Here is a 45984-nt window from a genome sequence, read left to right on the forward strand (position 1 = left end):
GACAAGACCAGTCCCTACGTGAACTACCTGGTCGGACGTCCGGACAACAAGGACGACCCGCGCGTCAAGAAGCTGGCCGCGGCCCTGACGACGCCGGAGGTCAAGGCCTTCATGGAGCAGAAGTACGCAGGGGCGGTGATCCCGGCGTTCTAGTCGCCCTAGCCACCCCTGAAATTTCACATTACCTATCAGCGACCGCCGCTCACGGATCGCCCATGGCCTCGCCTTCGCTCAACGCCGCTCGCACCCTGGTGCTGGACGTCGCCAACTCCTCGGGGCTCGAGGACTGGTCGCCGGACCTGCAGAAGACCAAGGTCTACGAGCGGATCCTGCTGGACCTGATCCTGGGTGAGCTGCCGGCCGGCGCGCGTCTGGACGAGCAGTCGCTGGCCGCCCACTACGACACCGGCCTGGCCGGGGTGCGTGACGCGCTGGGCCGCCTGGCGCTGGAGGGTCTGGTGATCCGCCGGGCCCGCTCGGGCACCACGGTCGCGCCGCTGGATCTGGTCGAGCTGCGCCAGGGTTACGACGCCCGGGTGCTGATCGAGCCGCACTGCGCCAGCCTGGCGGCCAAGCACGCCTCCAAGGGCGAGGCCCAGACGATGTACGACGTCTTCGCCGAGGGCGAGGCGGCCGCCAAGATCTGCGACCTGCCGGCCCTGGTGGCCATGGACCTGCGCTTCCACGCCCTGGTCGCCCGCGCCTCCGGCAACCTGGCCCTGGCCCGGATCCTGATCCCGCTGCAGCACAAGGCCGCCCGCTTCTGGGTGTTTTCGTTCAACGGCGCCACGGAACAGGAACTGCTGGACGAGATCGAGGAGCACCGCCAGGTCGCCCGCGTCATCGCCGGCGGCGACGCCGAGGCCTCGCGCAACGCCATGCTGCGGATCCTGAACGTCCAGCCGGAAGCCCAGACCCGGCCGCACGTCGGCGCGGCTTAGACGCCTGGATCCTCCCCCGCATCGCAGGGGAGCACCTTCACAAGATCTGCGTCTTTCCGGCCACAGAGCCTTCGCAATCTCCACTGAAATGTCAGAAGGCATTTTGACGAAGATCAAGACATACCCAGATATCGGAGCGTGACCGCCAGGCCTTCCCGCCCGTCGGCGTGAAGGCCGAAACTCCGATGCCGTCCAGAAGCGTTCTCCTGTCCGCCAGCATCCTGGCTCTTTCGAGCACGACCGCGTTCGCGGCGCATGCGGAAGACCAGGTGGCCGATCAGGTCGATGCGGTGATCATCGTGGCGCGCGACAAGGCGGGCCTGCTGGAAAAGCAGCCGAGCACGAGCGTCTTCGGCCTCGCCAAGCCGTTGATCGAGACGCCGCGCTCTGCCAGCCTGGTCAGCGACGTGACGCTTGAGCGCTACGGGGTGCTGACCCTGGACGGCGTGACCAAGGTCTCGCCCGGAACCCACACCGCCAGCTTCTACGGCGTGCCCGGGGCGCTCAACATCCGCGGCACCCTGGCCGAGAACTACTTCAGGGGCTTCAAGCGGGTGGAGAACCGCGGGACCTATTCGACCCCGATCGGCGGGGCCTCGCGCATCGAGATCCTGCGCGGCCCGCCGACCCCGGTCTATGGCGCCGGCAAGGTCGGCGGCCTGGTCAACTTCATCCCCAAGTCAGCCCGCGACGAGGGCCGCTTCCTGGCCAAGCCGGAGGGTGAGCTCACCGCCACGGTCGGCAGCTACAACAAGAAGCTGGTCACCGGCCAGTTCGGCGCGCCCGTGAACCTCGGCGGGGCCGAGGGCGGCGTCTATGTCTATGGCGAGGCCGAGGACAGCCACAGCTACTACAAGGGCGTCTATCCGCGTCACCAGACGCTGGAGGTCTCGTCTGACTTCGACCTTGGGAAAGGCTGGAGCACGGCCTTCGGCGGCATGGCGTTCCACTCGGACGGCGACGTGCAGACGCCGGGCTGGAACCGCCTGACCCAGGACCTGATCGACAACCGGACCTACATCACCGGCCGCGACACCTCGCTGGTCGACGCCGACCACAACGGCAAGCTGACGCCCAATGAAGTGGGGTTCTACCCCTACTCCAGCGCCCTCTACATCCCGTATTACGGCTTCCCGGCGTCCGATGCGGCCCACACCTTGGACACCGGCGTCGGCACGACGAAGCTGGACAGACGCACGGTCTATATCAGTCCCGCCGACTTCTCGAAGACCAACACCCGGACGCTCTATTTCGACCTCGCCAAGGACCTGGGCGGCGACCGCGCGATCAAGCTGCAGCTGTTCCATGACCGCCTGGAGAACCGCCGCTTCGTCTCCTATGGCTATCCGGCCACGACCGACGCCAAGGTCAGCGAGATTCGCCTGACCTACGCCTTCCCGACCGATGTCGGCGCCGTCCGCGCCCGCACCCTGGTCGGCGGCGCGCACCGCTGGTTCGAGGGTCGCCGGCGCGAGAGCTTCAACAGCGGCCTGATCGCGCTCGATCGCCGCGACATCAGCTTCGGCCCCACGCCGACCGACACCATCGACAGCCCGTTCGACACGGAAGCCGGCGACATCGGCCTGCAGTGGGAGAACGACAACCGCTCGACCTGGAAGCAGACCGGCGTCTTCGTCACCTCCGACATCGAGGCCGGGCGCTTCAACCTGGTGCTGGGCGGCCGCTGGGACCACTACAGCGTCGAGAGCCAGGACACCGGCGTCCTCAGCTACGTCATCGCCGGCAAGCAGGCGGACGATCGGAACAAGGCCACCTACGGCGCCAGCCTGACCTACAAGCTGCCGATCGGCCTGATGCCCTATGTCAGCTACGCCAAGGCCGCCGCGCTGGAGATGAGCCAGGCCGGCGACGTCGCGCCAAACCTGGTGGCCGACGGCTCGTGGCTGTCGAGCTCGGACCTGACCGAGGCGGGCGTGAAGTTCCAGCTGCTGCGCGGGGCGCTGATCGGCTCGGTCGCGGCCTACAGACAGAACCGCACCCAGGTGACCGGCGCCATCGCCCCGCCGGTCGTGCAGGGCACGCGCGCCAAGGGCGTCGAGGTCGAGGTCCGCTGGCTGGCGTCGGAGCATCTGTCCTTCACCTTCGCCGGCAACAGCCAGCGCACGACGATCAAGGGGCCGGACGCCTCGTTCCAGTACATCCCGGCCTACACCGCCGGCGTGCCTGGCGCACAGGGCTATGGCGGCTCGTACGTGGTGTGGAGCTTCGCGAGCCTGCCGGGGCGCGGTGGCGACTACGCCTACACCCTGATCCCGAAGTCGGTGGTCAGCCTGTACGGAACCTACACCAGCAAGGGCTACGACTGGGGCCAGGCCGGCGCGACGGTCGGCGTCAGCCATGTCAGCCGCACGGCGGGCACGGTGCAGAACGCCGTGCGCTATCCGTCCTATTCGGTGGTCAACGCTTCAGCTTTCGTGAACCGTGGGCCGTACACCCTGTCGGTCAATATCGATAACCTGCTCAACAAGTTCTATTTCACCCCCGACGCCGACACCTACGCCAACCTCGGCGCCTTGCCGGGCAAGGGGAGGGAGTGGCGGGCCACCCTGAAGCGGACGTTCTGATCGTGACGACATCTTTGTCTGAAGCTCCCCCGCGAGGCGGGGGAGTGGCCTCTGACGACCGCTTCCGCCCGTGGCTGCTGCTGGCGGCGTTCAGCCTGCTGCTGTTCCTGATCACCGCCTCGACCTACGGCTCGCTGGGCGTCGTCCTGCCGGCGATGATCGGCGAGCTGAAGTGGAGCTTCGAGAAGGCGTTCCTGGGCTTTTCGGTGCTGGGCGTCTTCACCGGCGCCTCGTCGTGGCTGCCGGCCATCCTGATCCGCCGGATCGGCGTGCGCGGCACGCTGCTGCTGGGCGCGGGGGTGCTGGCGGCCGGGTTCCTGGGGCTGGCTAATTCCGAGAGCCTGCTCAGCTACTATGTCGGGGCGGCGGCCTGTGGCGTCGGCTTCCAGATGGCGGCGCTGATCCCCGGCACCCATGTCCTGTCGTCGCTGTTCCGTAAGCGCGCCCTGCCGTTCGGCGTCTACTTCACATTCGGCTCGCTGGGCGGCGCGGCCGGGCCGTGGATGACCCTGACCCTGATGGGCATGAGCGGCAACGACTGGCGAGCCTACTGGATCGTCCAGGCCGGGCTGGCCGCCGTCGTCGGCCTGGCCTGCGCCCTGATGGTCGGCGGCTCCAAGTGGCTGAGCCAGGCCGCCCATGCGGTCGACCTGGAAGTCGAGCAGGAAGCCCGCGCAGCGCCGGCCAATGCCAGCGTCTACCGCACCGCCTACGAGTGGACCGTGCCCCAGGCCCTGCGCACGCCGCAGTTCTACATCCTGGTCGCCGCCTATTTCAGCCACCTGCTGGTCGGCGTGACCGTGGCCAGCGTCTCGGTGACTCACCTGACGGAGCTGGGAGTCGCCGCGGGCGTCGCCTCGGTCGCGGCCGCGGCGCTCGCGGCCAAGATGCTGAGCCTGGAATCGCTGATGCAGACCCTGGCCCGACTGGCCGGCGGAGCGCTGGGCGACCGGGTCGATCCGCGCTGGCTGCTGATCTTCGCGCAAGGGATGCTGGTCGTCGGCCTGCTGGCCCTGGCCAAGGCCGCGAGCCCGGCCCTGATGCTGCTCTACGCCATCGGCACGGGTGTGGGCTTCGGCCTGACCGTGCTGGCCGTGACCGTGCTGCTGCTGAACTATTATGGCCGGCAGTCGAACCTGGAGCTGTTCTCCCTGACCTGCCTGGTCGGCGCGGTCTCGGCGGCTGGGCCGTTCATCGCCGGGGCCATGCGTGACCGGCTGGGCGGCTTCTCGCCGACCTTCGAACTGTTCGCGGCGGTGACGGCGGTGGTGTTCGTCGCCGTCCTGGCCATGCGGCCGCCTAAAGCGCCCGCAACCTAGGCTGACAAAGAAAAAGCCGCCCCGGCGAACCGGGGCGGCTTCGTCTTTTCGTCTCTAAGCTTGAGTGAGCTTAGAACGCGGCCTTCAGGCTGACGACGACGCGGCTGTCGTAGATCTTGCCGAAGCTGTGCTCGTCGGTGTCGTGATAGCGCAGATCAGCCGACAGTTTGTCGGTCAAGGCGTAGGCGACGCCGACGTTCCAGGTGTTGTAGTCGCCGTAGTTCTTGATGCCTTGGTGGCCGACGGCGCCGCTCAGGGTGAACTTCGGCGCGATCGGCACGGCGGCGTTGGCTTCGACATAGGTCGAATCGCCGCCCTTGCCCGGATATTCCGGCGAGTAGAACACGGCGGCGCCCAGGGTGGCCGGGCCGAAGGCGCGCGAAACGGCGCCCTTCAGTTCGACATAGCCGTACTGGCCGGGGGTCAGGCCCTTGTCCTTGACGTAGCCGTAGTACAGCACGCCGAAGTCGAACGAAGTGTCGCCCACGGTCGGCTTGACGCCGGCGTAGATGTCGATTTCCGCGTCGGGGTTCTTGGCGCCGAAGTCGACGTTCGAAGCCCACACGCCAGCGTAGCCGATGCCGTAGGAGAGGTCGACGCCGCCCTGGACGGCCGGATCTTCCTGGGTTTGGCTGACACCGCGGAACACGTAATCGCTGGTGACGCCGACGTTGTACGAGAGCTTGGCTTCCTGGGCCATCGCGGCGCCCGACAGCGCAACGGTGGCGACGGCCGAGGCCAGCGCGATCTTCATGGCTTTCATAGTTCTATCCCCTTTTCTGTGTCGTTCTCCGGGCTGTGGACCCGGACCCCGACGCGCGCCTGCAAGCGCTTGCGTCCCCCAAGGATTAGTTGAGGGCGTATGCTTTGTTGCAACCGAGGGACTCGAAGCGCCAGCAAGATCGGCGCCCAAAGCTCAAAGTTTGAGCGCAGTGTGACGCTTTTGCTTCAGAATGGACGCAGACAAGTCACAGGTGCTTAAAAAGACGATAGCGCTTGGCCTGTGGCTTTACCGCATTGAAAGACTTGCTCCGCCCAGGTGCAGACCCGCATCGACCAGAAGCGTTTCGCCCGTTACGTGGCGCGATGCTGGTGACGCCAGGAACACCGCGGCTCCGGCGATGTCCTCGGCCGTCGAGGCGACCTTCAGCGGCGTCGCCGCCGCGGCGCCCGCCCGCAGGCGTTCCATCGAGTCGTCGGGCACGTCCTTGAACCATGGCGTGTCGATGAAGCCGGGGCAGACCGCGTTGACGCGGATGCGCGGGCCGAGCGACCGGGCCAGCGACAGGGTCATGGTGGTCATGGCGCCCTTGGAGGCGGCATAGGGCACCGACGAGCCGATCCCCTGGGCCGCCGCGATGGAGCTGGTGTTGACCACGGCGCCCGGCGACGGCGCGGCCTCCAGCAGCGCGCGGGCGGCGCGGACCATCTGGAAGGCGCCGACCACATTGACCGCATAGAGCTTCAGGAAGTCCTCGGCGTTCACCGCGTCGAGGTCGCCGTGGTTGGGCGCGAACTTGGTCACGCCGGCGTTGTTGAACAGGGCGTCGATGCGGCCGGTCGGCGCGGCCGCCGCGACGATCTTCTTGCAGTCCTCGTCATTGGCGACGTCGCCCTGAACCAGGACGGCTTTCGAACCCTCGGCCTCGACCAGGCGCGCGGTTTCCGCGGCCGCGTCGGCGCTGCTGGCGTAGTTGACGACCACCAGCCCCGCGCCGCGCCGGGCGACCTCCACCGCGATCGCGCGGCCCAGGCCCGTGGAGGCCCCCGTGATCACCACCGTGAAGCCGTCGAAGTCCCGTCCCGACATGGTTCTCTCTCCCGAACAGTTGTTTGCGACGTTGTAGCGAGGGGGGCGCGGCTTGTCTCGCAAGCTTGGGAAGCCTAAATCGCGGCGATGACCGATCTCAACGTCACCCAGCTGGGCCGCGTCGTCGATGCGCCCGACAGCCCCGAAGCCGCCACCCTCGAGCGCGTGCCCAATCCGCAGCACGACGTGCTGTATCTGGCCCGCTTCGTCGCGCCGGAATTCACCTCGCTGTGTCCCGTCACCGGCCAGCCCGACTTCGCCCACCTGGTGATCGACTATGCGCCGGGCGACTGGCTGATCGAGAGCAAGTCGCTGAAGCTCTATCTGACCAGCTTCCGCAACCACGGCTCGTTCCACGAGGACTGCACCGTCAAGGTCGCCCGCAAGATCGTCGAGGTCGCCCAGCCGCGCTGGCTGCGCATCGGCGGTTACTGGTATCCGCGCGGCGGCATCCCGATCGACGTCTTCTGGCAGACCGGCCCGGCGCCGGAAGGCCTGTGGGTCCCCGACCAGGGCGTTGCCCCGTATCGCGGCCGAGGCTGAAAAGGCGTCGCCGCACCTTTGAGGCGCGGCGACAGGGGGTTTTGGAGCAACCGCCCCGGACGGGGTTCACCTGTCTGAGGGATTTGGCCAGGGGGCGCCTGGCCGAGGCGGTCGCGCCTTCATCGCCCAGCGGAGAAGCGCTGTCGGGTCTCGTGCGACCGGGCCGCGTGAGCGGGCGGCGGAGCGACGAAAGCGGGCGCCGGTGCGCCGGACGCGGGCTGCGCTTTCTGCGCCTTCGGCTAAACTGGAAGGCATGACCGCTCCGGACGCCGGCTCAAGATCTTCCCCTCTGTCGCGGCAGGCCGCGATCCTGACCCTGGGCGTCTGGGGACTGGACATGCTGCTGTTCAGCCTGCCGTCCCTGGCCGCGGGCAAGCCGCCGTTGGCCGGGGTGACGGCCAGCTATGTCCTGTTCGCAGCCCTGGGGCTGCTGCTGTCGATCCTGGTCTATCGGCGCGCGGGACTGACGACGCGCGAGGACGGAGCGATCCGGTTCGCCGCCCTGGTCCCGACCGTGCTCTGCCTCGCCGCGGTCATCGCCGTGTTCGACATGGTCGTCGGCGGCCCCGTGCGCGCCATGCTGGACGGCGCCCATCCGACGGGGCGGGCCATCGCGGCCCGCGCGGCCAGCCAGTTCCTGATGGCCGCCTGGATGTTCGCCTTGCTGGGCGCGCTGTACCTGATGATGATCGCCCTGCGCGTCACCCACGAGCGCGAGCGGCAGCTGGCCGACGCCCGCGCCCAGGCCCTGGCCGCCGAGGCCCAGGCTAGCGCCGCGCGGCTGGCGGCCTTACGCTACCAGCTCAATCCGCATTTCCTGTTCAACACCCTGAACGCCGTCTCGGCCTCGGTGATCACCGGCCGCAACGACGAGGCCGAGTCGATGCTGGCCCGCCTGGCCGAGTTTCTGCGCCTGACCCTGGCGGCCGATCCCCAGGCGATCATCCCGCTCGAGGACGAACTGGCCACCCTGCAGGCCTATCTGGAGATCGAGAGCGTTCGCTTCCGCGACCGGCTGGGCGTCGAGTTTTCGTGCCCCAACGATCTGCGCGGAGCGCTGGTCCCCAGCTTCGTGCTGCAGCCGCTGATCGAGAACGCGGTCAAGCATGGCGTCGCCCCGACCAGCCGGCCCGTGACGATCCGCCTCGAAGCCTCCCGTGACGGCGATGACCTGGTGGTGATCATCGAGGACGACGGGGAGGCGCCAAATCCTGTTGGAGCCCAGGCGGCGGGCGGCATGGGCGTGGGCCTGACCAATGTCCGCCAGCGGCTGGAGGTGCTGTACGGCGCGCGCGGCGTCTTGCAGGCGGCCCCGCGAGAGCGTGGCTTCCTGGTGCTGATCCGCATCCCGATGACGCTGGAAACCCAGGCGAGGGCGGCCTGATGCGACTGAAGGTCCTGCTGGTCGACGACGAACCCGCCGCCCTGGAACGGCTGACGGCCCTGTTCGATCAGATCCCCGATACAGAGCTGGTCGGCGTGGCCCGCAATGGTCGCGAGGCGGCGCAAGCCATCGGCGACCTGTCGCCCGATCTCGTGATGCTCGATATCCAGATGCCCGAGCTGAGCGGCCTGGCCCTGGCCTCGGAGCTGCCAGCCGAGCACAGGCCCGAGATCGTCTTCGTCACCGCTTTCGAGGTCTATGCCGCCGATGCTTTCGCGGTGGAGGCCGCCGACTATCTGCTCAAGCCCGTGCGCTTCGACCGCCTGCGCCAGGCCGTCGAGCGGGCTCGCCGCCGCCGCACCTTGCAGAAGGTCTTCGAACAGGCCGAGGCGGCGACCGCGCCGGCTCGGGAAAACGACCTCGACGGCATCTGGGTGGCCACCCGCCACGGCCATGTCCGCGTGGCGGTCAGCGAGATCGACTGGATCGAGGCGGCCAAGGATTACGTCCTGCTGCACACCGCCACGCGCAGTCACATTCACCGCATCACCATGAGCGCCCTTGAGCAGGGGCTGGACCCCAACAAGATGATCCGCGTCCACCGCTCGGCCTTCGTCAGCCCCGACCGGGTCGAGGCGGTCAACCGCCTCGGCAAGGGCCTGATCGCGTTGGTGCTGCGGGACGGTGTCGCCGTGCCGGTGGGGCCGACCTATGTGAAGGTCGTGCAGGCGCGATTGGGCCTGGTGGTCGAGGCCTAGCCCTTGGCCAAGCGCCGCCGGTTGGCCCGCACCTTCTTGCGCAGATGGGCCAGAGAACCCGCCGCGATCGCCGGCCCGGAGGCGCCCAGTTGGCCGGTCATGGCCAGCATCGGCAAGGTCATGCTAGTCGCGACCTTCTCGCCGACCATCAACTGGGCTTCGGACTGGGCCGCCGCCCCGCCGGCGGCGAGCTTCATCATGCGCAGGCCGATCACGGTCGAGGCTTCCAGCCCCAGAGACCAGGAATCGAAGGCCAGGCTCGTCCAGGGGTCTTTATGCTTGGCCATGGGGTGTCCTCGTTGTGCTGAAGGAACGCGGCGAGCCTAGCTAGGGCTCCATTCCGTGGTGATCGCCGCCACGTCGGGGCGCACGCGCTCCTGCGGCTGCTCGGTCGACGTGCCCAGATAGAGGTAGCCGGCGACCTGCTCGCCCTCGGCCAAGCCGAGGATCGCCGTGGCGCGCGGGTCGTAGCTGTACCAGTCGGTGATCCAGTTGGCGCCCCAGCCTAGGGCCGACGCGGCCAACAGCAACTGATGACAAACCGCCGAGGCGCTCTGGCGCTGCTCCCACTCGGGGATCTCGCCCGGAATGAAGCGCGAGATCACGGCCACCGCGACGGGCGGGCGGGTCAGCTTGCGCAGAGCCGCGTTGGCCTTGGCCGGATTGGCCTGGCTGTCGGCCAACTGAGTGATCTGCTCGGCGAAGGCGTCCTTGGCCGCGCCTTTCAGGATCACGAACCGCCAGGGGGCCAGCTTGCCGTGGTCGGGCACGCGGGCGGCGATGCGCAGCAGGTCGGCCAATTGGGCGTCGTCCGGTCCCGGGGCGGCCAGGCTCATGGCCGAGGCCGAGCGGCGCTTGGCCAGGAAGGCGACGACTTCGGGCGAGGCCTCGATCGGCAGCGTCTCGGCGAATTCAGGGGCAGGGGGAACGGAAGCGGCCAAGACGATCTCTCCGAAGCGATATAAGCCGATCAACTATGGCCGCGGCGCGGCCGCCACAAGTCGCGTGAGCCGCCATGTCCGAAAAGCCCGCCTGGCTGAAGCCGCACGGAAAGCCCTGGGGCGTCTCGTCCCGTCAAGTCGTGTACGACAACCCGTGGATCACCCTGACCGAATACCGGGCCATCGCCCCGACGGGACGGTCGGCCCTCTACGGCAAGGTCGGGTTCAAGAACCGGGCGATCGGCGTCGTGCCGCTGCACGCGGACGGCACGGTGACCCTGGTCGGGCAGAACCGCTTCTCGCTGGCCAATTACAGCTGGGAGCTGCCCGAAGGCGGCGCGCCGCTGGACGAGGATCCGCTGGACGGCGCCAAGCGCGAACTGGCCGAGGAGGTGGGCCTGCGGGCGGCCGACTGGCGCCAGATCCTCCGGATGGAGCTCTCCAACTCGGTCACCGACGAGATCTGCCACGGCTTTCTGGCCATGGATCTGTCGCCCACCGAGGCGGCGCCGGACGAGACCGAGGACCTGGCCGTCGCCCGCGTGCCGTTCCGAGAAGCGCTGGACGCCGCGACCGCCGGCCACATGCCCGACGCAATTACGGTGGCGTTACTGCTGCGGACGCACCATATGGCCGTCCGAGGGGAACTGCCGGCCGAGTTGGCGGCTCTCATCCTGGAATAGCCGGCGCTCGTCGCGTCGGTGGAGCATTTTTTATCAAGATGCTCTATGTATCCGCCGTGAGGGAAGGGAGAGCCCGATGGCTAAGCCTCTGGAAGTCGTGACGCCGGAGACGGAAACCCCCGTCTGGATCGCCCTGCGCAACCAGGCCGAACATGCCGCCAAGGCCGAGCCGGCCCTGGCCTCGCTGTTGAACGCGGTGATCCTCAGCCACGACAATCTGGCCGACGCCCTGACCTTTCAGCTGGCGCGGAAGCTGGGCGACCAGGAGATGCGGGCGATGACGGCGCGCGAGTTCGCCGCCGAGGCGTTCAAGAGCGATCCCTCGATCGTCGAGGCGGCGGAGGCCGACCTGAAGGCGGTGTTCGAGCGCGATCCCGCCTGCAAGGGCTATGTCCAGCCGTTCCTGTTCTTCAAGGGCTTCCTGGCCCTGCAGACTCACCGCGTGTCGCACTGGCTGTGGACCGAGGGCCGCGAGACCCTGGCCTTCTATCTGCAGAGCCGGTCCAGCGAAGTCTTCCAGGTCGACATCAATCCCGCCGCCAGGATCGGCAAGGGCGTGTTCATCGACCACGGCACCGGCATCGTCATCGGCGAGACCGCGGTGGTCGGCGACGATGTCTCGATGCTGCACGGCGTGACCCTGGGCGGCACGGGCGCCGATCGCGGTGATCGCCACCCCAAGATCGGCAACGGCGTCCTGCTGGGCGCGGGGGCCAAGGTGCTGGGCAACATCACCGTCGGCGACTACGCCAAGATCGCCTCGGGCTCGGTGGTGCTGCGGGCCGTGCCCGCTCACTGCACGGCGGCGGGCGTACCCGCGCGCCTGGTCAACTGCCCGACCTGCGAGGAACCGGCCCGGACCATGGACCACACCCTGGCCGAGACCGTCTACAACGGCTCCGACATCTGATCGCGCGGATGCCCATGGGCGCTTTGCTTCGCGGCCTGAGTGGGCTGATCCTGTCTTCCGTGCTCGTGACCAGCGCCCTGGCCGCGACCGCGCCGGTCGGCGGCTATACCGTCGTGAAGGCCTATCCGCACGACACCGCCGCCTTCACCGAGGGCCTGTTCTATCGCGATGGCTTCATCTTCGAGAGCACGGGCCTGAAGGGCCGGTCGTTCATCCGCAAGTGGAACCTGGAGACCGGCGTTTCCGAGCAGGAGCGCATCGTCGACAGCCGCTATTTCGGCGAGGGCGTCGTCGACTGGAAGAACCGGCTCTACGCGCTGACCTGGACCGACGAGATCGGGATCATCTACGACATCGACAGCTTCGAACGGATCGGCGAGTTCAGCTATCCGGGCGAGGGCTGGGCCCTGACCCGCGACGACAAGCGGATCATGATGAGCGACGGCACCTCGTTCATCCGCTTCCTGGATCCCGACACCCTGAAGGAGACCGGCCGCATCGAGATCACCGACCGCGGCGTGCCGGTGCGCAATCTCAACGAGCTGGAATGGGTCAAGGGCGAGCTGTTGGCCAATGTCTGGCAGACCACCCGCATCGCCCGCATCGACATCAAGACCGGCAACGTCGTCGGCTGGATCGAGTTGGCGGGCCTGCTGAAGGAAGCCGGCGTCACCGGGACCCAGGACGACGTGCTGAACGGCATCGCCTATGACGCCGTCGGCGACCGCCTGTTCGTCACCGGCAAGCTGTGGCCCAAGCTCTACGAAATAAAACTCGCACCGATGAAGTAGCTGGCGGAACCACGTTCAGGGGCTGGCGTTTATCTCACGTCCGCCCCTCTACGCCCCCCCGACCTAGTGGGCGGACCTGGGCCCCGGCAGCGTAACGCGCCGGGGCCCAACCCTTATCTGGACCCTGATTTCGCGGATCAGCCCTGCCTGGCGCAGGCGATGGGGGCGGGCTTCTTCAGTGAGATTTGCTCTGTGTCCGGCGGCCGCTTGGCTGTGACGCCGTAGATCACGGCGGTCCAGATCGCCATCAGGGCCAGGACCTGGGGCAGGGTGATGCGTTGCGGAGCGGCGGCGGGCATGCGCGCGACTATCCATCGGTTGCGCGGCTTCGAATAACGACTTATCGGTCGGCCTTCTGTGAGGTTTAATCACATGGCTCGCCGACAGCTGCCCTCCCTGAACGCCCTGCGCGCCTTCGAGGCGTTCGGCCGACATGGGCGCATGACCCTGGCCGCCGCCGAGCTGTGCGTGACCCATGGCGCGGTCAGTCGGCAGATTCGCCAACTGGAAGAGCATCTGGGCGTCGCCCTGACCGAAGGCCCGCGCACCCGCCTCCGTATGACCGAGGCTGGGCTGAAGCTGGCCCAGGCCCTGTCGCCGGCCTTCGACCAGATCGAGGCGGCCGTGCCGCGCCCGATCCCTGCGGGCCCCAGGCCGCTGGTCGTCTCCTGCCTGCCGACCTTCGCCATGAAGTGGCTCATCCCGCGCCTGCCGGGCTTCCAGGCGGCGCATCCGGACATCCCGGTGCGGGTGGCGGAGTCCAACGGGCCGTTCGACTTCAAGGCCGACGGGATCGACCTGGCCATCCGCATGCGCTCGCCCGACACGGTGGTGACCTACGACTCGGTGGCGACGCCGTTCATGGAGCACTTCCATGGGCCGGTGATGGCTCCAGAACTGGCCCAAACGCCGATGACCCTGGGGCAGGTCTGCGCCCTGCCGCGCCTGTTGACCCGCACCTTCCCAGAAAGCTGGTCGGACTGGGCGCGCAATTTCGAGGTCGTCGACCTGCCGCCGCCCGTTAGCGAGCAGGAGTTCGATCACTATTTCTACATGCTGGAAGCCGCCGCCGCCGGCATGGGCGTGGCCATCGGGCCGTGGGCCTTCGTGCAGCGCGACCTGGCCAGCGGACGCCTCGTGGCGCCGCTCGGTTTCGCGCCCGGCCGGGCCAAGATCGTGGCCGTCACGCCGCCCGACGGAGCCACCGAAGAGGCCGTCCTTTTTCGCGACTGGCTGCTGGCCGAAGGAGCGTCCACACCTCATCCGCCGGAAGCGCTTGCGCCCCACGCCCCGGACGCTAGTTTCGCCCCGACAACGCGCTCCCGGGCGCATAGCTAGAACAAGAGGCCCCCCGTGGACGCCAACGACATCGCCAAGCTCGAAAAGCACCTGAAGCGCACCTTCGGCAACCCGCACATCGCCGTGAAGCCGCGCCCCAAGCAGAAGGACTCGGCCGAGGTCGAAGTCGCTGGCGAATTCATCGGCGTGCTCTTCCAGGACGAGGACGAGGACGGCTCGTTCATGTTCGAAATGGCCATCCTGGCCGAAGACCTGGACTAACCCTCTCTGATCGCTGCGCGCCTCAGGCCAGAGCTGGCTTGGGGACCGCGCGGCGGATCATCAGCGAGGCCACGCCGGCGACGAGGCCCGCCGCGCCGGCGATGATGAAGGCCTCGACATACTGGCCCTGGCTGGCGCGGATCATGCCCGCGCCGATGGCCGCCGTGGCCGCGCCCAACTGGTGGCCCGCCGCGATCCAGCCAAACACGATCGGGCCGTCGCGCTCGCCAAAGGCCTGGGTGGCCAGGCGTACGGTCGGCGGCACGGTGGCGATCCAGTCGAGGCCGTAGAACACCGCGAACGCCGACAGGCTGATCACCGAGAAGTCCGAGAACGGCAGGTGGATCAGCGAGAGCCCGCGCAGCACGTAGTAGATGAACAGCAGCTTGCGGCTGTCATAGCGGTCGGTCAGCCAGCCCGACGCCGTCGTGCCGAAGAGGTCGAACAAGCCCATCAGCGCCAAGAGGCCCGCGGCCTTGACCTCGGGCATGCCCCGGTCGCCGCAGAAGGCGATCATGTGCACGCCGACCAGGCCGTTGGTGGTCAGGCCGCAGATGAAGAAGCCCAGGAACAGCAGCCAGAAGGTCCGGGTCCTGGCCGCGCGGCCCAGGGCCTGGAAGGCGTAGGCCAGGGCGTTGGCGCCGTTCAGCGGGGCGGGGGCCTCGTAGTCGTCCGGCGCGCCATAGGGTTTAAGGCCGACATCGGCGGGGCGCTCGGGGATCAGCAGCCAGACCAGCGGGGCCAGGACCAGGCAGACGATGGCGACGGTGACCACGACCGGCTTCCAGCCGCCATGGTCGGCGATCAGCGCCATGCCCGGTAGAAAGATCAATGAGCCGGTGGCGGTCGAGGCGGTCAGCAGGCCCAGCATCAGGCCGCGCCGGGCGACGAACCAGCGGTTCACCACCGTCGCCCCCAACACCATGGCCACCGCGCCGCTGCCGAACCCCGCCAGCACGCCCCAGGTCGCCACGTACTGCCATGAGGCGGTCATGAAGGCCGAGAGCCCAGTCGAGGCCGCCATCAGCAGCAAGGCCAGGGTCACGGTCTTGCGCAGGCCGAACGACTGCATCAGCGCCGCCGCGAAGGGGCCCGTGAGGCCGTAGAGGAAGATGCCGACGCCGGCGGCCAGGGAGATGGAGCCGCGATCCCAGCCGAAGGCCTTCTCCAGCGGCAGGATCAGCACGCCCGGCGCGGCGCGCAGGCCGGCGGCGGCCAAAAGGGCCAGGAAGATCGCCCCGGCGACCACGAAGGCGTAGTTCTGGCCGAACGGGCGTTGGCGCGTCAGGCGGCTGGCGGTCGTCATGCGTCGTCTCTATGTAACCGATCGGTACGGGGTTGTTCGGTTACATACGTACCGGTAAGTAACATCGTCAAGCATCATGTCAGATCGAACACCCGAAGAAATTCTCAAAGGGCCCTATGGTCCTACGCCGCGCGCCGCCGAACGCATCTTCGACACGGCGCGTGAGCTGTTCTATCGCGAGGGCATCCGCGCGGTCGGGGTCGACGAGATCGTCACCAAGGCGGGCGTGACCAAACCCAGCCTCTATCGTAGCTACAAGTCCAAGGATGAGCTGGTCGCCGCCGTGCTGCGCGAGGTCGAGGTCGGCTTCTGGGAACGGTTCGAGGCGGCCGAGGCGCTGCATCCGAACGACCCCAAGGCCCAGATGATCGCCTACTTCCAGGTGCTGGCCGACCGCTCGGGCGGCGACGACTATCGCGGCTGCAACCTGTCCAACGCCGTGGTCGAATACCCCCACCGTGAGCACGCGGGCCGCCAGGTGTCGCAGGTCCACAAGCAGGAGCTGCGTGATCGTCTCCGGGCCAAGGCGGCCGAGATGGGCGCGTCCGATCCCAAGGCCCTGGGCGACGCCATGATGCTGCTGATCGAGGGCGTCTTCACCTCCAGCCAGATGTTCGATGGGGACGACAAGCCGGCCAAGGCCGTGGTCGGCGCCGTCAAGGCGTTGATCGCCGCCTATTGTCCCGCTTGAATGGACGCATGACCGCTCACGTTCTCGACCGCCCCGCTATCTCCACCCTGACGGGGCGCCAGAGCCATCTGGCGGTCCGGCGTGGCGGCGCCGTACGAATGCATCCGGATTTCGGCCTGTTCGCCGGGACGCTGGACGACAGCCCGCAGAGCGCGGTCGATCTGGGCGCGCTGGTCCGGGAGATGGGGACCGTCGGCCTGATCGAGCCGACCACGCCGCCGGCCCCGCCTGGGACACAGATCGTCTCCAGTTCGCTGTGCCTGCAGATGGTCGCCGAGACCGTCGCGCCGGCATGGGACGTCGCCTTCGACATGCTGCCGCTGGGCGACGCCGACGCCGCCGAGATGCTGGCCCTGGCCACCCTGACCAAACCCGGCCCGTTCTTCTCGCGCACCCATCAGCTGGGCGACTTCATCGGCGTGCGGGTCGACGGCCATCTGGTCGCCATGGCCGGCCAGCGGATGCGGCCTGACGGCTATACCGAGGCCAGCGGCGTCTGCGTCCATCCCGACCATCGCGGCAAGGGCTACGCCGCCCGACTGCTGCGCGAGGTGACGGCCACGATCCTGGCGACGGGGGAGAAGGCCTTCCTGCACAGCTACGCCAGTAACGCCACGGCGATCGGGCTCTATGAGTCGCTGGGTTATCGTGGGCGGGCCGAGGTGATGTTCACGATCCTGGCGGCGGATTAGGCCGCGCTTAGTAGGCCAGCCGGCCCTTCATCTCGCCGAATGGGATCATGACGGCCTCGCGATAGGCGGGGCGATCGCGCAGCCGCGCGTACCAGGCCTCGACGTTCGGCGTCTTCGGCCGTTCGATCTCGAGTTCGCAGTAGCGGTAGAGGTGCGTGCCGGCCGGGATGTCGGCCAGCCCCGGCGCATCGCCGCCCAGGAACGGTCGATCGGCCAGCACCTTGTCCAGCAGTTGGAAGTGGCGGGCGCAGGCGGCGAGAGCGGCTTCGACGGCGCGGTTGTCCCGTTGAGCTTCCGGCGTCCGGTACCAACCCCAGAATACGCCGGTCAGGAAGTCGCGCTGCAGGGCGGTCTGGGTCCAGTCCATCCAGCCGTCGGCCTCGGCGCGGTCGGCGGGGGCCTCGGGCCACCAGGCGGGGCCGCCATGCTGGGCGGCGAGATAGCGGAGGATGGCGTGGGACTCCCAGACGACCACGCCGCCGTCGTCGATGACCGGGACCCGTCCGTGCGGGTTCAGCGCCAGAAAGTCGGGGTCGTCGAGTCCGCCGTGGTCGCCGCCGGCGGGAACGTGCTCGTGGGGAAGATCAAGCTCCCCCACGAGCCACAGCACTTTCTGGACGTTGAAGGAGGAACGGCGGCCCCAGACCTTCAACATCTCCGGCCTCAGGCCTCGGCCGTCTTCTTGGCCGCGCCGCGCGCCCAGTTGTAGAGCCCGAACACCACGATCGCCGCGGCGATCAGGGACAGGATCATGCCGATGTGCTCGGACGGCGCGAACGGCAGGGCCAGGGGCTCGCCCTTGCCGGAGCCGACGATCAGGCCGGCCAGGGCGACGTTGAACAGGCTCTCGCCGACGATGAAGCCCGAGGCGACCAGCACGCCGAGACGCTTGGCGGCCTCGCCGGTGGCGTCCTTGTCGACCAGCTTGTCGTAGACCCAGCCGACGAGGGCGCCTACCACCACGGGGGCGGTGACCGAGCTCGGCAGGTAGATGGCCAGGCCCACGCCCAGGGCCGGCAGGCTGTAGCGGCCGGCCGAGGTCTTGCGCAGGGTCTCGTCGATGGCGACCAGGGCCAGGCCGATCAGGGCGCCGATCCCCAGCAGACTCCAGTTCAGGTCGCCGCCCAGAACGCCCTTGGCCAGGGTCGAGATCAGGGTGGCCTGGGGCGCGGCCAGAGGGTCGTTGGCGATGGCGTTCAGGTTCGGGGCGCCGGCGAAGCCGTTCGACAGGTTCAGCAGCTCCAGCACGAACGGGATCACTATGGCGCCGGAGATGACGCCGATGATCAGGCCGACCTGCTGCTTCCACGGGGTGGCGTCGACCAGCTGGCCGGTCTTCAGGTCCTGCAGGTTGTCGTTGGCGACCACGGCCACGGCCAGGACGACGGTGGTGACATAGAGGGCGAAGGCGACCAGGGCCTTGGTGACGTCCGGGCCGATGAGGCCGCGGCCGACCGCGCCGACCATCAGCGAGGCGCCCAGCACGGTCAGGATGGCGATGCCCGAGACCGGGCTGTTGGAGGAGCCGATCAGGCCGGCCATGTAGCCGCAGACGGCGGCGGCCAGCAGGCCGGCGATCAGGACATAGCCGACGCCGATGGCGACCAGCGGGACCGTCAGGTGAGCGATCGGGCCGCCGACCAGGAAGTGGGCCAGGAACCAGCCGGCCGGGGCCAGCAACAGCAGCGAGACCAGGCCGACGATGGTGATCGGGATGTCCTGCTCCTGGCGCGGCACGGCGCCGCCGGCCTTGCGGGCCTTGGCGGCGTCCAGGGCCGAGACCAGGCCGCTCCAGATCGGGCCGGCCAGCTTGCCGAGGGTCCAGATGGCGGCCGCGCCGATGACGCCAGCGCCCATGAAGCGGACCTCGGTCTTCCAGACGGTCAGGGCGTGGGTGGCCGGGTCGGCGCCGGGGATCTGGTGGAGCGTGGTCATGATCGGGACCAGCACGCCCCAGGCGATGGCGAGACCGGCGAACATCGCGATGCCGACGGTGATGCCCATCAGGTGGCCCGCGCCCATCAGGGCCAGCGAACTGGAGGCGCCGATGCCCGTCGCGCCGGCCCCGGCCTTGAAGTAGCCGGCCACTTCGGCGGCGAAGATCTTGGCGGCGGCCAGGGCGCCGAAGGCGGCCGAGGCCAGGGTGCCCAGGGCGACGGCGACCAGGCCGGCCTTGCCCTCGGCGGCGCCTTCACGCGAGCCGGTGCCGACCTTCAGCACCTCGGCGGCGGCGACGCCTTCGGGGTAGGGGAGGTTGGAGTTGGTGACCAGGGCCCGGCGCAGGGGGATGGTGTACATCACGCCCAGGATGCCGCCGACGGCGCAGGCGCCGAAGGTGGGCAGGAACGGAACGTGCGCCCACCAGCCGATCATCAGCAGGCCCGGCAGCACGAAGATCACCGACGACAGCGTGCCCGCCGCCGAAGCGATCGTCTGAACGATGTTGTTTTCCTGGATGGTCGCCGTCTTGAACGCCCGCAGCAGGGCCATCGAAATGACGGCGGCGGGGATCGAGGTGGCGAAGGTCAGGCCGACCTTGAGGCCCAGATAGACCTGGGCGGCGGTGAAGACGAGGGTGATGGCGACGCCAAGCAGGATCCCTCTAAGGGTCAATTCTGAGCGCGGCGCTACGGGGTCGGCCATGAACGAGTCCGGGAAAAGTTAAGACGGCCGGACCTTGCACGTCCGACCGCACGCAACTCAAGCTCGGAATTCGGGCCCCAAGAGCCCAAAAGCCCCCGTTCCGGATCGAAACGGGGGCCCCAGGGGACGGTTCGTCCTTAATGGACGGCTAGAGAACGCCCAGCATTTCGGCGACCAGCGGGTGGCGGACGATGTCGCGGTCGGCCAGACGGACGACGGCGATGTTGGCGACCGCCTCGAACCGCGCCGCGACGTCGGACAGGCCCGAGATGCCGGGCAGCAGGTCGGACTGGTTCGGGTCGCCGGTGACGACCATGGTCGAACTCCAGCCCAGGCGCGTCAGCAGCATCTTCAGCTGCATGTAGGTGCAGTTCTGGGCCTCGTCGATGACCACGAAGGCGTTGTTCAGGGTGCGGCCGCGCATGAAGCCGACCGGGGCGATCTCGATCGCGCCCTCGGCCATCAGCGCCCGCATGCGCTTGACCGACAGGCGATCGGTCAGGGCGTCATAGAGCGGGCGCAGATAGGGGGCCAGCTTGTCCTCCATGTCGCCCGGCAGGTAGCCGATCGACTCGCCGGCCTCGACGGCGGGGCGCGACAGCACGATGCGACCAACCTTGCCGGCCTCCAGCGCTTCGACGGCCTTCGAAATGGCGATGTAGGTCTTGCCGGTGCCGGCCGGACCCAGCGCCATGACCAGGTTCTTCTCGTCGATGGCTTCCATCAACTGCGCCTGGCCTGGCGACTTTGGTTTTATGGTTTTCAGGTAGCTCTGATCGCGCTCCGGATTGTTGGGCGCGCCATCATGTCCCAATGGATTCCAGCTGTTCCCCCGTTCGCGAACATCCACCGGCAGGCGACGCACCTTGGCGTCATCACCGTATTGGCCGGTCTCATACGCGCCTTCGCGCGCCATCCGCTTCAGGGCTCGCTTGGTCATCAAAGCCTCCATGAGGGCAATAAAAAAGGACGAGGCCAAAAGGCGTCGTCCTTGGATGTGAGCTGGAAGATAGAGACGAAGTCGCGTGCGCGGCGAGGCGGCCCGGAGGGGCTTCCGATAGGCGGTGCTGTACGCCGGAACGCCAAATGCGACACCTTCTTCGTCAGCGGGTGGGCCGATGGCGGTAGTCGCCCCCGACCCGTACGAGATAAGAATCATCCCCGCGTGAGGAAGGTTCCCTCTCGAATCGCCTGACTACAATGGCGCATTATGGTTTCCGGGGTGTTAACCGGAAGATGGCGTGCAAGAAAACGAGGCATACGGATGACTGTCTATTCGCTGGGCGCCACGACGCCGATGCTTCCCCCGCAGGACGAATACTGGATTGCCCCCACGGCCAGCGTGATGGGCAATGTGATTCTCAAGAAGAACGCCAGTATCTGGTGGGGTTCCGTGGTGCGTGGAGACAACGATCCGATCACGATCGGCGAGAACAGCAATGTCCAGGACGGTTCCGTTCTTCACACGGATGCTGGCGTTCCCCTGACCATCGGCGCCAACGTGACCATCGGTCACATGGTGATGCTTCACGGCTGCACGATCGGCGACGGCTCGCTGGTCGGTATCGGGGCGGTGGTGCTGAACGGGGCCAGGATCGGGAAGAACTGCCTGATCGGCGCCGGCGCCCTGATCACCGAGGGCAAGGAGATCCCGGATAACTCGATGGTCATGGGCGCGCCGGGCAAGGTGGTGCGCGAGGTCAGCGAGCACCACACCATGATCCTGCAGGGCTCGGCCCTGCACTATGTCGAGAACTGGAAGCGCTACGTCCGCGACCTGAAGGTGGTGGCGGAGTAAGCTGGAGAGATTCAGGGAGCGCCGCACGCTGCTTGGGGGATGCGATGCGACGCTCCCGCTCCTCGCGGGTGAGCGCGAGAAGGGCTCGCCACGCAAAGGTCTCTCCGCGTGGCGAGACGGCGCGGGCGAACCCGCTTCCGTTTCGTCTCAAGGTAGTATTGGCATGGTTCGAGTTGAGTGTGAACGCACAACAGGCGTTTTCCTTCAACGACGTCGTGAGGGAACCTTGCGCGGCGATCGATCCCGGATCACTCTCTGCCTTAACAATGATAACCTTCCAGGGAGGGCGTCGGGGCATGGCCAGCGAACGCTATGATTACGTCATCATCGGCGCCGGCTCGGCCGGCTGCGTGCTCGCGGCGCGTCTGACCGAGGACCCCAGCGTCAAGGTCCTGCTGCTGGAGGCCGGCGGCAAGAACACCTCCGTCCTGGTCAAGATGCCGGCCGGCGTGGGGGAACTGATCAAGGCCAAGGGCGAGCAGAACTGGGGCTTCTGGACCGAGGCCGAGCCCCATCTGGACAACCGCAAGCTCTGGTGGCCGCGCGGCAAGGGCCTGGGCGGCAGCTCGGCCATCAACGGCATGATCTATATCCGCGGCCATGCGCGCGACTACGACCAGTGGCGGCAGATGGGCCTGTCGGGCTGGTCGTATGAAGAGGTGCTGCCCTATTTCAAGCGCTCGGAGACCCACCACGGCGGCGGCGACGCCTATCACGGCGACAAGGGGCCGCTGCACGTGTCGAAGGGCGAGAGCGACAGCCCTTTCTATTCGACCCTGATCGAGGCTGGCCGACAGGCGGGCCACAAGACCACCAAGGATTTCAACGGGTATCAGCAGGAGGGCTTCGGGCCCTACGACCTGACCATCCGCGACGGCAAGCGCTGGAGCGCGGCCATGGCCTATCTGAACCAGGCTCTGGCGCGTCCGAACCTGACCGTCGTGACCGAGGCCCGCACCACCCGGATCATCGTCGAGAAGGGCCGCGCGGTCGGCGTCGACTACGTTGTCGGCAAGGCCGCCGAGAAGAAGACCGCCTATGCCGACGCCGAAGTGCTGCTGAGCGCCGGCGCCGTGCAGTCGCCCCACATCCTGCAACTGTCGGGGATCGGCGCGCCGGACGACCTGAAGGCCCACGGCGTCGCGGTGGTCCACGAGTCCAAGGGTGTCGGCGCCAACCTGCAGGACCACCTGGACGTCTGTGTCTCGTGGACGGCCAAGAATCTCAAGACCGCCTATTCGGCCAACAAGGGCCTGAACAAGCTGGGCGTCGGCCTGAACTACATGCTCTTCGGCAAGGGCCTCGGGCGGCAGCAGTTCCTCGAGAGCGGCGCGTTCCTGAAATCGCGACCCGACCTCGACCGTCCCGACCTGCAGATTCACGGCGTGCTGGCGATCATGCAGGATCACGGCAAGGTCGTGGTCGAGAAGGACGGCTTCACCCTGCACGTCTGCCAGCTGCGTCCGGAAAGCCGCGGCAAGGTCGGGCTGCGCTCGGCCGATCCGTTCGACGATCCCACCATCCTGGCCAACTATCTGGCCACGGACGAGGATCGCCGGGCCATCCGCGAAGGCGTCCGCATCGCCCGCGAGACGGTGGCCCAGGCCGCCTTCGATCCCTATCGCGACGCCGAGTACGCCCCGGGCGCGGATGTGCGCAGCGACGCCGACCTCGACGCCTGGATCCGCGCCAAGGCCGAGACGATCTACCATCCGGTCGGCACCTGCCGCATGGGCGTGGCCGGCGATCCGCTGGCGGTGGTCGACGATCAATTGCGGGTGCAAGGGCTGGCCGGCCTGCGGGTCATCGACGCCTCGGTCATGCCGAACCTGGTGGGCGGCAACACCAACGCCCCGACCATCATGATCGCCGAGCGGGCGGCCGACCTGCTGCGGGGCAAGACCTTGCTCGCGCCGCTGGACGTGCCGGTGTTCGAGGACGGCCGGGCCGTGGCCGCCGAATAGAGTAACTCATATGCGCCATCGCCCTCTCGGCCGCTCCGGCCTTTCGACCGCGCCGCTCATCTTCGGCGGCAACGTGTTCGGCTGGACGGCGGACGAGGCGACCTCGCACCGGTTGCTGGACGCCTTCGTCGACGGCGGCTTCAACGCCGTCGACACGGCCGACGTCTATTCGGCCTGGGTTCCGGGTCACGAGGGCGGCGAGTCCGAGAGCGTGATCGGCCGCTGGCTGCAGGCGAGCGGCAAGCGCGACAAGGTGCTGATCCTGACCAAGGTGGCCATGTGGCCCAAGCAGCCGGGCCTGTCGGCCGCCAATATCGAGGCGGCGGTCGAAGGCTCGCTGAAGCGGCTCCAGACCGACTACATCGACCTCTACCAGTCACACCAGGACGACGCCGACACGCCGATCGACGAGACTCTCGAGGCCTTCGACCGCCTGGTGAAGGCTGGCAAGGCGCGGGCGATCGGGGCGTCGAACTTCTCGGTCGAGCGGTTGAAAGCCAGTCTCGACACGTCGAAGGCCAAGGGCCTGGCGCGCTACGAGACCCTCCAGCCGAAGTTCAACCTGTTCGACCGAGACCAGGTCGACGGCGCGGTGGCCGCGCTGACGCAGGCCGAGGGCGTGGGGATCATCCCGTTCTACGGCCTGGCCGCCGGTTTCCTGAGCGGCAAATACCGCAGCGAGGCCGACTTCGAGGGCAAGGCGCGGGCGCGGACGATCCTCCGCGACTACTGGAACGACAAGGGGCGGGCGGTGCTGGCGGCGCTGGATGACGCGGCGGCCGAGGTTGGCGCCTCCCAGGCCCAGGTCGCCCTGGCCTGGATCATGGCCCATCCGCTGATCACCGCGCCGATCGCCAGCGCCACCTCGGTCGCGCAGCTGGACGAGCTGATGGCCGCCGCCCGGCTGGAATTGCCGGGTGAGGTGTGGAAACGGCTGGATGAGGCAGGGCGTTAGTTACGCCTTCATCCGTTCTTCCCGGCGAAAGCCGGGACCCAGATCTCAGGGCGCTTGAGCTGATTGGAAGGGCGCGGAGTTTCTAGCGCCCACCACAGCGCTCTTCCACCTGGGCCCCGGCTTTCGCCGGGGAAACGGATTCTTGCTCAGGCGATCCGGCGGCCGTCCAAGGTCGCCAGGCGCAGCCGCGGCATGTCCGTGTTGCCGTCGCCCAGCGACTTGATCTCGCGAAGGCCCAACTCGTAGGCGGGGCGGCCCATCAGGCGGGCCATCATGGCGATCGGCTGGTAGAGGCCCAGGAAACGGTCGGTTTCGCCCGACGCGCCCTGCAGCGGCGCGAACAGCACTTCCATGCCGACGCTGGGCACGCCGTGGGCGCGGATGTCGGCGGTGACCACCACGGGCGTGCGGCGTTTGCGCGCGACGTCCAGGGCGCTCTTCAGCTCCAGCCTGTGGGCAAGAGCCCACAGCGACAGGGCGTCCTGGCCGCGCAGGTCGCGGGCGTGCAGCTCGGTGACGAAGCCGCCGGCCAGGCGGAACGGCAGCTTGCCGCCGTCGCGACCCAGCACGAAAACCTGGGGCAGAAGCTCCAGGAATTCGCCCGGATTGATGTCGGCGCGGCGGGGCAGGGCGGCCTCGCCCTTCTTGTCGCGCCAATAGTCTATCAACCGTTCCGTGCTTGGATGGAACATCGTCGTCCCCTGGCGGGTCACTCACGGCTGTTTTCGGCCGCACGAGGCTTGCTGGGAGAACCGGGCCAAGGGCTCGACCGTCCCATTCTGGCGCAATCCAGGCGGAGCGGCGGGTCCGGCCCGATTCTTGCTTAACCAAGAGCGGAACGACCCGATGTGAAGGGAACCGCCGGATGAAGGCGCCGAAACTGAACCTGCGCGGACTGCTGATCGGCCTGAGCGTGCTGCTCGGCGGCCTGACGATCGGCGGCATCGCGATGGCCTGCACCACGGGTTGCCCGGCCCCGCCGACCTGCTGCTCGCCGCCTCCGGCTCCGCCGAAGCCGCCCGCGCCGCCGACCGGTTGCTGCGGCGGTGGCGGTCACCACGTCAACATTCCCGGCGTCAACGTGAACATCGGCGCGACCGTGATCGTGAACGCCAATTCCAGCGCCTCGGCGGTGGCCAATTCGGGCGCCAGCTCGGGCTCTGGTTCCCTGGCCGGCTCGGCCGCGGGCACGGTGAATTACTACGGCGGCGGCGGCCACGGCGGCTACTATTCCGGCCCGATGGCCAGCGGCTACATCCAGGGCCTCAACGTCGAGGGCGGCGAAGCCCGTCGTCGTCAGTCCTATGAAGCCACCCGCACCCGGACGCGCCGCGTGATCATCCGCGCCGTCTGCCTGGATGACCGCGACATCCCGCACCCGGCCTCGCAGGTCACCCCCGACCGCGACATCGACGACAGCTATAACGGCGAGCTCTATCGCTGCATCGCCGGCTCGCGCATGCAGTACGTGATCGCCGACTATTCGGGCCAGATCGACATCTCAAACGGCGGCGCCGGCCAGACCTTCATCTGCCAGAAGAACGAGGCGCTGTATCATGTCCCCGGCGCCGGCCAGGGCCAAGGCAGCATCTCGTGCCGCCCTCAGCTGCCGGCCCGGGATTGCAACGAACGCTCGCTGCTGCGCCGCTTCGGCGCCGGGGTGAAAATCCTGACGATCATCACCACCGAGACCTACACCGCCTATCGGGAGGAAACGGTGCAGGAGCGCCAGACCCTGACCACCAGCTTCAGCCTGGATGGCGGGGTTGGGGGCGTGGTGTACTAACCAAAATCCTTGTCATCCCGGCCAAGCGCGTAGCGCGCCGAGCCGGGACCGCAACAAGCGCCGACGTTTCCGGCGGTCCCGGCTCTCCGCTTCGCTACGGCCGGGATGACAGTTCAAAAGAAAGGCCCCGGTTTTCACCGGGGCCTTTTTATTACTTCGCCGCCGTCGCGCCGACTTCTGGCTTCACCAGCAGCAGCCACGACTGGTCGTCGCCGAGATAGGTCCTGGCGGCCTTCTGGACGTCGGCCGGGGTGACGCGCGAGAGGCCCGCCAGCACCGAGCGGGTGGCGTCCAGCAGGCGCGGGTCTTCTTGAGCGCCCGAGAGCGCGCCGACCCAGTATTCGTTGGTCACGCGGGCCTTCTCGATCTGATCGATGCGCGGCTTCTTGGCCCGCTCCAGCTCGTCGGCGCTGACCGGCTTGTCGCGCAGGTCGGCCGCGATCTTGCGGATCGAGGCCACCACGATGTCCAGCTTCTCGGGCGGAACCTCCAGGCTGACGGCCAGATAGCCCCAGTTCTTGAAGGTGACATTGGCCGTGGCCGAGGCGTTGGGCGAGTAGGTCGCGCCCTGCTTCTCGCGCAGCTCGTCGATCAGGCGCAGCTGCATGACCTGGCTGAGGATCGAGACGTCGCGCGAGCGCTGCAGGTTCGAGAACAGGTCGTCCGTGCGCCAGACCATGAACAGGGCGGCCTGGTCGGGGCGGCCCTTGTGGGTGCGGATCACCGGCTGTGCCGATGGCGTCGGGAAGGGCGCCTTGTCGGCGCCGGCCAGCGGCGGCTCGCCCGGACGCTTGGGCAGGGCGCCGAAGGTGTCGGCGACGGCGGTGATGGCCTTGTCGACCGTGGTGTCGCCGACGATGACGATCTCCAGGTCGCCCTGGGCCAGCGGGTTGGCGACGGTGGTCTTCAACTGCTCCAGCGACGCGCCGGCGATCTGCTCGCGCGAGGGGAAGGTCCAGCGCTGGTCGCCGCCGTGCATCAGTCCGCCCAGGTCGCGGCTGAGGACGCCGCCCGTGGTGCTCTCCAGCTGATCGTGGATCGTGCCGTAGGCGGTCTTGACACGGTTGAAGGCTTCCGGGCGCCAGCCGGGCTCGGCGGCGTAGGCGGCCAGCACCTGCAGCTCGGTGGCCAGATCCTCGGGCCGCGTGCGGCCGCTCAGCGAAAAGGCGTCGTCCTCGACGCCCAGCGAGGCGTTCCAGATCTTGCCGGTCAGCACGCGCTCCATGTCCGAGGCGCTGATCTGCTTGAGGCCGCCCTCGATGAAGGCGCTGGCCGACCACAGCGGGCTCTGGACGTCGGACGGCATGTCCAGCAGGCCATGGCCGGTGCGGACCTTCACCACGATCTGGTCGTCGCGGAACTTGGTCGGCTTCACCGTCAGGCGCACGCCGTTCTCGAAGCGCACGAAGACGGCGTCCAGATCTGTGACGTCTTTCTGTTCGACGACCTTGCCGCTGGGGCCGAAGCTGGAATAGGGCCAGAGGCTGACGCCCGGCGCGGCCGGCGGGGTGACAGGCTGGTTCTTCAGCGCGTCATAGGCTTTCAGGATCGCCGGCTCGCCGCCGTCGATATTGCCGGGCGCGGCGATGACGATCAGCGGACCCGAGCCGGCGAAGGCGCTCTTCAAGACCGCATTGACCCGCTCGGCGGTCAGGCCCTTCACCAGTTCGTCGAAGAAGGCCAGGTTCTGGCTGGGCGAGGTGATGACCTCGGCGTCGCCCAGTGTGTTGAGCAGCTGGTTGGCCAGGGCGGGCGTGCGCTGGGTGGCCTCGCCGGCCGCGGCGGCGACCAGGCTGGCGCGCAAGGTGGCGATCTCGCGGTCTAGTTCGTCCTGGCGTACGCCGTACTGCACGGCGCGGCGCTGTTCGGCGTCCAGGGCGCTCATCGCCTCGCGCCAGCGATTGGGCTGGGCGGTGGCGCCGAGGGTCGTCACCCGCACCGCGCCGTACTGGTCGCCCTTGAAGGCGCCGCCGGCGATGAACGGCGGCTCGGCCGAGCGCCCGACGGCCTGCAGGCGTCGATTGATCACCGCGAAGGCCAGGTTCTCGATCATGTCGCGCTCGTCGAGAGCCTTGGTCTCGATCAGGCCGTCGGGCTTGCGCATCCAGGTCATCTGCACCGACCAGGGCGCGCCGGTCTCGACGATCAGCTTGGCGGTCGGGCCGCGCTTGGCCACCGCGCCGATGTCGGGGTTCTTGCCGGGCTGGCCCTTGCCGACCCAGTCGCCGAACTTGGCCTTGATCTTGGCTTCCATGGCGTCGACGTCGAAGTCGCCGACCGCCACCAGCACCGCCCGCTCGGGACGATAATAGGCCTCGTAGAAGTCGCGGATGCGCTGGGCCGGAGCGGTCTTCAGGATCTCGGTCTTGCCGATCGGGATCCGCTTGGGCGGCAACTGGCCTTCCATCTGCGCCGACAGGGTGGCGATGGCGACGCGATAGCCGGGCGTATTGCGATTGCGCTGCTCCGACAGCACGACGCCCCGCTCGCGGTCGACGGCGTCGGGGGCGATGGTCAGCTCGCCGGCCGCCTCGCGCAGCAGCATCAGCGAGGTGTCGACCGTTTCGTCATCGGCCTTGGGCAGGTCCAGCTGGTAGGCGGTCTCGTCGAAGCTGGTCTGGGCGTTGGTGTCGGCGCCGAAGGCCAGGCCGTGGCGCTCCAGGATCTTGACCATGTCGCCTTCGGGCACGTTCTTCGAGCCGTTGAACGCCATGTGCTCCAGGAAGTGGGCCAGGCCCTGCTGGTCGTCGGCCTCCATCATCGAGCCGGCGTCGAACCACAGGCGCATGGAGGCCTGGCCGGGCGGGGTGGCGTTCTTGCGGATCGCGTAGCGCATGCCGTTGGACAGCGTCCCGAAGCGCCAGGACGGGTCGGGCGCGACGTCGGACAGGGCCTGGGCCCACTGGCCCGGCTTCAGATCGGTGATTTTGGGACCGGCCAGCGGCGGGGCCTCGGGGATCTTCGGCGCGGACGCGGCCGGCTTGTCGGCTCCGTCCTTGTTCATGAACGGGATGGAAGGCTTGGGAAGGTGCGAGCAGGCGGCGAGGGAGAGGCCGGCGGCGGCGACGAGCGCCAAGCGCGAAGCGCTGATCATCGAGAATCCAGGGCAGGAGAATAAGAGGGCGGCACCTTGGCCGTCGGACATGGCGCACGCAAGGCGCGCGAGCGGCCGGTTTTCGCCTTAATGCTCTAGGTAGGGGCCTTGGGGCGGCAGCTCTAAGCGGCGGCGACGTCGCCCGTGGTGCGGCGCAGGCGCCAGAAGCGGATCGTGCGCAGCGCCGACTCGCGGGGCAGGGCGGCGTAGAGCTCGCCGTACGACTTGGCTTTCAGCATCACGCCGTCGGTCGGCTCGAGGATCAGCAGGGCGAAGGTCAGGAACAGCGAGCGGTCGAAGTCGGCCGCCTTGCAGATCACCGACAGGGCGTCCATCTCGCGCCGCTCCAGGATCTTGCGGGCGGTGTGGAAGTCGACGTCGGCCATGTCCGCCAAGGCCACTAGGAACAGGGTCGTGCGCTTGGCCCGCAGCATGTTGGCCAGGATCTGCGGCGAGATCTGCGCCTTGGCCCGCAGGGTGCGGAATTCCTTCTCGGCCTCGGCGAAGTCGGCGGGCAGGGCGCCGTCCTCGACCGCGACGCGCTTGCGGCCAGCCGTCAGGGCGGCTTCCAGCATGGCGGGATCGACGCCGGCGTTCTTTTCCATGATCCGGTCGCGCAGGCGCGCCTCGACCATGAAGTACATCTCGTTCAGCAGGTCGACCGGCAGGCTGTTGCGGTCGATGACGGCCTCGTGCAGCGACGGGTTGGCGGCGGCGCGGTCGACGACGGTCTCGTGCGCCTCGCGCGACAGCACCGCGCCCTCGTTGCGCAGCAGGACGCCCAGGGTGGCGTCGTCGCCGCGCGCGACGATGGCGTCCGAGACGACGCTGGACACGCTGGGACGCTGCGAGATGGCCCGCAGGTGGTCCTGGCCCTGGGTGCGGGCCACGTGCAGCAGGTCTTCGTCGGTCAGGGCGCTGGAGTTGCGCAGGATCGGAGCGGCGACGGCGATCGAATCCGAGGCCAGGGTGCGCGACAGGCCGCGCGGCGGGGCTGGGGCCTCGCCAAGGCGCTGGGCCAGCTCGACCTTGACCGCCTCTTCCATCTCGCCGGCCAGCTGGCTCATGACGTCGTCGAACAGGCTCATCTCGACGGCGTTGTGGCCCTCGCCGGCGAAGAACATGTCGGTGACGCCGCGCAGCAGCTCCCGGCGCTTGACGCTCGAGGGCTCGTTGGCGAGCGAGATCAGGTCGTGGAGGCGCGATTGCATCACTGGCCGCTGTCCTTCTCGGGCTTGGCCGACCACTCGCCGGCGCCCTCTTCGCGCGGCTTGTCCTCGTCCAGCGCCGGCGGGGCGGTGATCAGGACCATGCGCGGCGGACCGGCGGCGGGGATGGGATCCGGGACCATGCCGAACTGGCGGCCGACGGAATAGGTGCGGGCGCCGATCTGGCCGTCGCGGAATTGCCGCGCGGGTTGGGCCATGCCAGGCGCGGTGGGGGCGGCGTAGGCGACCGGAACCGGCGCGGCGCGCGGCGCTGGGGCGTCGTAGATGTTCTGGGGCAGGGCGGCGCTGGGCGCTTGCGGGGCTTGGGGCGCGTAAGGCGGAGCTGGCGGCTGATAGGTGGCGCGCGTCATCGGCGCGGGCTGGGGCTGCGGCGCTTGAGCCGCCTGGCGAGCCCACCAAGGCTGGACCTGGGCGGCGGCCTGGGCTTGCGGCGCGACGACCTCGCGCTTGCCGCTCCAGGCCAGGGCGCGGCCGCCATAGGTCGAGCCGGTATAGCCAGGCCCACGGCCGTTCACCGGCGTGGGCGCGCGCTCGGGGGCGGGGCCATAGCGGCTTTCCTTGCCGGTCTCCGCATACGCGCCCGCGCACGCCATGGAGGCGCAGGCGAGGGCGGTGATGAAGAGGGCGGCGCGCATGGACAGGTCCGAAAGACGTCTATCGAACGTCAGTCGTAGGCCGCGTCGCTTAATCTTGGGCTAACGCCCTCGCCAAGCGTTCAGAAGTCGACGTTCGATCGCCTCCATCACCGCGTTCAGGACGACGCCCAGTACAGCCAGAGACGCCAGCGCGGCGAAGACCTTGGCCGTCTGCAGACGATTATAGGCCTCCAGGATCCGCCAGGCGAGGCCCTGGGCGCCGCCGGAACCGGCCACGAACTCGGCCACCACGGCGCCGATGATGGCCAGGCCGGCCGCGACCTTGTGTCCCTCCAGCAGGGCCGGGATGGCCGATGGTAGGCGCAGCCGGATCAGGCGCTGCCAGGGATCGGCGCCATAGAGGTCGAACAGGCGGGCCAGATCCGGATCGACCGCCTTCAGTCCCGTCAGGGCGCCGGAGAAGATCGGGAAGAAGGCCACCACGGCGGCCAGGCCGATCACCGCGCGCTCGGGATGGTCAATGCCGGCCCAGATGGTCACCAGGGGGGCGATGGCCACGAGCGGCGTCACCTGCAGGGTGACCGCGATCGGTCGGACGGCGTCTTCAAGCAGGCTGTTCAGGCTGACCGCCAGCGCCAGGGCGCAGGCGACCAGGCTGGCGATGACCAGGGCCAGCAGGGCGGTCGACAGCGTCGCCCAGGCTGAACCCAGCAGCAGCGGCCAGGACTCGGCGAAGGCGCGGGCGATGGCGCTGGGCGCGGGCAGCAGGTAGGGCGGCACGGCCAGGGCGCGGCAGGCGATCTCCCAGCCGCCCAGCAGGACGGCGATCAGGATCGCGGGGGCCAGGACGCGCTTCACGCCGCGCGCTCCGTCGCTTGCGCCAGCAGGGTCGAGACGGCTTCGGCCGCGGCGCGGAAAGCCTCGGTCGTGCGAAAGCCGGACGGACGGACGACTGGGCCGTCGATGGCGATCTCGCCGGCGATGCGGCCGGGACCGGGGGTCATGACCACGACGCGGCGGGCCATGTAGACGGCCTCCTCGACATTGTGGGTCACGAAGACGACGGCGGGTTTCATTTCGGCCGCCAGGGTCAGGACATCGTCGGCCAGGGCGCGGCGGGTGATCTCGTCGAGGGCCGCGAAGGGTTCGTCCAGCAGCAGCAGGCGCGGACGGGTGACCAGGGCGCGGGCCAGCGAGGCGCGCATGGCCATGCCGCCGGAGAGCTGGGCGGGACGGGCGGCGAGGGCGGCGCCCAGGCCGACCTGGTCCAGCGCGTCCTCGGCGGCGGCGCGGGCGGCGGCCTTGTTCATCCCGGCCAGTTCCAGCGGCAGGGCGACATTGTCCCGCGCCGACAGCCACGGCGCCAGGGTATGCGACTGGAAGACGACCGAGGTTTCACCCTTGCCGGCGGCGCGGGTCACGGTTCCGCGCGTCGGCGCCTCCAGGCCGGCCAGCAGCCGCAGGGCGGTGGATTTTCCGCAGCCGGACGGTCCGACCAGGGCGACGATCTCGCCGGCCGCGAGCGTCAGGTCGAGCGGTCCCAGGGCGCGGCCTCGCGCATAGTCGACCTCGATGGCGGCGAGGCTGGCGACTGGATCGCTCATTGGCCCTTGGGCAGGAACTGCAGGGTGTAGGCCTTCTTGAAGTCCCCATCCTTTGGATAGACGCCCTGCGCGATGGCGTCCTTGAAGAACGTGCTCCACCGTTCGTCGGTCATCAGGCCGATGTCGCCGTCACCATTCTTGGCGCTGATCACGCCGTAGGACCGCATCTTGTCGCGCGCCTGGTCGAGGACGTCCTGGGTCATTTCCGGATTGTCCTTCAGGATGGCCGCGTCGCCCGGCTTGGGATCGCCGTAGAGGTAAGACTTCCAGCCCGCCGCGGTGGCCTCGACGAAGGCCCGCACGGCCGCCGGGTTCCTGGCGATCAGGCTGTCATTGACCAGGGCCATCGAGCCGTAGGCCGGATAGCCGCTGTCGGCCAGCAGGAAGACCTTGGGTTTGACCTTGCCTTCCTTCTCGATGAGGTAGGGCTCGCTGGTCACATAGCCTTGCTGGACCACGCGCTTGTCGGCCAGGAACGGCGCGGTGGAATAGTTGTACTTGCGGACCTGGTCATCGGTGAAACCGTACCTGGCTTTCAGCCAGGCCCAGTAGCCGGTGATCGAGGCGTCGGACAGCAGGACCGGATGGCCCTTGATGTCGGCGATGCTGTTCACGCCCTGGTCGGGGTGGGCGATCAGCGACCACGGGTCCTTCTGCATGAAGGCCGCCACGGCCTTCACCGGCGCGTTCTCCTTGATCAGGTTCATGACCACGTAGCTGTTGGAGCCCACGCCGACATCGACCGCGCCAGTGGCCAGGAGCTGGGGCACGTTCACCGCCGGGCCGCCCTGGATCAGGGTCACGTCCAGGCCGCGCTTCTTGTATTCGCCGGTCGCCAGGGCCTGGTAGTAGCCGCCCAGCTCCGCCTCGGCCCGCCAGTCGGTAGCCAGCTTCAGCTTGGTCTCGCCGGTCGGCGCGGCCGTCTCCTTGCTGGCTGGCGAACAGGCGGCGAGCAGGGCCATCAGGCCCAGGACGGCGAAAGCGCGACGCTGCATGGAGTGGGGTCCCCTCGGGTTTGAGGAGAAGTTAGAGGCGGTGCGGCTCAGTTCCAAGTCAGAACCCGAACTCCGTCTCACCGGTTTTCGCCGGGAAGATCGGATTGGCGTTAGGTGTCCAAACCCTGGCGATGGTTCAGCCAGCGCTCGACCTTGGCGTACAGCACCTCGCGCTGGATCGGCTTGGCGATGTGGTCGACCATGCCGGCGGCGTAGCAGCGCTCGACCTGGCGGGGCAGGGCGTCGGCGCTCATGGCGATGATCGGGGCCTTGCCCGGACGCCCCGGCAGCGCCTTGATCGCCCGCGTCGCCTGCAGTCCGTCCATCTGCGGCATGTGGATGTCCATCAGGATGATGTCGTAGTCGCCGGCCTGGGCGCGCTCGACGGCCTGCTTGCCGTTCTCGGCGACGTCGACCTCGAAGCCGACCATGGTCAGCAGGGCGGCGCCGATCTCCAGATTGATCGGGTGGTCGTCGACGATCAGGATCTTGGCCGCGCCGGGCGTCGAGGTCTTGGGTCGCTCGGGCTCGGCGATCGGCTCGGCGGTCGGGGCCAGGAGCTCGATCCAGAAGCACGAGCCGCGGCCCGGCACGCTGTCGACGCCGATCTTGCCGCCCATCACGTCCACGAGCGCCCGGCAGATGGCCAGGCCCAGGCCCGCCCCGCCGTGCAGCCGGCTCATCGAGCTGTCGGCCTGGGAGAAGCGCTGGAACAGCAGCGCCTGCTTGTCGAGATCGATGCCGACGCCGGTGTCGATGATCTCGAAGCGCAGGCGGTCCTCGAGATCGCCGGGCTCGACGATCAGACGCGCGTCGATGCGGCCCTCGTCGGTGAACTTCACGGCGTTGTTCAGGAGGTTGATCAGCACCTGGCGCAGGCGGTCGGCGTCCAGGTCGTGCAGGGCCTGGACCGGGTCGATGATCTCCAGGTCCAGGGTCAGGCCCTTGGCGCGGGCCTCGGGCGCCATGATCGCCACGGTGTCGCGCAGCAGGCCGGCGGCCGAGGTCGGCTGGGGCAGGAGCTCGATCTGGCCCGCCTCGACCCGCGAGAAGTCGAGGATGTCATTGACCACGGTGAGCAGGGCCGCGCCGGCGCTGTCGATCAGATTGACCTGCCGACGGGCGTCGGGCGGCAGGTCGTCGCGCGCGGCCAGCAACTGGGCGAACCCGAGCACGCTGTTCAGCGGCGTGCGGATTTCGTGGCTCATGGTGGCCAGGAACTCGGTCTTGGCCTCGGTGGCGGCCAGCGCTCGGGCCCGGGCGGCGCGGGTTAGCTGCTCGCGGCGCAGCAGCAGCCGCTTGAGCCGGTCCTGCTGGGCCAGGGCCAGACCCGCCGCCAGGCAGGTGTAGAACAGCACCAGGATGAACACCTGGATGGTCCGCGCCTGGGCGATGGGGCCAAGGACCGCGTTGAAGCGCGGGGAGGCGCCGGCCATCGCGATCGGCAGGACAATCACCGCCACGACCAGCGAGGCCATGGCCGCGCCGCGCGCGCCCAGGCGGTAGGCGGCGACGAGGGCGACCGGGAAGATCAGGAACGGCGGCAGGCCCGAAGCCGGATGGGCGCACAGCAGGGTGATCGCGGCGACGCCGAACATCAGGGCCAGATGCTCGCGCCAGGTCCGATGGAACGAGCGACGGTGCTCGGCGTCGATCAGGACCAGGGTCGCTGGCAGGGCGATCGCCAGACCTAGGGCGCCGCGCAGGAACCAGTCGACCAGGACGCTCCAGAAGGGCTCGCCGAAGGCCAGCGCCAGCATCCCGGCGCACAGAATGGCGAACCCGGCGGCGATCGGGGTGGTGACGGCCGGCAGCATGATCAGCGAGCGCAGGGTGCGGATGCGTGGCGTGCCGCCCCATATCCGCAGGAAGACCGCCTGGACGGCCAGGGCCTCCAGCGTATCGACCCCGGTGTCGAGCGCGGCGCGCGCGAGGCTGTCGCCGACCAGCAGGTCGAAGACAAGGTGGAAGATGACGAAGACCGTGGTCAGGGCCACGCGCCGCGATCCGGCCAGGGTGAGCAAGCCGGCGGCCAGCAGGGCGTTGGCGGGCCAGAAGGCGGCGACGCTCAGGACGGAGCGGCTCAGATAGTCGCTGAACGCCAGGCTGGCGACGATGGCGACGGAGAGCCCCAGCAACAGCGCCGTCTGCCGTCGTGGTTCCTGCTGGGCCAGCCTGTGCGGCATGCCGTTTCCGTCTCCCCCAATGGACCCCGCGATCGGGCGTCGACGGCCGAACGGGTTCGGAGACAACGCCTGGACGACCACGCTCCCCGGAAGTGACCGCTAGGCGATCCTGGGGACGACGCCACCATTCAATACGCCCGCCCAGGGGCCGGTTGCCGGCTTATCGCTGGATGTGTCGTTTGGCCGCAGGACGCCCTCGCGACGTCGACACCGTAAGCGATTGTATTCCCAAGATTGAGAGCGAGCGTCGCTGACAATGCATGGGCGCTCCCACAATTCAAGAGGTCGGCGGCGCTCTCGGGGTGGCGCCGCCGTCAGTCCGCGGCGCGACGCGGAACCTGGATCAGCCGGCCAGGTTTTCCTTTTTCTCTTCCAGTTCCAGCCATTCCAGCTCGGCCTGCTCCAGGTCGGCGCGGGCCTTGTCGAGCGCCTTCGTGGCTTTGTCGAAGGCGGCCGGATCACGGCTGTAGAGGTTCGGATCAGCCAGGATCTTCTCGAAGCCGGCGATGATCGCCGGGCTCTTGGCGATCAGGGCTTCGCATTCTTCGAGGCGGCGCTGGTCCTTGAAGGTCAGCTTGCCGGTCTTCTTCGGCGGAGGCGCGGCGGCGACCGCGGCGGGCGCCGCGGCCTTGGTGGTCCGGGCCACCGGCGTGAACGACGAGCCGACGGCCGCGCCGCGTGCGCCCTTGAAGAAGTCGGGGCTCTGGTCGATCAGGTCGGTCCAGCCGCCGGGGGTCTCCAGGACCTTGCCGTGCCCGTTCATGGCGATGGTCGAGGTGGCCAGGCGATCGATGAAGTCACGGTCGTGGCTGACCAGGATCAACGTGCCGTCGAAGTCGGCCAGCAGGTCCTCCAGCAGGTCCAGCGTGTCCATATCCAGGTCGTTGGTCGGCTCATCCAGCACCATCAGGTTGGTGGGATTGGCCAGAGCCCGGGCCAGCAGCAGACGGTTGCGCTCGCCGCCCGACAGGCTGGTCACCGGCTGACGCAACTGGGCCTCGGTGAACAGGAAGTCCTTGGCGTAGCCGGCCACGTGCTTGGGCTGGCCGCGCACCAGGATGGAGTCGCCGCCGCCGGGGGTCAGGAAGTCCCAAAGGGTGATCTTGTCCGACAGCGCCATGCGGCCCTGGTCGATGTAGGAAACCTCCAGGTTGGTGCCCAGCTGCACCGTGCCGGCGTCGAGTTCGAGTTCGCCCAGCAGCAGGCGCACGAGGGTGGTCTTGCCGGCGCCGTTGGGACCCACCAGGGCCACGCGGTCACCGCGCATGATGCGGGTCGAGAAGTCCTCGACGATCACCCGGTCGCCGAACTTCTTGGTCAGGTGCTTGGCCTCGATCACCCTCTTGCCCGACGTCGCGGCGCTCTCGACGGCCATGTACATCGAGCCGCGCTTGTCGCCCTGCAGGTCCTTCTTCTGGGCGCGCAGGTCCATCAGGGCGCGGCGACGGCCTTCGTTGCGGGCCCGGCGCCCCTGGACGCCCCGCGCCAGCCAGGCGTTCTCGCGCTCCAAAACCTTGTTGAGGCGGCGCTCTTCCTCGGCCTCGGCCGCCAGCACCTGCTCGCTCCAGATCTCGAACTCGCCGAAGCCCTTGTCCAGGCGGCGGACCTTGCGGTGCTCCAGCCAGTAGGTGCGCTGGGTGACGCGGTTCAGGAAGGCGCGATCGTGGCTGACGATCAGGGCCGCGCACTTGGAGCTGGCCAGCTCTTCTTCCAGGGTCTGGATCGCGAAGATGTCCAGGTGGTTGGTCGGCTCGTCCAGCAGCAGCACGTCGGGCTGCTCGGCGAACGCCCTGGCCAGCGCGGCGCGGCGCTTCTCGCCGCCCGACAGGCCTTGCGAGCTCTTCTCCGGATCCAGGCCGAAGTCGGCCAGGGCCGCCTGAGCCTCGTAGTCCTCGGCGCCGCCGGCGGTGCAGTAGTCCAGCAGGGTGTCGCCGGTGATCTCCGGCTCCTGGCTGACGAAGATGATCTTGGCGCCCGGCTGGACGGAGCGCTCACCGCTGTCGGGCTCGACGCCTTGAGCGGCCAGGATCTTCAGCAGGGTGGACTTGCCGGCGCCGTTACGACCCACCAGGCAGGCGCGCACGCGCGGCTCCAGGGCCAGGTCGACGCCGTCGAACAGCGGCTTGGCGCCGTCGGCGAGACGAACGTCCTTGAGGGCGAGAACAGGCGCGCGGGTCGGGGAGGCCATGATCGTTCAATACTAAAGCGGCGGTATGTCGCGGAGGTCTGGGCCCTATAGCAGGCCGCGCGCCGAGGAAACGTCAAAATCGCGGCTCGGTTCGCGTTGATCCAGGTCACGGAACGCGGATCGGCGGGTGCGACAGATTCGCCCGTTAACCGCTCGCCAAGCGGGAGCTTGCTAAGACCTTGGCCCTAAGGGAGCGCAAGTACTCGCCTTGACGTGGAACGCGGACGACATTGCTGCTTCTGATGCTCCAGCGCGTCTTGCCCTGGGCGTCGACGGTCTGCGCCGGCCTGTCTGGGTGTTCGACGACGTCCGCAAGCGCAAGGTCTACGCCAACCGCGCCGCGGTCGCGCTGTGGGGCGCGGCCTCGCTGGACGAGCTTCTGGCGCGCGACTTCTCCGACCAGTCCCCCGCCGTGCGCATGCGCATGGAGAACATCGCCAAGCGCATCGAAGGCGGCGGCGCCGTCGAGGAGCGCTGGACGTTCTATCCGAACGGCCTGCCGGTCACCGTCCAGACCACGATCTCGCGCATCCTCCTGCCGGACGGCTGTAGTGGGCTTCTGTTCGAGGGTTCCAGGGTCGCGCCAGAGGTCGACGAGCATCGCGCCATAGAGGCCCTGCGCCACACCAGCGCTCTGGTCTCGCTGTACGACGCTGACGGCTTTCGTATCTTCGGTAACCCGGCCGCCCAGGCCAGCTATCCACGCGAGAATACCCGTTTCGCCGAGATCTTCGCCAATGGCGACGCCGGCGGCGCGTTGTGGGCCTCGGCCCTGGCCGGCGAGGCGATCGAGGGCGCCTATCGGGTGATCACCGCCCACGGCGAGCGTTGGCATGGTCTGGCCGCCCGCCGCACGCCCGATCCGGTCACGGGCGATCCCTGCATCCTGGTCAACGAAACCGATATCACCGAGGAGGTCGAGGCCCAGTCCGCCCTGGCCGAGGCCCGCGAACGGGCCGAGGCCGCCATGGCCGCGCGGCAGGACTTCCTGGCCAATATGAGCCACGAACTGCGCACGCCGCTGACCAGCATCCTGGGCTTTACCGACCTGCTGAACGCCTCGAAGCTGGACGCCGAGCAGCGCCGCCGCCTGGCGCGCATCCGCGACGCGGGGACCGTTCTGCTGGACACCCTGAACGATGTCCTCGACTTCTCGAAGCTGGAGGCCGGCGGGGTCAGTCTGGAAACCCGGCCGTTCGAACTGCGCGCCCTGCTGGGCGCCACGGCGGGCATCTTCGAGGCCCAGGCCGGGACCAAGGGGCTGGACCTCAAGCTCGATATCGATCCGTCCTGCCCCGCGTGGCTGGAGGGCGACGGTGATCGCCTGCGCCACGTGCTGGTCAACTTCCTGGGCAACGCCGTGAAGTTCACCCGGGTTGGCTCGGTGGTGCTCAGCGCCGCGCGGCGCCAGGGCGCGGCGCCGGGCTTCGCCCGCCTGGAGCTGGCGGTTTCCGACACCGGCGTCGGCGTGCCCGAGGCCATGCTGGACTTCGTTTTCGATCGCTTCGCCCAGGCGGGGCCCGAGGTATCGCGCAAGTTCGGCGGCACGGGCCTGGGTCTGGCGATCAGCAAGGAGATCGTCGAGCTGATGGGCGGCCAGATCGGCGTCGATAGCGTCGCCGGCCAGGGCGCGCGTTTCTGGTGCGTGCTGGACCTGCCGATCGCCGTCGCACCCGAAAGCCGCGAGCCCGAGGTCCCGGAAGCGCCGTCGCGACCGCTGAACCTATTGGTCGCCGACGACAACGAGGCCAATCGCGAGTTGATCGGCGCGTTGGTCCGCGCCATGGGTCACGCGGTCGACGTCGTCGCCGACGGCTGCGCGGCGGTCGAGGCCGTGGCCTCCGGCGGCTATGACCTCGTGCTGATGGACGTGCAGATGCCGCGCATGGACGGCCTGGCCGCCACCCGGGCGATCCGCGCCATGCCGGGCGAGACGGGCCTGACCCCGATCATCGCCCTGACCGCCAATGTCCTGCCCGAGCAGATCGCCTTCTATCGCGCCAGCGGCATGGACGACCACGTCGGCAAGCCGATCAGCCCCCGCGAGCTGCTGCTGAAGATCGCCCTTTGGTCCGATGGCCGCGGAGAGAAGCCGGCGGATGGGCCGACGCTGGACGGCGCTAGGACCTGACATTGGCCCTCGGACGCGCCGCGATGCGCGCCGGAACCCTCGGCTCGGCAGCGTCGTTCATCGAGCAAGGCGCGGCTATGGACGTGAAGCGCCCTATCATTCCGAGCAAGGGGCTTTGCGCGATGCGATCGATCCTTCTGATGCTGCTAGGGGTTCCGCTCCCCATCATTCTCCTCCTGGCCTTCTGCACCCATCACTTCTGAGCCGGAGGATTGCCGCCATGGCTTACGGAGCCGAACTTTCGACAGCCGATATCGCCGACGAGCACCAGTCGGCCGTCAGCTGGGATGCGATCTTGGCCGGCGCCGCGGCGACGATCGCGCTGCTCTTCGTTCTGGTCTCGCTGGGCGCGGGCCTCGGGCTGAAGATGTCGCCGCGTTGGCCCGCGGGCCTGGAGGCGCGAGATTTCACCCCGGCGATCGGCGCGGTGTTTGTCGCCTGCCAGGTCGCGGCGAGCATGATGGGCGGCTATCTGACCGGGCGTCTGCGCACCAAGTGGCTGCACGTCCATGATCACGAGACCTATTTCCGCGACACGGCCCACGGTCTGCTGGCCTGGGCGGCCAGTATCGTCGGGCTCCTCGTGCTGGGCGCGTTGACGGCTCAGGCCCCGGTCGCGCCGGTCGGCGAACTTTCGCCGGTTGAAGTGATCCGGGCCGGGCAGATCGGCGCGCAGATCTCGCTGTTCCTGGGGATCGGCGCCCTCACCAGCGCCTTCGCCGCCAGCGTCGCCGCGACGATCGGCGGCATGCGGCGCGACGACATGCACAGGCTGCATCGCGCCGCGAAGCCGTAAGGCCTGTCGCTGGGCGGGGCGCATGCGCCCCGCCCAAGACGCTCGACCTAGTATCCTGGCGAGGTCACGTTGAAGCTGGCGTTGTTGCCGATGGCGGTCGAGACGCCCGTCACCTGGCGGCCGGAATTGATCGTGGTGCTGGAACTGGCGCCGATGTCGGCGCTGTTGGTCTGGTTGTTGGTCACCGTCATGCGACCGTTGCACTTCGAGCAGGCGTAGCCGGTCACCGCATTGCCCATCGCCGTGGCGCTGGTCACCGTATCGTAGCCGTCCTGGCCCTCGAAGCTGGCGATCGCCTCGACGCCGCCGCCGGTGTTGGTCTGCAGGTTGTCCAGGGTAAGGTCCGCGCCGACATTGTTGACCTGCGAGGAATTGCCGGCGGCGTAGGCGCTCGTCTGGGCCGCGCCGAACAGATACGAGGTCCCCTGCGCCTGGCCGCGCACGTACGAGGTGTTCCATTGATTGGACGTGACGTCCGCCAGAGGGCCCTCGTTCTGGACCGCCAGGTTGTTGCCGGTGGCCGTGGCCACCGTCGCCGACAGGTAGCTGTTGCCGTAGGCGGTGAACTTGCTGGCCTGGGTGACGTCGGCCGTATTGGCCTGGTCGGTGATGGCGCGGACGGCCGACTGATTGCCGCCGCTGATATTGATGTTGTTGCCGGCGGTGGTCGCGGTGACCGCGCTGCTCCCCGAGACGTAGCCGACCATCGCGCCGCCGTCGGCCAGCACATTGGCCGTTGTCGACTGGCTGATCCGCACCCCGGCCGAGCCGTTGTCCAGATTGACGCCCTGGCTGTTGCCCATGGCCAGGGTCGAGACGGTCAGGTCCTTGGCCGAGGCATCGGCCGCCTCGACCTGGCCGCGCGCGGTGACCGCGTTGGAATTGACCTGGACGACGCGGGCCGAGACCGTGCCGTTGGACGCGGAGAGGGCGCCGGAATTGCCGACCGCCGTGGTGCGCACAGCCGAGACCGCGCCGGCGTCGGTGCCGACATCCACCACGCCATGGGCGTAGACCTTGCCCTGGTTTTCCTGGGTCGAGTCGGCCGAGGCGTCGGCGTTGGTCACGCCGATCGAGACGCCGTTGGCCTGGGCCGTCGTGCTGGCGGTGACGCCGTCGGACACCGTCTGGACGTTCAGCGTCTGCTCCGAGAACAGCTCGCCGAGATTGATCTGGTTGTTGAGAACCGGGCTCGGCGAGGTCGCCTGGGCGTGGGCGGGTTGGCTAGTAACGACCGCGCTTAGAATCGCGAATATCGGGATCACGCTTAGCGTTCCAGCGAGACGGGTCATCGCGGGTTTGCGCATTGTTCGTTCCCAGGTTGTCATAGGCCGGAGTGAAGGCGCCGGTCTGCCCGACCGTGGCGTCGCCGAACGGGTCGTAGCGCAGACAGCTTTGCGGGCCGGGCATGCCGTAGAGATTGGCGCTCATCTCGACGGTGGCGCGCTCGATCAGGGCGCGCACCGCCAACTGCATGGGCTCCAGCGCCCCGCGACCGGCCGAGATGTCGAAGATGTTGCCGTTCAGGAAGTCGAAGATGCCGGCGCTGATCTCGCGGCCGACCACCTGCTTCTGGTACGAGATGACGTCCACCACCTCCAGCGTGCGGGTGTTCACCATCCGCAGGTCCAGCGCGATATTCATGACGAAGACGCGGCGGCGGAAGTTGCCCTTCAGCCCGTCGGTGTCCTTGTCGCCGACATAGGCGTCCACGCCGGCCGAGCGGATGTTGTAGTTCAGTTCGGTGATGCCGCCGACCACGTAGAAGTCGGAGCCGGGCACCTGGCCGGCGATGATCTTGCGATAGTCCGCCGGCGCGTCGGGCGCGGGATTGGGACGGTCCGAGATCAGCTTGTTGTTGGCGTATTTCAGCTCGAACTCCGACACCGAGGTGTCGAAGCGTTCGACCATGGGCATGCCGGCCTTGGCGAAGGCCGAGAAGGCCATCAGCGAAGCGCCCTGCGTCACCTTGCGGCCCGAGCCGTCGGACTCTTCCTTGCCGGTGTAGTCGGCGATGCGGCCGATCGCGATGCGCGGAGCGGCCACGTGATTGGCGCGGGCGTACTGGTTCAGGCAGACCAGGGCGGCCGAATAGTCGGTCGGGTTGGCCGTGACCGGCGCGCTGCCGATCGGCTTGGCGTAGTTGCCGGCCGTCGAGGCCACGGGCACGCCGCCGCAGCCGGCCAGGGCCGTCGCGCCCATCAGGGCCAGGACGAGACCCGTGCGTTTGAAGCTCATTGCGGAGTTCCCGCCTTCACCACATTCGAGCCCGCGGTGACGTTGCCGTTGTTCACCTGACTGGAATTGACGATGACCGTGTTGTTGTTGCCCTGGGTGATGACCGTCAGGTTGTTGCCGATCGCGGTCGAGCCGGCATAACCGCCCACGCCGCCGACGCCCGAATAGGCGTCCAGCGAGCCGGACGAGCGGCTCGATGAGAACACGCTCTGGTCCGAGCCGGTCAGCATGACGCCGTCGACGATTACCCGGTTGCCGTTGGCGTCGCGGGTCGAATACTCGACCATGCGGTTTTCCTGGCCCGAGCTGCGGCCATAGCCGGCGTTGAACGAGGCCGAGTTGGTCGACATCGACTGCGCCGCGGCGACGCCGCCGAAACCTAGCGTGGGGATGCACAGCGTGAAGACGACGGCGGTGGCCGTCGCGACGCTCATGTTCTTTTTCCGATGCCAGGCCATGAAAGGCTCCGCGAACTGTCGACACGGCGCGGCAAGCAACACCCGTGCCAAAAAGGTACAGATCGACGTGTAGGCCCTAGGTCGAGAAAAAATGGTTAAGCGCGCGCCGGGACGATGGGCGGTGGTTCGAATCGTCGCGAGACGCCCTAGATAGATGTCATGAGCGAGCAGCGTTCCGAGCCGATCTTCAACGCGCCCTGGCCCGCCCTGCTGGCGGCGGCTTCGATCCTGGTCCCGCACATCCTGTTGTCGCGCGCCAGCGACGCGACCGTCGAGTCCTTGGCCCTGGTCCCGCGGGACTTCTGGAACGGCGTCTGGACGGGGCCCGTGACCATGATGTTCGTGCATGGCGGCTGGGTTCACGCCCTGATGAATAGCGCCTTCGCCCTGGCCTTTGGTGCTCCCGTGGCCCGGCTGCTGGGACTAAACGGCAGGGGAGGGGGAATCTTCTGCCTCTTCTATCTGGTCAGCGGCGCGCTCTCGGGCGTCGGCTACGCGGCCATCCATCCGGACAGCGCCAATGCGGTGATCGGCGCGTCCGGGGCCGTCTCGGCCCTGATGGGCGCGGCCGCCCGGACCATGGACTACGAGGGACGAGTCGGACCGGTCCTGGGTCCCCGCGTCATCTCGCTGGGTCTGGGCTGGCTGATCGTCAATCTGGTGATGGCCGTGGCGGGCGGCCTGCTGACCATGGGGAGCGGCGCGGTGGCCTGGGAGGCGCACCTCGTGGGCTTCGTCGTCGGCGTGCTGTTGATCGGTCCGTTCGCACGCTGGGCCGGCGTTAAGCCACGAACGCCCGAAACTGATTGATTGCACGGTCTCTTTGCGAGACCCTTGTTCCCTAAGAACCATAAGGGAGAAGCGCGGTGCTGGTTTCTCAGATCCTGAAAGACAAGGGTGATCTCGTGTTCACGGCCTCCCCACAGGAGACCATCGGCGCGGCGGCCGCCTTGCTTCATACAAGACGTGTCGGGGCCATGGTGGTGGTCGACGGCGAGGAGGCGGTGATCGGAATCCTCTCCGAACGCGACATCGTCCGGGCCATCGCCAAGGAAGGCGCCAGCGCGCTGACCAAGCCGATCAGCGCCTGCATGAGCACCAGCGTGGTGTTCGCCCAGCCGGACGAGACGATCGACGCCCTGCTCGAGCGCATGACCGACCGCCGCATCCGCCACCTGCCGGTGGTCAAGGGCGGGCGTCTGGCCGGGATCGTCTCGATCGGCGACCTGGTGAAGTACAAGATCAACGAGGCCCAGGCCGAGGCCGAGGGTCTGAAGGCCTATATCGCCGCGGGTTGATACGGCGCGCGACTCTAACGGGCCGTGCTCGCTACAGGGCGCGGATCCGGCCGCCGGCGCGCGGCAGGATCCGCGGCTCCGAGCCTCTGTATATCGAGCCTCTATATAGAGAGGGGGATCAGCCCTCGATCAGTTCGGCCCCCGCGCCCTGGGCGGCGTCGGCGACGCTGTAGCCTTCCAGCACCGCGGCCGTGGCGTCACGGGCCCGCAGCAAGGCTTCGCGCAGCGCGCAGGTCGCGAGATCCCGGCAGTCCTCGCAACGGCGGAAGGCGGTGCGGCTGACGCAAGGGGTCAGGGCCAGGGGGCCGTCGACCAGGCGGATGATCTCCGCGAAGCTGATTTCCTCGGCCGGACGACCCAGCACATAGCCGCCGAACTTGCCGCGTCGGCTGATCACCAGGCCCTCGCGCGAGAGCGACAGGAGAATGGCTTCCAGGAACTTACGCGGGGCGTCGGCGCGATCGGCCAGCTCGCCGGCGGTCACCTGGGTGTTCGCGCGGGCCAGTTCGATCATCGCGCGCAGGGCGTAGCGGGCCTTCTGGGACAACATGGACGCCGGGGACCTTTTACATGGGAAGCATGGCGGGCGTGTCCGTGCGGGCGCGCTCTATAAGAGTGCTCAGCCTTCTGAGCGAGGCTTGGCCGGCGCGCAAGTCTGGATGACGTCGTTCATGCACAGGGAATGGGCGCGTCTGGGGATGAATCCGCGATTCCGTGCTTGCGGGGCCGGGAAGGGGGCTCTAGAAGCCGCCCCTCGCTTCGGGGCCGCGGCCCGCCGGACGAAACCTTGGCCTTTCGGGCTTGCGTTTCTGAAAGCGGATCGTTAAGTTCCGCAGCCTCAATCGAATCTCTTCTGACTTACGGCGCTCCCATGCGGCGCGCCTCGGTCAGCTTTTGCGCTCTGAAGTGGCTCTGGCCTCCAAGAAAACAAAAGTAAAAAGGGTGGTTGACCTGGGAGTTCTGCTTCGTTAGAAGCCGCCCTCCAAGAAATGCTAAGGAGTTCTTCGGGGCTTTTGAGTATTTCGGCCAGTAAGGCTTCGAGGTTTTCTTCGAGAAATAGCTTGACTGGATTTGGTGGTTTCTTTAGAAGCTGCCGGCTCTGCCGAGGACC

Annotated in this window: 45 protein-coding genes and 1 pseudogene (1 of these 46 only partly in view); 23 read left to right on the plus strand and 23 right to left on the minus strand. The window is 68.3% G+C overall.

The window, feature by feature from the left end; all coding sequences use genetic code 11:
- From AC1RJ9_RS22595 to AC1RJ9_RS22610, 4 genes are all read left to right on the plus strand, one after another.
- On the plus strand, positions 1-153 hold the final stretch of the coding sequence (locus AC1RJ9_RS22595) for a MetQ/NlpA family ABC transporter substrate-binding protein (RefSeq protein ID WP_492840239.1). It extends 666 nt beyond the left edge of the window; only the last 153 of its 819 coding nucleotides appear in the window; its start codon lies beyond the left edge, outside the window; the stop codon is at positions 151-153.
- A gap of 62 nt (positions 154-215) precedes the next feature.
- Positions 216-941 carry a GntR family transcriptional regulator gene (locus AC1RJ9_RS22600; RefSeq protein WP_492840237.1) on the plus strand — a complete coding sequence of 242 codons (726 nt, stop codon included), beginning with the start codon at positions 216-218 and terminating at the stop codon, positions 939-941.
- Positions 942-1126: 185 nt separating this feature from the next.
- Positions 1127-3526, plus strand: a complete 2400-nt coding sequence (locus AC1RJ9_RS22605; RefSeq protein ID WP_492840235.1) for a TonB-dependent siderophore receptor — start codon at positions 1127-1129, stop codon at positions 3524-3526.
- A 44-nt stretch (positions 3527-3570) separates the two neighbouring features.
- Positions 3571-4845 (plus strand): MFS transporter, encoded by a 1275-nt coding sequence (locus AC1RJ9_RS22610; protein ID WP_492840233.1) that lies wholly within the window; start codon positions 3571-3573, stop codon positions 4843-4845.
- A gap of 70 nt (positions 4846-4915) precedes the next feature.
- Here the strand turns inward: AC1RJ9_RS22610 and AC1RJ9_RS22615 are convergent, their stop codons facing one another.
- Both AC1RJ9_RS22615 and AC1RJ9_RS22620 read right to left on the minus strand, forming a co-directional pair.
- Positions 4916-5608 (minus strand): TorF family putative porin, encoded by a 693-nt coding sequence (locus AC1RJ9_RS22615; RefSeq protein WP_492840231.1) that lies wholly within the window; start codon positions 5606-5608, stop codon positions 4916-4918.
- Positions 5609-5854: 246 nt separating this feature from the next.
- Positions 5855-6655 (minus strand): SDR family NAD(P)-dependent oxidoreductase, encoded by an 801-nt coding sequence (locus AC1RJ9_RS22620; RefSeq protein ID WP_492840229.1) that lies wholly within the window; start codon positions 6653-6655, stop codon positions 5855-5857.
- Positions 6656-6742: 87 nt separating this feature from the next.
- Here AC1RJ9_RS22620 and queF point away from each other — a divergent pair, with 87 nt between their 5' ends.
- From queF to AC1RJ9_RS22635, 3 genes are all read left to right on the plus strand, one after another.
- Positions 6743-7198, plus strand: a complete 456-nt coding sequence (gene queF, locus AC1RJ9_RS22625; protein ID WP_492840227.1) for a preQ(1) synthase — start codon at positions 6743-6745, stop codon at positions 7196-7198.
- Between the two features lie 253 nt (positions 7199-7451).
- On the plus strand, positions 7452-8582 hold the full coding sequence (locus tag AC1RJ9_RS22630; protein ID WP_492840225.1) for a sensor histidine kinase: 1131 nt from the start codon (positions 7452-7454) through the stop codon (positions 8580-8582).
- Positions 8582-9340, plus strand: a complete 759-nt coding sequence (locus AC1RJ9_RS22635; RefSeq protein WP_492840223.1) for a LytR/AlgR family response regulator transcription factor — start codon at positions 8582-8584, stop codon at positions 9338-9340. The genes AC1RJ9_RS22630 and AC1RJ9_RS22635 overlap by 1 nt, the downstream gene beginning before the upstream one ends.
- Here AC1RJ9_RS22635 and AC1RJ9_RS22640 read toward each other — a convergent pair.
- Positions 9337-9627, minus strand: coding sequence for a hypothetical protein (locus AC1RJ9_RS22640; RefSeq protein WP_492840221.1), 291 nt, complete (start codon positions 9625-9627; stop codon positions 9337-9339). The two genes, AC1RJ9_RS22635 and AC1RJ9_RS22640, sit on opposite strands and share 4 nt — an antisense overlap.
- Positions 9628-9663: 36 nt before the next feature.
- The gene (locus AC1RJ9_RS22645) at positions 9664-10281 is read right to left on the minus strand and encodes a nitroreductase family protein (protein ID WP_492840219.1); all 618 of its coding nucleotides are present in this window, start codon (positions 10279-10281) and stop codon (positions 9664-9666) included.
- A 4-nt stretch (positions 10282-10285) separates the two neighbouring features.
- Between AC1RJ9_RS22645 and AC1RJ9_RS22650 the strand changes: the two are divergent.
- The 3 genes and pseudogenes from AC1RJ9_RS22650 (at position 10286) to AC1RJ9_RS22660 (ending at position 12665) form a co-directional block, all read left to right on the plus strand.
- Positions 10286-10964, plus strand: a pseudogene (locus tag AC1RJ9_RS22650) (NUDIX domain-containing protein).
- Between the two features lie 76 nt (positions 10965-11040).
- Positions 11041-11874, plus strand: a complete 834-nt coding sequence (cysE, locus tag AC1RJ9_RS22655; RefSeq protein WP_492840217.1) for a serine O-acetyltransferase — start codon at positions 11041-11043, stop codon at positions 11872-11874.
- Positions 11875-11888: 14 nt separating this feature from the next.
- A complete protein-coding gene (locus tag AC1RJ9_RS22660; RefSeq protein WP_492840216.1) occupies positions 11889-12665 on the plus strand; it encodes a glutaminyl-peptide cyclotransferase in 777 nt (258 codons plus the stop codon).
- A gap of 137 nt (positions 12666-12802) precedes the next feature.
- Here AC1RJ9_RS22660 and AC1RJ9_RS22665 read toward each other — a convergent pair whose 3' ends face one another.
- Positions 12803-12964 carry a hypothetical protein gene (locus tag AC1RJ9_RS22665; RefSeq protein ID WP_492840214.1) on the minus strand — a complete coding sequence of 54 codons (162 nt, stop codon included), beginning with the start codon at positions 12962-12964 and terminating at the stop codon, positions 12803-12805.
- Positions 12965-13037: 73 nt separating this feature from the next.
- Here AC1RJ9_RS22665 and AC1RJ9_RS22670 point away from each other — a divergent pair, with 73 nt between their 5' ends.
- Positions 13038-14003 carry a LysR substrate-binding domain-containing protein gene (locus tag AC1RJ9_RS22670; RefSeq protein ID WP_492840212.1) on the plus strand — a complete coding sequence of 322 codons (966 nt, stop codon included), beginning with the start codon at positions 13038-13040 and terminating at the stop codon, positions 14001-14003.
- A 15-nt stretch (positions 14004-14018) separates the two neighbouring features.
- On the plus strand, positions 14019-14225 hold the full coding sequence (locus AC1RJ9_RS22675; RefSeq protein WP_099576144.1) for a DUF3126 family protein: 207 nt from the start codon (positions 14019-14021) through the stop codon (positions 14223-14225).
- Between the two features lie 22 nt (positions 14226-14247).
- On the opposite strand, the gene AC1RJ9_RS22680 is transcribed toward AC1RJ9_RS22675, so the two are convergent.
- Positions 14248-15531 carry an MFS transporter gene (locus AC1RJ9_RS22680; RefSeq protein WP_492840210.1) on the minus strand — a complete coding sequence of 428 codons (1284 nt, stop codon included), beginning with the start codon at positions 15529-15531 and terminating at the stop codon, positions 14248-14250.
- A 76-nt stretch (positions 15532-15607) separates the two neighbouring features.
- On the opposite strand from AC1RJ9_RS22680, the gene AC1RJ9_RS22685 reads away from it, so the two are divergent.
- Both AC1RJ9_RS22685 and AC1RJ9_RS22690 read left to right on the plus strand, forming a co-directional pair.
- A complete protein-coding gene (locus AC1RJ9_RS22685) occupies positions 15608-16222 on the plus strand; it encodes a TetR/AcrR family transcriptional regulator (RefSeq protein ID WP_492840208.1) in 615 nt (204 codons plus the stop codon).
- A gap of 8 nt (positions 16223-16230) precedes the next feature.
- Positions 16231-16914 carry a GNAT family N-acetyltransferase gene (locus AC1RJ9_RS22690; RefSeq protein ID WP_492840207.1) on the plus strand — a complete coding sequence of 228 codons (684 nt, stop codon included), beginning with the start codon at positions 16231-16233 and terminating at the stop codon, positions 16912-16914.
- 7 nt (positions 16915-16921) lie between these two features.
- On the opposite strand, the gene AC1RJ9_RS22695 is transcribed toward AC1RJ9_RS22690, so the two are convergent.
- From AC1RJ9_RS22695 to AC1RJ9_RS22705, 3 genes are all read right to left on the minus strand, one after another.
- The gene (locus tag AC1RJ9_RS22695) at positions 16922-17569 is read right to left on the minus strand and encodes a glutathione S-transferase family protein (RefSeq protein ID WP_492840205.1); all 648 of its coding nucleotides are present in this window, start codon (positions 17567-17569) and stop codon (positions 16922-16924) included.
- A gap of 8 nt (positions 17570-17577) precedes the next feature.
- Positions 17578-19557, minus strand: coding sequence for an OPT family oligopeptide transporter (locus tag AC1RJ9_RS22700; RefSeq protein ID WP_492840203.1), 1980 nt, complete (start codon positions 19555-19557; stop codon positions 17578-17580).
- A gap of 148 nt (positions 19558-19705) precedes the next feature.
- Positions 19706-20509 carry a PhoH family protein gene (locus AC1RJ9_RS22705; RefSeq protein ID WP_492840202.1) on the minus strand — a complete coding sequence of 268 codons (804 nt, stop codon included), beginning with the start codon at positions 20507-20509 and terminating at the stop codon, positions 19706-19708.
- Between the two features lie 312 nt (positions 20510-20821).
- On the opposite strand from AC1RJ9_RS22705, the gene AC1RJ9_RS22710 reads away from it, so the two are divergent.
- The 3 genes from AC1RJ9_RS22710 to AC1RJ9_RS22720 all read left to right on the plus strand — a co-directional run bounded on the left by AC1RJ9_RS22710 (position 20822) and on the right by AC1RJ9_RS22720 (position 24274).
- The gene (locus AC1RJ9_RS22710; protein ID WP_492840200.1) at positions 20822-21355 is read left to right on the plus strand and encodes a gamma carbonic anhydrase family protein; all 534 of its coding nucleotides are present in this window, start codon (positions 20822-20824) and stop codon (positions 21353-21355) included.
- A gap of 296 nt (positions 21356-21651) precedes the next feature.
- Entirely contained in the window at positions 21652-23319 is a 1668-nt protein-coding gene (locus AC1RJ9_RS22715) for a choline dehydrogenase (protein ID WP_492840198.1), read from the plus strand.
- A gap of 10 nt (positions 23320-23329) precedes the next feature.
- The gene (locus AC1RJ9_RS22720; RefSeq protein ID WP_492840197.1) at positions 23330-24274 is read left to right on the plus strand and encodes an aldo/keto reductase; all 945 of its coding nucleotides are present in this window, start codon (positions 23330-23332) and stop codon (positions 24272-24274) included.
- Positions 24275-24420: 146 nt separating this feature from the next.
- Here AC1RJ9_RS22720 and AC1RJ9_RS22725 read toward each other — a convergent pair whose 3' ends face one another.
- Positions 24421-24966, minus strand: a complete 546-nt coding sequence (locus AC1RJ9_RS22725) for a PAS domain-containing protein (protein WP_492840195.1) — start codon at positions 24964-24966, stop codon at positions 24421-24423.
- 173 nt (positions 24967-25139) lie between these two features.
- Between AC1RJ9_RS22725 and AC1RJ9_RS22730 the strand changes: the two genes are divergently transcribed.
- A complete protein-coding gene (locus AC1RJ9_RS22730; protein ID WP_492840194.1) occupies positions 25140-26060 on the plus strand; it encodes a hypothetical protein in 921 nt (306 codons plus the stop codon).
- Positions 26061-26211: 151 nt separating this feature from the next.
- Here AC1RJ9_RS22730 and AC1RJ9_RS22735 read toward each other — a convergent pair whose 3' ends face one another.
- The 8 genes from AC1RJ9_RS22735 to AC1RJ9_RS22770 form a co-directional block, all read right to left on the minus strand.
- Positions 26212-29154, minus strand: a complete 2943-nt coding sequence (locus tag AC1RJ9_RS22735) for a M16 family metallopeptidase (RefSeq protein ID WP_492840192.1) — start codon at positions 29152-29154, stop codon at positions 26212-26214.
- Positions 29155-29276: 122 nt separating this feature from the next.
- Positions 29277-30365, minus strand: a complete 1089-nt coding sequence (locus tag AC1RJ9_RS22740) for a DUF2336 domain-containing protein (protein WP_492840190.1) — start codon at positions 30363-30365, stop codon at positions 29277-29279.
- Positions 30365-31018, minus strand: coding sequence for a hypothetical protein (locus AC1RJ9_RS22745; RefSeq protein WP_492840188.1), 654 nt, complete (start codon positions 31016-31018; stop codon positions 30365-30367). The genes AC1RJ9_RS22740 and AC1RJ9_RS22745 overlap by 1 nt, the downstream gene beginning before the upstream one ends.
- A gap of 60 nt (positions 31019-31078) precedes the next feature.
- Positions 31079-31837, minus strand: a complete 759-nt coding sequence (locus tag AC1RJ9_RS22750) for an ABC transporter permease (protein ID WP_492840186.1) — start codon at positions 31835-31837, stop codon at positions 31079-31081.
- Positions 31834-32583, minus strand: a complete 750-nt coding sequence (locus tag AC1RJ9_RS22755; RefSeq protein WP_492840184.1) for an ABC transporter ATP-binding protein — start codon at positions 32581-32583, stop codon at positions 31834-31836. Before AC1RJ9_RS22755 ends, AC1RJ9_RS22750 begins: the two co-directional genes overlap by 4 nt.
- Positions 32580-33578 carry an ABC transporter substrate-binding protein gene (locus tag AC1RJ9_RS22760; protein ID WP_492840182.1) on the minus strand — a complete coding sequence of 333 codons (999 nt, stop codon included), beginning with the start codon at positions 33576-33578 and terminating at the stop codon, positions 32580-32582. Before AC1RJ9_RS22760 ends, AC1RJ9_RS22755 begins: the two co-directional genes overlap by 4 nt.
- A gap of 110 nt (positions 33579-33688) precedes the next feature.
- The gene (locus AC1RJ9_RS22765; RefSeq protein ID WP_492840180.1) at positions 33689-35764 is read right to left on the minus strand and encodes a hybrid sensor histidine kinase/response regulator; all 2076 of its coding nucleotides are present in this window, start codon (positions 35762-35764) and stop codon (positions 33689-33691) included.
- A gap of 343 nt (positions 35765-36107) precedes the next feature.
- Complete coding sequence (locus AC1RJ9_RS22770; RefSeq protein WP_492840178.1) at positions 36108-37952, minus strand: ABC-F family ATP-binding cassette domain-containing protein; 1845 nt, start codon at positions 37950-37952, stop codon at positions 36108-36110.
- A gap of 208 nt (positions 37953-38160) precedes the next feature.
- Between AC1RJ9_RS22770 and AC1RJ9_RS22775 the strand changes: the two genes are divergently transcribed.
- The 3 genes from AC1RJ9_RS22775 to AC1RJ9_RS22785 are packed head-to-tail and all read left to right on the plus strand — an operon-like array spanning position 38161 to position 40879.
- Entirely contained in the window at positions 38161-40083 is a 1923-nt protein-coding gene (locus tag AC1RJ9_RS22775; RefSeq protein ID WP_492840177.1) for a hybrid sensor histidine kinase/response regulator, read from the plus strand.
- Between the two features lie 2 nt (positions 40084-40085).
- The gene (locus AC1RJ9_RS22780) at positions 40086-40286 is read left to right on the plus strand and encodes a hypothetical protein (RefSeq protein ID WP_492840175.1); all 201 of its coding nucleotides are present in this window, start codon (positions 40086-40088) and stop codon (positions 40284-40286) included.
- A 17-nt stretch (positions 40287-40303) separates the two neighbouring features.
- On the plus strand, positions 40304-40879 hold the full coding sequence (locus AC1RJ9_RS22785; RefSeq protein ID WP_492840173.1) for a hypothetical protein: 576 nt from the start codon (positions 40304-40306) through the stop codon (positions 40877-40879).
- 47 nt (positions 40880-40926) lie between these two features.
- Here the strand turns inward: AC1RJ9_RS22785 and hfaD are convergent, their stop codons facing one another.
- Genes hfaD through hfaA form a run of 3 tightly spaced genes read right to left on the minus strand, consistent with a single transcriptional unit; the run spans position 40927 to position 43575 of the window.
- Positions 40927-42186, minus strand: a complete 1260-nt coding sequence (gene hfaD / locus AC1RJ9_RS22790; RefSeq protein WP_492840171.1) for a holdfast anchor protein HfaD — start codon at positions 42184-42186, stop codon at positions 40927-40929.
- Entirely contained in the window at positions 42104-43117 is a 1014-nt protein-coding gene (hfaB, locus tag AC1RJ9_RS22795) for a holdfast anchoring protein HfaB (RefSeq protein ID WP_492840169.1), read from the minus strand. The genes hfaD and hfaB overlap by 83 nt, the downstream gene beginning before the upstream one ends.
- Positions 43114-43575, minus strand: coding sequence for a holdfast anchoring protein HfaA (gene hfaA, locus AC1RJ9_RS22800; protein ID WP_492840167.1), 462 nt, complete (start codon positions 43573-43575; stop codon positions 43114-43116). Before hfaA ends, hfaB begins: the two co-directional genes overlap by 4 nt.
- Positions 43576-43734: 159 nt before the next feature.
- Between hfaA and AC1RJ9_RS22805 the strand changes: the two genes are divergently transcribed.
- Together AC1RJ9_RS22805 and AC1RJ9_RS22810 are read left to right on the plus strand one after the other, a co-directional pair.
- Positions 43735-44385: a rhomboid family intramembrane serine protease gene (locus AC1RJ9_RS22805; RefSeq protein ID WP_492840165.1), complete on the plus strand. Its 651-nt coding sequence runs from the start codon at positions 43735-43737 to the stop codon at positions 44383-44385.
- A 56-nt stretch (positions 44386-44441) separates the two neighbouring features.
- A complete protein-coding gene (locus AC1RJ9_RS22810) occupies positions 44442-44873 on the plus strand; it encodes a CBS domain-containing protein (protein ID WP_492840163.1) in 432 nt (143 codons plus the stop codon).
- A 118-nt stretch (positions 44874-44991) separates the two neighbouring features.
- Here AC1RJ9_RS22810 and AC1RJ9_RS22815 read toward each other — a convergent pair whose 3' ends face one another.
- A complete protein-coding gene (locus AC1RJ9_RS22815; RefSeq protein ID WP_492840161.1) occupies positions 44992-45423 on the minus strand; it encodes an RrF2 family transcriptional regulator in 432 nt (143 codons plus the stop codon).
- Positions 45424-45711: 288 nt separating this feature from the next.
- A partial coding sequence (locus AC1RJ9_RS22820; protein WP_492881696.1) for a hypothetical protein occupies positions 45712-45984 on the minus strand: 273 nt, incomplete at its 5' end.

This window comes from Caulobacter sp. GW822-FHT07D08 (assembly GCF_058798735.1).

Coding starts and splice junctions, on each gene's coding strand:
- AC1RJ9_RS22740 (WP_492840190.1), bottom strand. CDS start 30,365: ATGCAATCGCGCCTCCACGACCTGATCTCGCTCGCCAACGAGCCCTCG.
- AC1RJ9_RS22680 (WP_492840210.1), bottom strand. CDS start 15,531: ATGACGACCGCCAGCCGCCTGACGCGCCAACGCCCGTTCGGCCAGAAC.
- AC1RJ9_RS22600 (WP_492840237.1), top strand. CDS start 216: ATGGCCTCGCCTTCGCTCAACGCCGCTCGCACCCTGGTGCTGGACGTC.
- AC1RJ9_RS22630 (WP_492840225.1), top strand. CDS start 7,452: ATGACCGCTCCGGACGCCGGCTCAAGATCTTCCCCTCTGTCGCGGCAG.
- AC1RJ9_RS22720 (WP_492840197.1), top strand. CDS start 23,330: ATGCGCCATCGCCCTCTCGGCCGCTCCGGCCTTTCGACCGCGCCGCTC.
- AC1RJ9_RS22620 (WP_492840229.1), bottom strand. CDS start 6,655: ATGTCGGGACGGGACTTCGACGGCTTCACGGTGGTGATCACGGGGGCC.
- AC1RJ9_RS22725 (WP_492840195.1), bottom strand. CDS start 24,966: ATGTTCCATCCAAGCACGGAACGGTTGATAGACTATTGGCGCGACAAG.
- hfaB (WP_492840169.1), bottom strand. CDS start 43,117: ATGAGCTTCAAACGCACGGGTCTCGTCCTGGCCCTGATGGGCGCGACG.
- AC1RJ9_RS22695 (WP_492840205.1), bottom strand. CDS start 17,569: ATGTTGAAGGTCTGGGGCCGCCGTTCCTCCTTCAACGTCCAGAAAGTG.
- AC1RJ9_RS22665 (WP_492840214.1), bottom strand. CDS start 12,964: ATGCCCGCCGCCGCTCCGCAACGCATCACCCTGCCCCAGGTCCTGGCC.
- AC1RJ9_RS22770 (WP_492840178.1), bottom strand. CDS start 37,952: ATGGCCTCCCCGACCCGCGCGCCTGTTCTCGCCCTCAAGGACGTTCGT.
- AC1RJ9_RS22760 (WP_492840182.1), bottom strand. CDS start 33,578: ATGCAGCGTCGCGCTTTCGCCGTCCTGGGCCTGATGGCCCTGCTCGCC.
- AC1RJ9_RS22765 (WP_492840180.1), bottom strand. CDS start 35,764: ATGCCGCACAGGCTGGCCCAGCAGGAACCACGACGGCAGACGGCGCTG.
- AC1RJ9_RS22715 (WP_492840198.1), top strand. CDS start 21,652: ATGGCCAGCGAACGCTATGATTACGTCATCATCGGCGCCGGCTCGGCC.
- AC1RJ9_RS22685 (WP_492840208.1), top strand. CDS start 15,608: ATGTCAGATCGAACACCCGAAGAAATTCTCAAAGGGCCCTATGGTCCT.
- AC1RJ9_RS22615 (WP_492840231.1), bottom strand. CDS start 5,608: ATGAAAGCCATGAAGATCGCGCTGGCCTCGGCCGTCGCCACCGTTGCG.
- AC1RJ9_RS22690 (WP_492840207.1), top strand. CDS start 16,231: ATGACCGCTCACGTTCTCGACCGCCCCGCTATCTCCACCCTGACGGGG.
- AC1RJ9_RS22700 (WP_492840203.1), bottom strand. CDS start 19,557: ATGGCCGACCCCGTAGCGCCGCGCTCAGAATTGACCCTTAGAGGGATC.
- hfaA (WP_492840167.1), bottom strand. CDS start 43,575: ATGGCCTGGCATCGGAAAAAGAACATGAGCGTCGCGACGGCCACCGCC.
- AC1RJ9_RS22730 (WP_492840194.1), top strand. CDS start 25,140: ATGAAGGCGCCGAAACTGAACCTGCGCGGACTGCTGATCGGCCTGAGC.
- AC1RJ9_RS22710 (WP_492840200.1), top strand. CDS start 20,822: ATGACTGTCTATTCGCTGGGCGCCACGACGCCGATGCTTCCCCCGCAG.
- queF (WP_492840227.1), top strand. CDS start 6,743: ATGACCGATCTCAACGTCACCCAGCTGGGCCGCGTCGTCGATGCGCCC.
- AC1RJ9_RS22735 (WP_492840192.1), bottom strand. CDS start 29,154: ATGATCAGCGCTTCGCGCTTGGCGCTCGTCGCCGCCGCCGGCCTCTCC.
- AC1RJ9_RS22670 (WP_492840212.1), top strand. CDS start 13,038: ATGGCTCGCCGACAGCTGCCCTCCCTGAACGCCCTGCGCGCCTTCGAG.
- AC1RJ9_RS22785 (WP_492840173.1), top strand. CDS start 40,304: ATGGCTTACGGAGCCGAACTTTCGACAGCCGATATCGCCGACGAGCAC.
- AC1RJ9_RS22605 (WP_492840235.1), top strand. CDS start 1,127: ATGCCGTCCAGAAGCGTTCTCCTGTCCGCCAGCATCCTGGCTCTTTCG.
- AC1RJ9_RS22745 (WP_492840188.1), bottom strand. CDS start 31,018: ATGCGCGCCGCCCTCTTCATCACCGCCCTCGCCTGCGCCTCCATGGCG.
- AC1RJ9_RS22755 (WP_492840184.1), bottom strand. CDS start 32,583: ATGAGCGATCCAGTCGCCAGCCTCGCCGCCATCGAGGTCGACTATGCG.
- AC1RJ9_RS22805 (WP_492840165.1), top strand. CDS start 43,735: ATGAGCGAGCAGCGTTCCGAGCCGATCTTCAACGCGCCCTGGCCCGCC.
- AC1RJ9_RS22635 (WP_492840223.1), top strand. CDS start 8,582: ATGCGACTGAAGGTCCTGCTGGTCGACGACGAACCCGCCGCCCTGGAA.
- AC1RJ9_RS22815 (WP_492840161.1), bottom strand. CDS start 45,423: ATGTTGTCCCAGAAGGCCCGCTACGCCCTGCGCGCGATGATCGAACTG.
- AC1RJ9_RS22705 (WP_492840202.1), bottom strand. CDS start 20,509: ATGGAGGCTTTGATGACCAAGCGAGCCCTGAAGCGGATGGCGCGCGAA.
- cysE (WP_492840217.1), top strand. CDS start 11,041: ATGGCTAAGCCTCTGGAAGTCGTGACGCCGGAGACGGAAACCCCCGTC.
- AC1RJ9_RS22640 (WP_492840221.1), bottom strand. CDS start 9,627: ATGGCCAAGCATAAAGACCCCTGGACGAGCCTGGCCTTCGATTCCTGG.
- hfaD (WP_492840171.1), bottom strand. CDS start 42,186: ATGCGCAAACCCGCGATGACCCGTCTCGCTGGAACGCTAAGCGTGATC.
- AC1RJ9_RS22660 (WP_492840216.1), top strand. CDS start 11,889: ATGGGCGCTTTGCTTCGCGGCCTGAGTGGGCTGATCCTGTCTTCCGTG.